Source organism: Shewanella eurypsychrophilus (assembly GCF_007004545.3).
Lineage (GTDB): Bacteria > Pseudomonadota > Gammaproteobacteria > Enterobacterales > Shewanellaceae > Shewanella > Shewanella eurypsychrophilus.
In genome coordinates, this window is the sequence record NZ_CP045503.2 from 4,962,501 (window position 1) to 5,020,171 (window position 57,671).

At 43.2% G+C, this 57,671-nt stretch carries 45 protein-coding genes, 5 tRNA genes, 3 rRNA genes and 1 pseudogene (1 of these 54 only partly in view); 17 read left to right on the forward strand and 37 right to left on the reverse strand.

Annotation, left to right across the window (positions count from 1 at the left end):
* Nucleotides 1–1,590: 1,590 nt before the first annotated feature.
* The 3 genes from rrf to FM038_RS21200 form a co-directional block, all read right to left on the reverse strand.
* Nucleotides 1,591–1,706, reverse strand: a 5S ribosomal RNA gene (gene rrf / locus FM038_RS21190).
* A gap of 148 nt (nt 1,707–1,854) precedes the next feature.
* Nucleotides 1,855–4,759: ribosomal RNA gene (locus tag FM038_RS21195) — 23S ribosomal RNA — on the reverse strand.
* Between the two features lie 318 nt (nt 4,760–5,077).
* Nucleotides 5,078–6,624 (reverse strand): 16S ribosomal RNA (locus FM038_RS21200).
* Together the 16S, 23S and 5S rRNA genes form the textbook arrangement of a ribosomal RNA operon.
* Nucleotides 6,625–7,652: 1,028 nt before the next feature.
* On the opposite strand from FM038_RS21200, the pseudogene FM038_RS25275 reads away from it, so the two are divergent.
* Nucleotides 7,653–7,697, forward strand: a pseudogene (locus tag FM038_RS25275) (hypothetical protein); the annotation flags it as partial.
* 126 nt (nt 7,698–7,823) lie between these two features.
* Entirely contained in the window at nt 7,824–8,294 is a 471-nt protein-coding gene (locus FM038_RS21210; protein WP_223292938.1) for a hypothetical protein, read from the forward strand.
* Between the two features lie 97 nt (nt 8,295–8,391).
* Here the strand turns inward: FM038_RS21210 and FM038_RS21215 are convergent, their stop codons facing one another.
* Nucleotides 8,392–8,592 (reverse strand): YheV family putative zinc ribbon protein, encoded by a 201-nt coding sequence (locus tag FM038_RS21215; protein ID WP_142873971.1) that lies wholly within the window; start codon nt 8,590–8,592, stop codon nt 8,392–8,394.
* Nucleotides 8,593–8,773: 181 nt separating this feature from the next.
* Between FM038_RS21215 and FM038_RS21220 the strand changes: the two genes are divergently transcribed.
* Together FM038_RS21220 and FM038_RS21225 are read left to right on the forward strand one after the other, a co-directional pair.
* Nucleotides 8,774–10,684: an ABC transporter ATP-binding protein gene (locus FM038_RS21220; protein ID WP_142873970.1), complete on the forward strand. Its 1,911-nt coding sequence runs from the start codon at nt 8,774–8,776 to the stop codon at nt 10,682–10,684.
* A gap of 52 nt (nt 10,685–10,736) precedes the next feature.
* Entirely contained in the window at nt 10,737–11,174 is a 438-nt protein-coding gene (locus FM038_RS21225; protein ID WP_142873969.1) for a TIGR02444 family protein, read from the forward strand.
* 55 nt (nt 11,175–11,229) lie between these two features.
* Here the strand turns inward: FM038_RS21225 and FM038_RS21230 are convergent, their stop codons facing one another.
* Together FM038_RS21230 and FM038_RS21235 are read right to left on the reverse strand one after the other, a co-directional pair.
* A complete protein-coding gene (locus tag FM038_RS21230) occupies nt 11,230–12,816 on the reverse strand; it encodes a GMC family oxidoreductase (protein WP_142873968.1) in 1,587 nt (528 codons plus the stop codon).
* Nucleotides 12,817–12,897: 81 nt separating this feature from the next.
* Nucleotides 12,898–13,407, reverse strand: a complete 510-nt coding sequence (locus FM038_RS21235; RefSeq protein ID WP_142873967.1) for a TAT leader-containing periplasmic protein — start codon at nt 13,405–13,407, stop codon at nt 12,898–12,900.
* Between the two features lie 181 nt (nt 13,408–13,588).
* Between FM038_RS21235 and FM038_RS21240 the strand changes: the two genes are divergently transcribed.
* The 3 genes from FM038_RS21240 to FM038_RS21250 all read left to right on the forward strand — a co-directional run bounded on the left by FM038_RS21240 (nt 13,589) and on the right by FM038_RS21250 (nt 15,870).
* Nucleotides 13,589–14,551 (forward strand): hydrolase, encoded by a 963-nt coding sequence (locus FM038_RS21240; RefSeq protein ID WP_142873966.1) that lies wholly within the window; start codon nt 13,589–13,591, stop codon nt 14,549–14,551.
* A gap of 35 nt (nt 14,552–14,586) precedes the next feature.
* A complete protein-coding gene (locus FM038_RS21245) occupies nt 14,587–14,823 on the forward strand; it encodes a YheU family protein (protein WP_142873965.1) in 237 nt (78 codons plus the stop codon).
* A gap of 159 nt (nt 14,824–14,982) precedes the next feature.
* Nucleotides 14,983–15,870, forward strand: a complete 888-nt coding sequence (locus FM038_RS21250; RefSeq protein WP_142873964.1) for a phosphoribulokinase — start codon at nt 14,983–14,985, stop codon at nt 15,868–15,870.
* Between the two features lie 698 nt (nt 15,871–16,568).
* Here FM038_RS21250 and FM038_RS21255 read toward each other — a convergent pair.
* Nucleotides 16,569–17,348, reverse strand: coding sequence for an SEL1-like repeat protein (locus tag FM038_RS21255; protein ID WP_142873963.1), 780 nt, complete (start codon nt 17,346–17,348; stop codon nt 16,569–16,571).
* 451 nt (nt 17,349–17,799) lie between these two features.
* On the opposite strand from FM038_RS21255, the gene crp reads away from it, so the two are divergent.
* From crp to FM038_RS21275, 4 genes are all read left to right on the forward strand, one after another.
* Complete coding sequence (crp, locus tag FM038_RS21260) at nt 17,800–18,435, forward strand: cAMP-activated global transcriptional regulator CRP (RefSeq protein WP_142873962.1); 636 nt, start codon at nt 17,800–17,802, stop codon at nt 18,433–18,435.
* Between the two features lie 83 nt (nt 18,436–18,518).
* The gene (locus FM038_RS21265) at nt 18,519–18,857 is read left to right on the forward strand and encodes a PepSY domain-containing protein (RefSeq protein ID WP_142873961.1); all 339 of its coding nucleotides are present in this window, start codon (nt 18,519–18,521) and stop codon (nt 18,855–18,857) included.
* A 31-nt stretch (nt 18,858–18,888) separates the two neighbouring features.
* On the forward strand, nt 18,889–19,563 hold the full coding sequence (locus tag FM038_RS21270) for a response regulator transcription factor (RefSeq protein ID WP_142873960.1): 675 nt from the start codon (nt 18,889–18,891) through the stop codon (nt 19,561–19,563).
* A complete protein-coding gene (locus FM038_RS21275; protein WP_142873959.1) occupies nt 19,560–20,882 on the forward strand; it encodes an ATP-binding protein in 1,323 nt (440 codons plus the stop codon). Before FM038_RS21270 ends, FM038_RS21275 begins: the two co-directional genes overlap by 4 nt.
* Before the next feature lie 72 nt (nt 20,883–20,954).
* On the opposite strand, the gene FM038_RS21280 is transcribed toward FM038_RS21275, so the two are convergent.
* The 29 genes from FM038_RS21280 to orn all read right to left on the reverse strand — a co-directional run bounded on the left by FM038_RS21280 (nt 20,955) and on the right by orn (nt 48,517).
* On the reverse strand, nt 20,955–21,752 hold the full coding sequence (locus FM038_RS21280; RefSeq protein ID WP_142873958.1) for a DUF1338 domain-containing protein: 798 nt from the start codon (nt 21,750–21,752) through the stop codon (nt 20,955–20,957).
* Between the two features lie 184 nt (nt 21,753–21,936).
* Complete coding sequence (gene astD, locus FM038_RS21285; protein ID WP_142873957.1) at nt 21,937–23,397, reverse strand: succinylglutamate-semialdehyde dehydrogenase; 1,461 nt, start codon at nt 23,395–23,397, stop codon at nt 21,937–21,939.
* Nucleotides 23,398–23,405: 8 nt separating this feature from the next.
* Nucleotides 23,406–24,425: an arginine N-succinyltransferase gene (gene astA / locus FM038_RS21290; RefSeq protein WP_142873956.1), complete on the reverse strand. Its 1,020-nt coding sequence runs from the start codon at nt 24,423–24,425 to the stop codon at nt 23,406–23,408.
* Between the two features lie 148 nt (nt 24,426–24,573).
* Complete coding sequence (locus tag FM038_RS21295; protein WP_142873955.1) at nt 24,574–25,791, reverse strand: aspartate aminotransferase family protein; 1,218 nt, start codon at nt 25,789–25,791, stop codon at nt 24,574–24,576.
* Nucleotides 25,792–26,231: 440 nt separating this feature from the next.
* The gene (locus FM038_RS21300) at nt 26,232–27,374 is read right to left on the reverse strand and encodes an HDOD domain-containing protein (RefSeq protein WP_142873954.1); all 1,143 of its coding nucleotides are present in this window, start codon (nt 27,372–27,374) and stop codon (nt 26,232–26,234) included.
* A 131-nt stretch (nt 27,375–27,505) separates the two neighbouring features.
* A complete protein-coding gene (locus FM038_RS21305) occupies nt 27,506–27,913 on the reverse strand; it encodes a hypothetical protein (protein ID WP_142873953.1) in 408 nt (135 codons plus the stop codon).
* A gap of 75 nt (nt 27,914–27,988) precedes the next feature.
* Entirely contained in the window at nt 27,989–30,472 is a 2,484-nt protein-coding gene (locus FM038_RS21310) for a S9 family peptidase (protein ID WP_142873952.1), read from the reverse strand.
* A 161-nt stretch (nt 30,473–30,633) separates the two neighbouring features.
* Nucleotides 30,634–31,206: an anthranilate synthase component II gene (locus FM038_RS21315; protein WP_142873951.1), complete on the reverse strand. Its 573-nt coding sequence runs from the start codon at nt 31,204–31,206 to the stop codon at nt 30,634–30,636.
* A gap of 159 nt (nt 31,207–31,365) precedes the next feature.
* The gene (locus FM038_RS21320; RefSeq protein ID WP_142873950.1) at nt 31,366–31,848 is read right to left on the reverse strand and encodes a ClpXP protease specificity-enhancing factor; all 483 of its coding nucleotides are present in this window, start codon (nt 31,846–31,848) and stop codon (nt 31,366–31,368) included.
* Nucleotides 31,848–32,477 carry a stringent starvation protein SspA gene (gene sspA, locus FM038_RS21325; protein WP_142873949.1) on the reverse strand — a complete coding sequence of 210 codons (630 nt, stop codon included), beginning with the start codon at nt 32,475–32,477 and terminating at the stop codon, nt 31,848–31,850. Before sspA ends, FM038_RS21320 begins: the two co-directional genes overlap by 1 nt.
* A 98-nt stretch (nt 32,478–32,575) precedes the next feature.
* Nucleotides 32,576–33,277: a cytochrome c1 gene (locus FM038_RS21330; RefSeq protein WP_142873948.1), complete on the reverse strand. Its 702-nt coding sequence runs from the start codon at nt 33,275–33,277 to the stop codon at nt 32,576–32,578.
* The gene (locus FM038_RS21335; protein ID WP_142873947.1) at nt 33,277–34,491 is read right to left on the reverse strand and encodes a cytochrome b; all 1,215 of its coding nucleotides are present in this window, start codon (nt 34,489–34,491) and stop codon (nt 33,277–33,279) included. The genes FM038_RS21330 and FM038_RS21335 overlap by 1 nt, the downstream gene beginning before the upstream one ends.
* Entirely contained in the window at nt 34,491–35,081 is a 591-nt protein-coding gene (petA, locus tag FM038_RS21340; protein WP_142873946.1) for a ubiquinol-cytochrome c reductase iron-sulfur subunit, read from the reverse strand. The genes FM038_RS21335 and petA overlap by 1 nt, the downstream gene beginning before the upstream one ends.
* Nucleotides 35,082–35,407: 326 nt before the next feature.
* Nucleotides 35,408–36,286: a protease modulator HflC gene (gene hflC / locus FM038_RS21345; protein WP_142873945.1), complete on the reverse strand. Its 879-nt coding sequence runs from the start codon at nt 36,284–36,286 to the stop codon at nt 35,408–35,410.
* A gap of 2 nt (nt 36,287–36,288) precedes the next feature.
* Entirely contained in the window at nt 36,289–37,437 is a 1,149-nt protein-coding gene (gene hflK, locus FM038_RS21350) for an FtsH protease activity modulator HflK (RefSeq protein WP_142873944.1), read from the reverse strand.
* A 42-nt stretch (nt 37,438–37,479) separates the two neighbouring features.
* Complete coding sequence (gene hflX, locus FM038_RS21355; RefSeq protein WP_142873943.1) at nt 37,480–38,778, reverse strand: ribosome rescue GTPase HflX; 1,299 nt, start codon at nt 38,776–38,778, stop codon at nt 37,480–37,482.
* A gap of 20 nt (nt 38,779–38,798) precedes the next feature.
* Nucleotides 38,799–39,065 carry an RNA chaperone Hfq gene (gene hfq / locus FM038_RS21360; protein ID WP_142873942.1) on the reverse strand — a complete coding sequence of 89 codons (267 nt, stop codon included), beginning with the start codon at nt 39,063–39,065 and terminating at the stop codon, nt 38,799–38,801.
* 94 nt (nt 39,066–39,159) lie between these two features.
* Complete coding sequence (gene miaA / locus FM038_RS21365; RefSeq protein ID WP_223293108.1) at nt 39,160–40,050, reverse strand: tRNA (adenosine(37)-N6)-dimethylallyltransferase MiaA; 891 nt, start codon at nt 40,048–40,050, stop codon at nt 39,160–39,162.
* Between the two features lie 112 nt (nt 40,051–40,162).
* On the reverse strand, nt 40,163–42,052 hold the full coding sequence (gene mutL / locus FM038_RS21370) for a DNA mismatch repair endonuclease MutL (RefSeq protein WP_142873940.1): 1,890 nt from the start codon (nt 42,050–42,052) through the stop codon (nt 40,163–40,165).
* Between the two features lie 49 nt (nt 42,053–42,101).
* Nucleotides 42,102–43,421: an N-acetylmuramoyl-L-alanine amidase gene (locus FM038_RS21375; protein WP_142873939.1), complete on the reverse strand. Its 1,320-nt coding sequence runs from the start codon at nt 43,419–43,421 to the stop codon at nt 42,102–42,104.
* A gap of 2 nt (nt 43,422–43,423) precedes the next feature.
* A complete protein-coding gene (gene tsaE, locus FM038_RS21380; RefSeq protein ID WP_142874010.1) occupies nt 43,424–43,882 on the reverse strand; it encodes a tRNA (adenosine(37)-N6)-threonylcarbamoyltransferase complex ATPase subunit type 1 TsaE in 459 nt (152 codons plus the stop codon).
* A 101-nt stretch (nt 43,883–43,983) separates the two neighbouring features.
* Nucleotides 43,984–45,474, reverse strand: coding sequence for an NAD(P)H-hydrate dehydratase (locus tag FM038_RS21385; protein WP_142873938.1), 1,491 nt, complete (start codon nt 45,472–45,474; stop codon nt 43,984–43,986).
* Between the two features lie 332 nt (nt 45,475–45,806).
* On the reverse strand, nt 45,807–46,262 hold the full coding sequence (locus FM038_RS21390; protein WP_142873937.1) for a hypothetical protein: 456 nt from the start codon (nt 46,260–46,262) through the stop codon (nt 45,807–45,809).
* Nucleotides 46,263–46,853: 591 nt separating this feature from the next.
* A tRNA-Gly gene (locus tag FM038_RS21395) sits at nt 46,854–46,947 on the reverse strand.
* A gap of 177 nt (nt 46,948–47,124) precedes the next feature.
* A tRNA-Gly gene (locus tag FM038_RS21400) sits at nt 47,125–47,200 on the reverse strand.
* Nucleotides 47,201–47,250: 50 nt separating this feature from the next.
* Nucleotides 47,251–47,326 (reverse strand) — tRNA-Gly (locus tag FM038_RS21405).
* Nucleotides 47,327–47,374: 48 nt separating this feature from the next.
* A tRNA-Gly gene (locus FM038_RS21410) sits at nt 47,375–47,450 on the reverse strand.
* Nucleotides 47,451–47,704: 254 nt separating this feature from the next.
* Nucleotides 47,705–47,780, reverse strand: a tRNA-Gly gene (locus tag FM038_RS21415).
* Between the two features lie 191 nt (nt 47,781–47,971).
* Entirely contained in the window at nt 47,972–48,517 is a 546-nt protein-coding gene (gene orn, locus FM038_RS21420) for an oligoribonuclease (protein WP_142873936.1), read from the reverse strand.
* A gap of 111 nt (nt 48,518–48,628) precedes the next feature.
* Here orn and rsgA point away from each other — a divergent pair, with 111 nt between their 5' ends.
* The 6 genes from rsgA to FM038_RS21450 all read left to right on the forward strand — a co-directional run bounded on the left by rsgA (nt 48,629) and on the right by FM038_RS21450 (nt 56,636).
* Nucleotides 48,629–49,684, forward strand: a complete 1,056-nt coding sequence (rsgA, locus tag FM038_RS21425) for a small ribosomal subunit biogenesis GTPase RsgA (RefSeq protein WP_142873935.1) — start codon at nt 48,629–48,631, stop codon at nt 49,682–49,684.
* A 33-nt stretch (nt 49,685–49,717) separates the two neighbouring features.
* Entirely contained in the window at nt 49,718–50,581 is an 864-nt protein-coding gene (asd, locus tag FM038_RS21430) for an archaetidylserine decarboxylase (RefSeq protein WP_142873934.1), read from the forward strand.
* Nucleotides 50,581–51,459, forward strand: a complete 879-nt coding sequence (locus FM038_RS21435) for a DMT family transporter (RefSeq protein WP_142873933.1) — start codon at nt 50,581–50,583, stop codon at nt 51,457–51,459. The genes asd and FM038_RS21435 overlap by 1 nt, the downstream gene beginning before the upstream one ends.
* 165 nt (nt 51,460–51,624) lie before the next feature.
* The gene (locus FM038_RS21440; protein ID WP_142873932.1) at nt 51,625–54,837 is read left to right on the forward strand and encodes a mechanosensitive ion channel domain-containing protein; all 3,213 of its coding nucleotides are present in this window, start codon (nt 51,625–51,627) and stop codon (nt 54,835–54,837) included.
* Nucleotides 54,837–55,532, forward strand: a complete 696-nt coding sequence (locus tag FM038_RS21445; protein WP_195873140.1) for a glycerophosphodiester phosphodiesterase — start codon at nt 54,837–54,839, stop codon at nt 55,530–55,532. The genes FM038_RS21440 and FM038_RS21445 overlap by 1 nt, the downstream gene beginning before the upstream one ends.
* 177 nt (nt 55,533–55,709) lie before the next feature.
* Entirely contained in the window at nt 55,710–56,636 is a 927-nt protein-coding gene (locus tag FM038_RS21450; protein ID WP_142873931.1) for a D-2-hydroxyacid dehydrogenase, read from the forward strand.
* Between the two features lie 36 nt (nt 56,637–56,672).
* Here FM038_RS21450 and FM038_RS21455 read toward each other — a convergent pair whose 3' ends face one another.
* A protein-coding gene (locus tag FM038_RS21455; protein WP_142873930.1) for a methyl-accepting chemotaxis protein crosses the window boundary here: on the reverse strand, nt 56,673–57,671 show its 3' portion. It continues 579 nt past the right edge of the window; only the last 999 of its 1,578 coding nucleotides appear in the window; its start codon lies beyond the right edge, outside the window; it ends in the stop codon at nt 56,673–56,675.

Consider the following 57,671-nt stretch of genomic DNA (forward strand, 5'->3'; position numbering starts at 1 on the left):
TTGCTTCTTTGAATTTACTTTCTCGAAAGAAAGTAGAAACCAAAGTTGCTATGGTCACTCAGTAGTTCATTGAGTAAATTTTTGATTGCCTACATTCCTAAGAACAGAAGGCAATTTCGAATAACTCAACACCTGTGAGTGCCCACACAGATTTCTTGTTTTGAATTGTTAAAGAGCTTGGCACACTCATATAAAAGATATTTAAAAGCTTTTATACTGCACCGCCGTTGACGCTAGGTCGTAGGCTTTTACTGACTAACTAAGACGTTTCGTCTTGGCTAGGGAGGCGTATTCTACACGCTCCGTGGTTGGCGTCAAGCGCTTATTTTAAGAAGCTTTTCAAGTGGTGATTTCTTAAACACTAGGTGTAAAGTAATCAAAACTGAATCCCTTAAAGCGGTTGCCACCTGAATCAAATCCCCTAAGAGTTTTGACTCTCTAACATGACTGCAAGTCCCGTACTATCTAGCTTAACGACTATTATAATCTCTAAGCATTAGTCTAGTTGGCCTGCTGTGCCGTGTCAGTGGATGCGCATTATAGGGATGTCAGCCCAGAGCACAAGCGCTAATTGCTGAAAAATGGAGGTTTTCAGCAAATAATCACTTAAGTACAGCTTACGCACCATTTGCACACAGAGTTACCCACAAGCATCAGTGATAAGACACCATTTATACTCTTTTAGCCTTGATAAACATATGTGACTTGAGCTCTTCCAGCACCCTATGAATAAGCAAAAACCGACTGGCAACTAAAACAAACCATGTCCAAGACCGGGGAATAAGCAGAAACATAGTGAGTTTCATGAAGTAATAGCTGACGAACTGGAGTGAAAACTAAAGTTAAAACCAAAGCCATAAACTACAATCGAGCTAAATCATTCTAGCGTAACTATCTAGACAGAAGGTTTTTCGTAGAAATGTAAGATCAACATCTAGTGAACTCATAATAGGAAGCAGACAAAACAGATATGGCACCTGTCATGGCCAGCTTCGAATATAAGTAGAAATAAGAGAAAAACTATATTCCCTGACCGCCTTGGCCCCTCATTTGCTCCATGCCACTGGGGCATTGGTTAATCCAAAACATCAGATGGCGGAAATGTAGTCTTTAGTTAAAGAAGGCACACGACTATATGGATATAGGAGGTACGAGGCCAAAGAAGGACGAAGGTAGAAAAATGCAGGAGGTATTATCGAGAGTAACGCAGGAGCAGTTACCGAGGAGCATTTATAGACCGACTCTTTATAAAGCAAAGTAGGCATTGCACGTACGTGCTTAAGTGGATAGGTCACCTGCCTACATTGAAGTTGGAGAATTTGTTTTGTAGTCTGCAACCAAAGCGCCTTCCAATGACATAGCTTTGAATGGACATGATACTTGCCGAAGGCCGAACACATGGGGGCGGAGAAGTCGCGCTTCGGATGCGAAGCATTCAGCTGCTTTGTAGCGAGAGGCGACGTAGTCGTCGAACTGAGGGGGCCACACTGCGTTAGCAGCTTTGGACTGCATGTGAAGTAGCTCCTTCGCGGAGCGTATATACGAAAAAAGCCCTAGCATTTTCTGCTAGGGCTTTTTCGTATATTAGGCGCCTGGAAATGACCTACTCTCACATGGGGAGACCCCACACTACCATCGGCGCAATTGCGTTTCACTTCTGAGTTCGGGATGGGATCAGGTGGGGCCACAATGCTATGGTTTCCAGACTAATTTGGCAAAATTTCGAAAGCTGGCTATTCAGATGCATTAACGCTTCTAAATCGCAAAATAATTGGTCTAACTTAAATCAAATACGTATTCTTTTGTGCTTATGAAGTAACACACACACTAACTACACAAACCCATCTGGGTTGTATGGTTAAGCCTCACGAGTCATTAGTACAGGTTAGCTCAACGCCTCACAACGCTTACACACCCTGCCTATCAACGTCCTAGTCTCGAACGGCTCTTTAGAGGAATTAAATTCCTAGGGATGACTCATCTTAGGACTCGCTTCCCGCTTAGATGCTTTCAGCGGTTATCGATTCCGAACGTAGCTACCGGGCAATGCTATTGGCATAACAACCCGAACACCAGCGGTTCGTCCACTCCGGTCCTCTCGTACTAGGAGCAGCTTCCTTCAATCATCCAACGCCCACGGCAGATAGGGACCGAACTGTCTCACGACGTTCTGAACCCAGCTCGCGTACCACTTTAAATGGCGAACAGCCATACCCTTGGGACCGACTTCAGCCCCAGGATGTGATGAGCCGACATCGAGGTGCCAAACACCGCCGTCGATATGAACTCTTGGGCGGTATCAGCCTGTTATCCCCGGCGTACCTTTTATCCGTTGAGCGATGGCCCTTCCATTCAGAACCACCGGATCACTATGACCTACTTTCGTACCTGCTCGACGTGTATGTCTCGCAGTTAAGCTGGCTTATGCCATTGCACTAACCGTACGATGTCCGACCGTACTTAGCCAACCTTCGTGCTCCTCCGTTACTCTTTGGGAGGAGACCGCCCCAGTCAAACTACCCACCAGGCACTGTCCTCAACCCCGATTCAGGGGCCAGAGTTAGAACATCAAAACTACAAGGGTGGTATTTCAAGGTTGACTCCACAAAAACTAGCGTCTCTGCTTCAAAGTCTCCCACCTATCCTACACATGTAGGTTCAATGTTCAGTGCCAAGCTATAGTAAAGGTGCACGGGGTCTTTCCGTCTAGCCGCGGGTATACGGCATCTTCACCGCAATTTCAACTTCACTGAGTCTCGGCTGGAGACAGCGTGGCCGTCATTACGCCATTCGTGCAGGTCGGAACTTACCCGACAAGGAATTTCGCTACCTTAGGACCGTTATAGTTACGGCCGCCGTTTACCGGGGCTTCGATCATGAGCTTCTCCGAAGATAACCCAATCAATTAACCTTCCGGCACCGGGCAGGCGTCATACCGTATACTTCCTCTTGCGAGTTTGCACAGTACTGTGTTTTTGATAAACAGTTGCAGCCACCTGGTATCTGCGACTGCCAGCAGCTTAAGGAGCAAGTCCCATCACCGCCGGCAGCGTACCTTCTCCCGAAGTTACGGTACCATTTTGCCTAGTTCCTTCAGCCGAGTTCTCTCAAGCGCCTTGGTATTCTCTACCCAACCACCTGTGTCGGTTTGGGGTACGATTCCTACTAACCTGAAGCTTAGAAGATTTTCCTGGAAGCATGGCATCAACTACTTCATCCCCTTGGGGACTCGTCATCAACTCTCAGCTTTGCAATTTAATGCGTTCACCCGGATTTGCCTAAGTGAACAGCCTACAGCCTTAAACGCGGACAACCAACGCCGCGCTAGCCTAGCCTTCTCCGTCTCTCCATCGCAGTTAGTAGAAGTACGGGAATATTAACCCGTTTCCCATCGATTACGCCTTTCGGCCTCACCTTAGGGGTCGACTTACCCTGCCCTGATTAACATTGGACAGGAAACCTTGGTCTTTCGGCGAGGGAGTTTTTCACTCCCTTTATCGTTACTCATGTCAGCATTCGCACTTCTGATACCTCCAGCGTGGGTTACCCCTTCGCCTTCAACGGCTTACAGAACGCTCCTCTACCGCTTGCTAGTAAACTAGCAAACCCATAGCTTCGGTGTATTGCTTAGCCCCGTTAAATCTTCCGCGCAGGCCGACTCGACTAGTGAGCTATTACGCTTTCTTTAAATGATGGCTGCTTCTAAGCCAACATCCTAGCTGTCTAAGCCTTCCCACATCGTTTCCCACTTAGCAATAACTTTGGGACCTTAGCTGATGGTCTGGGTTGTTTCCCTTTTCACGACGGACGTTAGCACCCGCCGTGTGTCTCCCGTATAGTACTCATTGGTATTCGGAGTTTGCAAAGGGTTGGTAAGTCGGGATGACCCCCTAGCCTTAACAGTGCTCTACCCCCAATGGTATTCGTACGAGGCGCTACCTAAATAGCTTTCGAGGAGAACCAGATATCTCCGAGTTTGATTGGCCTTTCACCCCCAGCCACAAGTCATCACCGCATTTTTCAACATACGTGTGTTCGGTCCTCCAGTTGATGTTACTCAACCTTCAACCTGCCCATGGCTAGATCACTCGGTTTCGGGTCTACACCTTGCAACTAAACGCGCAGTTAACACTCGGTTTCCCTACGGCTCCGCTATTCGCTTAACCTTGCTACAAAATGTAAGTCGCTGACCCATTATACAAAAGGTACGCAGTCACGGTCTCAAGGACCGCTCCCACTGCTTGTACGTATACGGTTTCAGGTTCTATTTCACTCCCCTCACAGGGGTTCTTTTCGCCTTTCCCTCACGGTACTGGTTCACTATCGGTCAGTCAGGAGTATTTAGCCTTGGAGGATGGTCCCCCCATGTTCAGACAAGATGTCACGTGTCCCGTCCTACTCGTTTTCATCTATAGTTAGTTTTCATGTACGGGGCTATCACCCTGTGCCGCTGAGCTTTCCAACTCATTCCACTAACACCCTATAGACTTAAGGGCTAATCCCCGTTCGCTCGCCGCTACTAGGGGAATCTCGGTTGATTTCTTTTCCTCCGGGTACTTAGATGTTTCAGTTCCCCGGGTTTGCCTCACATACCTATGTATTCAGTATGTGATACTCACTTATGTGAGTGGGTTTCCCCATTCGGATATCGTTAGCTCAAATGCTTGTTACTAGCTCGCCAACGCTTTTCGCAAGTTACTACGTCCTTCATCGCCTCTGACTGCCAAGGCATCCACCGTATACGCTTAGTCACTTAACCATACAACCCACATAGGACTGTATCGCAACTAATGGTGTTTACTTTCGCCAAAAGAATACTCTTGAAGTACATTGCTGCACTTCGGCACTTGATTTAAGTGTTTGAGAACTCAATTATTTTATATTTCGCGCTAATGCTATAAACCACTGCAATTACCGAATCTTACGAATCAGCTTTCACAATAGTCCCTTTCACATTAACACTATCAGCTTTCCAAATTTTTAAAGAACAAACATCACCGTAAAGGCATGTTTCTCGCTCTAACAAGAACAAGTTATCTGTGTGAACACTCAGCAAATATTGAGTTAGTCGTATAGGTAAGGAGGTGATCCAGCCCCAGGTTCCCCTAGGGCTACCTTGTTACGACTTCACCCCAGTCATGAACCACACCGTGGTAAACGCCCTCCCCGAAGGGTTAAGCTATCTACTTCTGGTGCAGCCCACTCCCATGGTGTGACGGGCGGTGTGTACAAGGCCCGGGAACGTATTCACCGTAGCATTCTGATCTACGATTACTAGCGATTCCGACTTCACGGAGTCGAGTTGCAGACTCCGATCCGGACTACGACCGGCTTTGTGGGATTAGCTTGACCTCGCGGCTTTGCGACCCTCTGTACCGACCATTGTAGCACGTGTGTAGCCCTACTCGTAAGGGCCATGATGACTTGACGTCGTCCCCACCTTCCTCCGGTTTATCACCGGCAGTCTCCCTAAAGTTCCCACCATTACGTGCTGGCAAATAAGGATAAGGGTTGCGCTCGTTGCGGGACTTAACCCAACATTTCACAACACGAGCTGACGACAGCCATGCAGCACCTGTCTCACAGTTCCCGAAGGCACCAAGCTATCTCTAGCGAGTTCTGTGGATGTCAAGAGTAGGTAAGGTTCTTCGCGTTGCATCGAATTAAACCACATGCTCCACCGCTTGTGCGGGCCCCCGTCAATTCATTTGAGTTTTAACCTTGCGGCCGTACTCCCCAGGCGGTCTACTTAATGCGTTAGCTTGGGAGCCCAGTAACTAAGTTACCAAACTCCGAGTAGACATCGTTTACGGCGTGGACTACCAGGGTATCTAATCCTGTTTGCTCCCCACGCTTTCGTACCTGAGCGTCAGTCTTTGTCCAGGGGGCCGCCTTCGCCACCGGTATTCCTTCAGATCTCTACGCATTTCACCGCTACACCTGAAATTCTACCCCCCTCTACAAGACTCTAGTTTGCCAGTTCAAAATGCAATTCCCAGGTTGAGCCCGGGGCTTTCACATCTTGCTTAACAAACCGCCTGCGTACGCTTTACGCCCAGTAATTCCGATTAACGCTTGCACCCCTCGTATTACCGCGGCTGCTGGCACGAAGTTAGCCGGTGCTTCTTCTGCGAGTAACGTCACAGCTATAGTTTATTAAACTACAACCTTTCCTCCTCGCTGAAAGTGCTTTACAACCCGAAGGCCTTCTTCACACACGCGGCATGGCTGCATCAGGCTTTCGCCCATTGTGCAATATTCCCCACTGCTGCCTCCCGTAGGAGTCTGGGCCGTGTCTCAGTCCCAGTGTGGCTGATCATCCTCTCAGAACAGCTAGGGATCGTCGCCTAGGTGAGCTATTACCTCACCTACTAGCTAATCCCACCTAGACTCATCTAATCGCGAAAGGCCCGAAGGTCCCCTCCTTTCCCCCGTAGGGCGTATGCGGTATTAGCAGTCGTTTCCAACTGTTATCCCCCACGACTAGGCAGATATCTAGGCATTACTCACCCGTCCGCCGCTCGACAGCGAAAGTAGCAAGCTACCTTCCTGTTTCCGCTCGACTTGCATGTGTTAGGCCTGCCGCCAGCGTTCAATCTGAGCCATGATCAAACTCTTCAATTAAAGTTTTTTGTTCTCACCCGATTAAGGATGAAGAACGGCTCAACGAATTATACTGTTTCATCAATCCGAAGATTAATGAAGTTTACATATTGCTATGGTCACTCAGTAGTTCATTGAGTAAATTTTTGATTGCCTACATTCCGAAGAACAGAAGGCAATTTCGAATAACTCAACACCTGTGAGTGCCCACACAGATTTCTTGTTTTGAATTGTTAAAGAGCTTGGTACTTGATAGTACCGCCGTTGACGCTAGGTCGTAGGCTTTTACTGACTAGCTAAGACGTTTCGTCTTGGCTAGGGAGGCGTATTCTACACTCTCCGTGCTTGGCGTCAAGGGCTTTTAAAAATTTAATTCTTATCGTTTAAAACGAAGGAAAAAACTAAGCTAACTTGTTGCCCTAACTCGACCCTTTCTTACTATAAGTCTTATTTAACTTAGTACTTAGTAAGACTGGTTTGCCGTGTCAGTGGATGCGCATTATAGGGATGTCAGCCCAGAGCGCAAGCGCTTTTCAGCGAAAAAATGATCTTTTTGAGGATCTATACTTTAGCCACACAATACCCACCAGTTACCCCCAGACTTACCCACAAAACAGTATTAATTGTTCATTTCTAGAACATCCCATGCTCATTTTCACTTAGCAATCTACCTATTAAAGAGTGTGCGCTAATACTAACATCCTTCATTTAGCGCAAAGCATTAGATAGAGCCATATTAAATCCCGTGTTTACCCTTTCAATTCTTACTATTAGTAAGAGCATTGATGTCATGTATCCATGATTACTTCAATATTCCTAAATAGAAGCAGATATTCCACTTCATATTTCTACAGGAATACTCAAGAATAGACTCTATTGCCGGCAAGCAAGTCCATTAATGCAAAATTGGAATTTTGTATTTACATTTTATAGCACTCACAAGGATCAGAGCATGACTTTAGGGCAGCAGTTAAAACAATTCAGAGTAGACAGAGGATTTAGCCAGCCAGAGCTGGCAGAGCTAGCCAGAGCTGGCAGAGCTAGCCGGTATTGAGCAATCCTACTTATCAAAACTAGAAAACGACAAGTCCGTTCCATCTAATGATATCTTTCGCGCTTTATTAAAGGCCTTAGCTATTACAGTAGAAGAATTCATTCTTCGTTTCGATGTAAGGAAAGACAGATCGCAGCTTACTCAGATCCCAGACATTGAGTTAAAGTTGGCACAACAAGAACAAGTACTCATTCATAATCTACGTCGTTACCTTTATATAGCAAGTCTATTAATTATTCTGGGCATCACGCTTTTCTACACTGGTTACAGTAAGCAGCTATTCGATGAAACACGTTACCAATATAAGTCACCAGGCATCATTTTACCTGGCGAGCCAACTGACATCTTTCATTCTTGGAGAAACATGATTAATAGCGACTCCAGAGAAGGTAGAGCAGCGATCAATATTAAGCGAGTTGAGATGGCGAAACGCCGCAATGAAGTGATACTGCTAACCGATGAGAATCACGGCCAATACTTTATCGATGAAACAGCAATGGGTAAGAGGCAATACCACCTAGACAAAAAAGAATCGCTACCTAGAGCTATTAATGCTTGGCTACAGATATTTGGGATTCTATTGCTTTGTACTGGAATTATGGGCTTTGTGTTAGAAAGGCGCCTTAATAAGAAATAGACTAAGCTAGAGGTGAGCATGCTTTCAGGCTGTAGATCTGCTCGCCTTCTACAGCCTTGATGCTCAGGTTTTACTACATCAGGTTTAGCGATAAAAGTTAAGGCTTAAAAACGCCAATCACATCTCCACCCGCTTTCTGTGCGACTTTGTCTTCTGTTTGCTGTTCGCGGTAATCACATTCAACACACTCAACGGTTTCTATGCCCTGTTCCATAAATAGTACTATGCTATCGCTAGCCTTACATTTAGGGCACTTAGCTCCAGCAACAAAACGCTTCTTCAATCTAACTTTAGCCACTTTTATTAACCTGCTACTTTATAACTTACGATGGGATGAGTTTCCAGCTAAAGCCTATTTTGCCACATTCTGATTCAATTGACCCAATTATCACGGAATATGACTTTGCTTCTACACTATCACTAGCTTCTGCGATATCATCTGTCGCAATATTATCCAGAACCTCATCAGATCATAATTCATGATATCCATCTCTCAAGCTCAACTGATCCGCGGCACTAAAACGCTTTTGGATGAAACCTCGTTAACCATCTACCCTGGCCATAAGGTGGGTTTGGTGGGTGCAAATGGCACTGGTAAGTCTTCTTTGTTAGCCCTCATTCTAGATAAAATCAGTTTAGATAAAGGCGATATCTCACTGCCCAGTGGCTGGCAAATCGCAACCGTTGCTCAGGAAACTCCTGCGCTGGACGTCTCTGCGCTAGATTACGTTATCGATGGTGACTTTGAATTTAGAGAGCTTGAAGTCAAGTTAGCTCAAGCTCAACAAGATGACAATGGTAATGAGATAGCCCTTCTTCATGGAAAAATTGATGCCATAGGCGGATATGCGATTAAGGCAAAAGCTGGTGCGCTGTTAGCCGGCTTAGGATTCAGTGAAGCAGATCAAAGCAATTCGGTTAAAAGCTTTTCGGGTGGTTGGCGCATGCGTCTCAACTTAGCTCAAGCTCTTTTATGTCGCTCTGATCTACTTTTGCTCGATGAACCCACTAACCACCTCGATTTAGATACCATGTATTGGCTTGAAGGTTGGATAAAGGCCTATCAAGGTACGCTGATATTAATCAGCCATGATAGAGATTTTATCGATGGAATTGTCGATGAAATTATCCATGTTGAGCACCAAAAGCTGAATTACTATAAAGGTAACTACACTGCCTTTGAACGCATTCGTGCCGAGCGAATGGCTCAACAGCAAGTCGCCTTTGAGCGTCAACAAAAAGAACGTGCTCATATGCAGTCTTTCGTCGACCGCTTTCGTTACAAAGCCAGTAAAGCTAAACAAGCACAAAGCCGCCTGAAAGCTTTAGAAAGAATGGCTGAGTTATTGCCTTCTCAGGCAGATAGCCCATTTCACATGGCATTTCGTGAACCAGAAAGTTTACCTAACCCCCTCGTCACTATGGAGAAAGTTTCAGTTGGTTATGGCGATAAGGAAATCTTGAAAAGTGTCCAACTGAATTTAGTTCCCGGTGCTCGCATAGGGCTTCTTGGTCGAAATGGCGCAGGTAAGTCAACGCTAATTAAGCTTTTATCAGAAGAGCTTGCGCCAATGAAGGGCAAGTATGAAACAAATCCTGGTCTAAATATCGGTTATTTTGCTCAGCATCAGCTAGAGAGCTTACGTTTAGATGATTCTCCTTTGCAGCATCTAACCCGACTCGCTCCCAGCCATCGCGAACAAGAACTGAGAAACTTTCTTGGTGGCTATGGGTTTAATGGTGATATGGTGCTTTCCCCTGTGCGTCCATTCTCTGGCGGTGAAAAAGCACGCTTAGTATTGGCATTATTAGTATGGCAAAGACCTAACTTACTACTCCTTGATGAACCAACAAACCACCTTGATTTAGAGATGCGCCATGCCTTAACAATGGCACTGCAGACGTTTGAAGGGGCAATGATTATCGTCTCTCACGATCGTCACTTATTAAGACTCAGTTGTAGCGATTACTATTTAGTAGACCAAGGGCAAGTAGTCAGTTTCAATGGCGACCTTGATGATTACCATCAATGGTTACTCGATGCAGCTAAAGCCGCCAATAAAGCTATAGCCAGTACCGAAGTAAAACCGGCTCAAGATAAGAAACAACAAAAACGTCTAGAGGCAGAACTAAGACAAAAGCTATCTCCAATGCGTAAAGTTCAGCTTAAACTTGAAAAAGTGCAACAACAAGCCAACGATCGCCTCAGTGAAATTGAGACTCTGCTGGCCGATATGAGCTTGTATGACGCAGAGAACAAGGCTAAATTAACTCAAGTGCTCGCAGAAAGAACTACGCTCACCCAGGAGTTGGAAGAAAGTGAAATGGAGTGGCTTGAGGTACAGGAAAATATTGAAGTCATTGAACTTCAGGTCCGTTCTGAACTCTAGATATTGACCAGAGTTAATTATTAGCTAGCTAAGTTATATCCAAGGAAGCGACATGACATTTGTAAATCATTTTGATATTTCATTGTGGCAAGCGTGCGATAGCTACTACCACCAGCACCAAGCTTTATACTTATCCCTACAGGATGATTATCAAATCAATGTTAATTTACTCATGCTCGCTACTTGGTTAGACAAACAGGACTATTTGCTAAGCCAGCAAGATTGGATGCAACTTCAGGATGAAACTCATCTATGGGAAGAGCGAGTATTACTTCCATACCGTAAGCTGCGTAAGCTAAGTAAAAACAGTCTAGCTATTGAAGAGTACCAGCAGATGCTGGATGTTGAATTAATGCTAGAACGTAAGTCTCAGGGCTTAATCCTACATAAACTTAAGCAGCTATCACATTTCGGAGAGTCGTCAAACTTGGCCACTTACCTTGGCCTGTTCAATTTAAACAGAACTGACTACCCATCTCTTGAAAGCTAGCTTTATAGCGGGTTTAACCGTTAAACCCGCCCTCTTACAGCATAATTGCCATTTCTCAAGTTGCTAACCTCTGGGCTAACAAGGTCGCATTTCGTGCTGTCATGCCATAAATAGAGAGTTGAGGGTTAGCCCCTAAGCTAGTAGGAAAAACAGAACCATCCATTACCGACAAATTGTCATAATAGTGAGAACTGCCTTCACTATTGACCATCGACACCTTAAGATCTTCACCAAGAGGGCAGCCCCCCATAACATGCGCTGATGCAACCACGGTTTTTAACGCGCCGAGATCTAGCTGTTCGATGCCCGATTTAGCTTGTTGCCAGCTACTGAAATATGGTGCACCTTCAGTAATAGGTAGCACTTGTTTAGCACCTGCTGCAAATTGCAGCTCAGCCATACTTAAGAAAGCCCGCTTAGCCGCATCCCAGAAAGCTTCTGTTAGTGGGTAATCTAACACAAAGCCTTTGTCGGTCAGTTGAACTTCTCCACCTTGGCTCTGTGTATGATAGCCATCACGAACTAAGGCGATAGTCACCTGAAGCTGATTAAACTGTTCCATTAAAGCCGCATGACTTTGACCATAGCCTAACGTTTTCGAAGCGATTAACACCGGATGAACTGGTGGCACTTCGAGTTTATAGCCTAACTCACCATCAGCACCATTTTTCCATACAAACTCATCTGAATAGATAGATTGAGGTGCACCGCTATGTCCATTAATAGGATCGCTAAATACGGCACCGCTTAATAATGATGGATGTAAGAAAGTACGTTTCCCTAACAGTTTATTTGGATCGCTTACTTTAGATCGCATTAGTATGGTTGGTGTGTGTATGGCACCGGCTGCTAAAATGTAATGCTTAGCCTTGAACGCCAATACTACAGAAGTTGGCTGCAGTTGCTCATTGAGTGCTTGAGCTTTTACAGCTGTTATCTTGTCGTTGTGATGCTCAAGTTTAGTGACTTTTGCTCTACTGACTAATATGGCGCCTTTTTCTAACGCTGCAGGGATCGTGGTAACTAACATGGATTGCTTAGCATTAACAGGGCACCCCATGCCGCAGTAACCCGTGTTCCAGCAACCTTTTACGTTCCTCTTGATGACTGTGTGCTCCCAACCTAACTTCTCACAACCCTGCATTAACACTTGGTTGTTCCTATTTGGCTGATAATCCCACTTAGTAATGTTGAGCCTTTTCTCCATCTTCTCAAACCATGGATCCAGATCTTCTCTGGATAATCCCTTCACTGACTTTTCTTTCGCCCAAAAATCTAGAGTAGGTTTCGGCGTCCTGATAGACGTCGTCCAGTTAACTGTCGTTGAACCACCGACGGCTCGACCTTGAAAAATACCAATAGCCTTATCTTTGGTTTTCATCGCAGCAGCTTGCTGATACAAGTTGGGATAAGCCTGTCTCTCTTCCATATTGAAACTTTCAGAGGATTTGAGCGGCCCCCCTTCAACAATAATCACAGATAAGCCCGCATCAGTTAGGATCTCGGCAGCAACACCTCCACCAGCTCCGCTACCCACGATAACCACATCAGCTTCTAGAGTCTGATCTTGGCTCAACTTGCTAGCATCAATATGGTTCCACCCTGAGGCTAAGCCTTCTACGAAAGGATCTTGAATTGCCACGGAATTACCTCACTCACACGATTATTTTAGTTATAAGAATCAAGCAGGATCAATTAACTGTCGCTTAATAACCTCTGTTATCTAAGAAACCAAAAATGTCGGTTTAGCATAGTTCAAACGATTCCAGTGCTCTGGACAGGAATAATAACTGGCAAGCACCAATTCACGCAGTCCCTGATATGCCGTAACCATCATCTCCAAAAAATGATTACGCCAATACTCAAGCATATCAATTAGCTCTACAGGATTACGCATCATCAATGGTGTCATACTCCCTGTTAATATAAGTAGACCGAGTCTATTTTCCAGCAAGTCGAGCAGTTGTTCCAACTCGGCTTGTCCTTCTTCCGGCAGCAGAGAAATAGTGTCAGAGATAGCATCTAAGGTACGATTCTGAGCAGCGATACGCAGGTGCTCAACCTCAGGCAGAGCATCATCCAAAAATACAGGTAACAGGACACTAAACAGCAATCTATGCTCGCTATCTAATGCTTTACTCACCTTAATATGATCGTTTGAATATAGGTTAACCCCAAGCGCAATAGCAGCTGACCCGACCAAAGCCGTTGTTAGAAAAGTACGTCGTTCCATGTCATCCCTTCATATTATTTTTATCTAGAGGATACTAACCAGTATTAAATTTACAGGTCATTGAACTGCGATATCTGCAAGGGGCCAATTGAGATACATCATGGGGATCTCAGGTGTGTTAGAATGCAAACATTAGTAATAATTAAACACACGTTTTAATTTTCAGCAATAGCCAATTTATATGATTAGAAAATTTTCTCCCCCTTGGTGGGCTAGAAACCCGCACATTCAAACGATTTTACCCGTCATAACCAAGGTGGACAGACCAGCTTTAACACGGCAACGTTTAGAACTCAGTGATGGCGATTTTATCGATCTGGACTGGCTAGATGCACCTAAAAAGACAGCAGCTATTCTGGTGATCATTCATGGCTTAGAGGGAAGCTCCGACTCTCATTATGTGCGCCGTTTACTTGCAAGTTGTGCCAATCAGTCACTCAGTGCTGTAGTTCATCATCACAGAAGCTGCTCTGGTGAAACCAATCGTAAGGCTCGTAGTTACCACAGCGGAGACACACAAGATCTGCAACAAAGTTTATCCTGGATAAAAAATAGGTACCCAGACTCACCTATTCTCGCTGTAGGGTACAGCTTAGGTGGTAATGTATTAACTAAGTATTTAGGTGAATATTCAGCTGCTAGCTTAATCGACAGAGCGGTAATTATCTCCGCTCCCTTACTGTTGTCAGCCTGTGCTAAGCGTTTAGAGAGAGGCTTTTCAAAAGTCTATCAGAGCTATTTAATCAAGAAGTTGCAACTGAAGACTAAAGAAAAGATTAACAATCCACAACTGACAAAAGAGATGCCGATTTCATTAGCGCAAATAACTCAAATAGGCACCTTCTATGAATTTGATCATCGAGTAACCGCGCCTTTGCATGGGTTCTCTAGCGTCGATGACTATTACCATAAGGCGAGTGGACTGCGCTTCTTGAAAAATATTGTCAAACCCACATTGGTGATCCACGCAGCTGATGATCCGTTTATGAATGAAGAGGTCATCCCGTCGGCTAAGCTGTGTAGCAATAAAGTGACCTACGAATTACATGCTAGAGGTGGCCACGTCGGCTTTATCGATGGCGGAACTCCTTTGAAACCGAGATATTACCTTGAACAGCGTATTCTTCATTTTTTGACGACTTAATCGCTAAAACTTTATAACATCAAGAGAGAGCTAACATGCTTGTTCCCTACGAGTCATTACAACAATTACCTAGCGAAACAATAGAAAACTTGATAAAAGAATACCTCTTCACACAAGTTGAAGATGGTGGCTTTGCAGATACTGATAATGAAGCGCTGAAATCTGCAACACACCAATGCAAGGCATTACTCAAACAAGGTGTTTTGGTGGTCGAGTTCAGTGAAGATGATGAGTCAATTGCAATAAAACAAGCACAACATATCAACTATTAATACTCAATTAGCATGCAATCTAGATCCTACAAATTTGACCTTATAGCCGTGATTACCGTATAACTAGATGATCGCAGAAAGGATCACTATCAGATTTTCATTATCTTGGCTCAGTACATCATTTGGCCATTCGATTCAAATTCCATTTTAGGAAATGTAATGTCAGCAAAACATCCCATTATCGCAGTAACAGGTTCATCTGGAGCTGGTACAACGACAACCACAACGGCTTTTAAGCATATTTTCCGTCAACTCGGGATAAATGCAGCGACCGTTGAAGGCGATAGTTTTCATCATTACACCCGTCCAGAGATGGAGCTCAAGATACGCCAGGCTCAAACAGACAATAAGAACATCAGTTATTTTGGCCCCGAAGCTAACGATTTCGAACGATTAGAGCAGTGTTTTAGTGATTACAGTGCAACTGGCCAAGGTGAAACACGCGCCTATCTACATACTTTTGATGAAGCAGTACCATTTAACCAGATGCCTGGCACATTTACCCAGTGGCACCCCTTACCAGAAAATACAGATATACTGTATTACGAAGGCCTACACGGTGGTGTTAAAACAGATACCTGCAACGTAGCAGAGCATGTCGACCTACTCATCGGCATGGTACCTATTGTTAATCTAGAGTGGATTCAAAAAATAATCCGCGACACGTCGGATAGGGGCCATAGCCGCGAAAAGGTCATGGGCTCGATTGTGCGCAGTATGGATGATTATATTAACCATATGACACCTCAGTTCTCTCGTACCCATATCAATTTTCAACGCGTACCTACAGTCGATACATCGAACCCCTTTAGCGCGAAAAATATCCCCAGCTTAGATGAAAGCTTTGTAGTGATCCGCTTCCGTGGCATTAAAAATGTTGATTTCCCCTATTATCTCAAAATGATAGATGGGTCTTTCATGTCCAGAATAAATACTCTTGTGGTTCCTGGTGGAAAGATGTCATTGGCTATGGAGTTAATATTAACGCCACTTATTCGAGATTTAATAGAGAAGCGACAGCAACTTCTTTCTCTAGATAATGAATAAACCTGAATTAAACCATTCAAATATAAGCTTAAGCTTCATTTAATACAGATCTTGTAGACTAGCTCTCGTCGGGATTTCAGGCGAAAGACTGATGAGTTAGCATGCTCTTGGGAGTAAATTCCCCCATCTTGATCTGTTTGTTTCCTTGAGCGTGCTGGCTATTCCTTACTAAAAAGGTCCTAGGGTAAAAGAAGTTCCTAGGAACTAGAACCTAGGTACTTGAGTCAAAAGTAAATTCCACCTCTATTCTTGATCTGCTTCTCTAAACAGAAAGCCTTGAGTGTGCTGGCTATTCATTTCTAAAAAGATCCTAGGGTAAAAGAAGTTCCTAGGAACTAGTACCTCAAACCTAGCTATTAATTCAACGTCTATTCTTGATCTGCTTCTCGAGATGCTTCTCTAAACAGAAAGTCCTTGAGCGTGCTGGCTATTCCTTTCTAAGAAGATCTTAAAACTCAGATGATGCTATGCAGTTAAATCTAAGACGGCGCTGCTAGTAAAGCAAAGACGACGCCAGCAAGCTGGCTATACGTTACCGCTGAGGTGATTTGATATGGGTGATTTGTCTTTCCCCAACAAGGCGAAGCCTGTCGAGTTGGCGTAGCCGTCCGCGAAGCGATAGGCCGAAGGCCGTCATCTTAGTTTAAACTAGCCCCTAGGTTCTCTAACCTAGCACCTATCTTTCCTAGAACCTTCAGTTAATCCATCAAAGGCACTATTTCACGAAAAGGTTTATTTTCTTGATAGGTTTGTAAACGTAGCTCAAACTCATCTGAACGACTGATCATTTCACTGTTTTTTAGTGCGTCAATCGCCTTTTGCTGAGTTTCAACTGCAGCGATATAATCACCTGTTTCAGCATAGGCGGCGGCAAGATTATCTAAGTTTGTTGGATCTTCATGGTTTGACTCAACTAGGCTTTGAGCAAGCGCTAACGCCCTATCACCATTACGGTATTTGGCTTCTGGGCATGTAGCCAGAATCCAAGCAACATTGCCCAGTGACACTTCGTCTCCTACAGAGTTGAAACGTTCGACGGCCTTACCACAATTACGTTCTACACCTTCGCCTCCGGCAGCATAGATAAACCCAAGTCTAAATTGCGCCCATTTACTGCCTTGCTCGCTTAAGGATAGATACCAATGTTCGGCCATTGCTAAATCTCGCTCGATTATACTTCCTTCAAAAGAGAGATCGGCTAACGTCTGCTGAGCCTTGGGGTGACCTTGTTCTGCAGCATTTGAAATCCATTTTGCACCTAGGTACTGATCTTGATCGACAAAACGACCCGAAAGGTACATCAAACCCAGTAAAAATTGAGCTTCTTTCTCACCTTGAGATGCTTTTAATTGAATATGAGCCACTTTGCTGGCTTGAATAGCTGATTGAGGTTGAGGAACTGAAAATGCGTTCACAGCGGTACTCGTCACCAATGTAAAAATGAGTCCAGCACTTAAGCATAACCGATGATATTTCACTTACAACTCCTATCTAAATCTCGAGTTTACACAACTCTAATAGCAAAACTTATTTAAACCATTGATAAAGTGGTCTCAACATAACAAATATGACCGCTGGATTATGTGAGTATAAAATGGTCATCCCCTTGAGTTAGCCAGATTTACTCATTAAAGTCGAGAAAAAGCATGTTTCATTGAGTTTTAAGACTGAAATATCATAAAGAAGTTCATTTCTCACTGTCTAATGCCCTTTTTCTACAGGATTCAAGACCTTCAATGGATATTTACTTAGTATTAGTTGACTTATATTACTAATGTATCAAAATGAATTCTAATATTGTAAGTAAGTTACGAAGATTCGTTTTTTCTAAAGTTAGATCTTTATCGAAGTTTTACAGAATGAACTAACGTAGACTAAGTTACAAAGAAAGTTATTATATTCAATTTTTAACAGTCGAGGAACATAGGCATGGCTCTTATTGGTAAGCCAAAACCAGATCCTACTTTGGAATGGTTTTTATCACACTGTCACATTCATAAGTATCCAGCCAAGAGCACTTTGATCCACGCTGGTGAAGAATCAGACACTCTTTACTACATAGTTAAAGGCTCCGTAGCCGTTTTAATTAAAGATGAAGAAGGTAAAGAGATGATTCTCTCTTACCTCAACCAAGGTGACTTCATCGGTGAACTTGGCTTGTTTGAAGAGCAATCTGAGCGAACTGCGTGGGTAAGAGCCAAGCAGCCATGTGAAATTGCAGAAATTTCATATAAGAAGTTTAAGCAGCTTATTCAGGTTAACCCTGAAATTTTAATGAAGCTTTCTTCTCAAATGGCTTACCGTCTACACAGCACTAGCCAAAAAGTGGGTGATCTCGCTTTCTTGGACGTTGCTGGAAGAATTGCCCAAACGTTACTGCATCTTGCTAAGCAACCAGATGCTATGACTCACCCGGATGGCATGCAGATCAAGATCACTCGTCAAGAGATTGGTCAGATTGTTGGCTGTTCTCGTGAAACCGTTGGTAGAATATTAAAAATGCTTGAAGAGCAAAGCCTTATACAAGCTCACGGTAAAACTATCGTCGTATACGGAACTCGCTAAGCTAACATTCAGTTAGATTTAAGACAGCTTAGATAAAGTGGCCTGAGATAAACTCAGGCCACTTTTTTTTGGGAGAAATATTAATGACAAGGGCTCTGTTCATCATCTTATTAGCTCTTGTGACATTTATGCCTCATTTTGCCAAAGGTTCAGCCCTTGTTGAACTTGAACATAATCAGGCAAAGCATCTCGTCACCACTGGAAAAATTTTGTCATTAGATGTCACTCTCTCCAAGACTAAGCACTTCTGTTACGGTAAGCTTATCGATGCACACCTTTATCTAGATAAAGGAAATTGGCGTTATGATTTACAAATCAAGGTCCAGCGTGGCCAAATTATAGGATTAAGTCTAGATGCTAGCACTGGGCAACCCGATCCTTCTAAACCATTACCATCTGGCTGTAGAGCAATTGAAAACTAGCTCAACACCATTAGCGAAGTGACAGGTTAATATGAAACTACTGCTCGTTGAAGATAATGCACTACTTGTAGAAGAACTTGAAAAACAACTGAAACTCGCTGGATATGTCACTGATGTGACAGATAAAGCAGCTGAAGCTGATTATCTCCTGAAGGAAACCAATTATGACTGCGTCATTTTAGATATTGGCCTGCCTGATGGTAATGGTCTAGAGCTACTAGAGCGCTGGCGTAATCAGGGGATCAACACTCCCGTCATTATGCTCACAGCTCGCAGTCAATGGCATGAAAAAGTTGAAGGATTTAATGCAGGAGCTGATGATTATTTAGGCAAACCATTTCATACTCAAGAGCTGCTTGCAAGAATTCATGCGCTTATCCAACGCGCGCACGGAAAAGCGAGCTCTCCAACTAAAGAATTGTGTTTCGCAGGCATCACACTCGATGAAAATCAACAATCAGTAATGGTTGAAGATAAGTATTTCGAGTTAACTGCAATGGAATTTAGGTTGCTCAAAATATTTTTGATGTCGCCAAAAAAACTATTATCTAAAGCGCAGCTCACTGATAAGCTCTATCAATTCGATGATGAAAAAGAGAGTAATGTTGTTGAGGTATATGTCACTCACCTTCGAAAGAAGTTAGGAAAAACTGCTATTGAGACTCGCCGTGGACAAGGTTATATCTTCCACGGAATCAGAGAATGATCTCAATCCGCACTAAACTTAGCCTTTGGCTTACAGGTTTAGTCATAGTGTCAACGGCCATCGGCATAGTTTTCTTCGAGACTATGCTTAGGCAGGCTTTTCACGACTCAATTATTGCCAGACTCCAGGAAGATCTTGAGCAAGTGCTCGTGGCAACCGAACTCAATGATAGCGATTTGAGCATAGATCAGACACAACTATCTGGTTTTTATAAGCCTGTTTTTTCAGGACGTTATTACCAACTCAATCTAGCAGATAGCGAAATTCGTTCCCGCTCATTATGGGATCAGAAACTCGATATTAAGATGCTAGCAAAAGGCGAAAGCCGAGTGTGGCAGACTAAAGGGCCACAGAACCACGATATACAACTCTTATCCTTAGGCCTGAGCTCAAACTCTTTAAATATCGATGCCACCCTAACAGTAGCCCAAGACTTAAGTATCGGACGTAAGATCTTCTCCCAAATTTATGGCACTAAGTTAGGGGTTAACCTCGCCATGCTAATCGCCATGATAGCCGGTATTTTCTTAGTCCTCAGACAATCTTTCAAACCTGTCCATCAGATCCAGCAAGTGCTATCTAAACTCAGAGAAGGAGAAATTACTTCTTTAGAAGTAAAAAATATTCCTCCCGAGCTACAACCTCTCGCCTCAACCTACAATGAACTTTTGGAATACACCAGTAAACAGATTGAGCGAAGTCGCAATAATATAGGCAACTTGAGTCATGGGCTAAAGACCCCCTTGGCGGTGATGCAGCAACAAGTCGAAGCATTAGGATTAAAAGACCCAGAAGCCGCCATTGCACTACAAAACCAACTCGACCTAGTGCATAAAATGATCGAACGTAAACTTGCATCAGCAAGGATCACTGGTGATATGCTTCCTGCAGCCCAAATGCAATTACCTAAAGACCTTGAAGATCTATGTCATACCTTAAGCAAGGTGCATTTTAGTAAGCAGATCACATGTAATATCAATATATCTAAAGACATTACACGACTGCCATTGCACAGAGAAGACGGCATGGAGCTGATTGGCAACCTGTTAGATAACGCTCATAAGTGGGCAAAATCTGTTGTAGAGGTCAACGCCAATATCATAAACGACTCTATTGTTCTTGTTATTCAAGATGATGGTACTGGTGTTGCCAGTGATGAGCTCAAATTACTGACTAATCGAGGCAAGCGTTTAGATGAAGCGACGATAGGACATGGATTAGGTTTATCCATTGTTAAAGATATCGCAGAGCAGTACGAGATAGCACTCAGCTTTTCTCAAAGCAATTTAGGCGGTTTAAAAATCAGCTTGGAATTTTAATTCTCTTCCAAAAGAACAAGGCCTGAATTCAGATCAGGCCTTGTTCTTCAGTAGTACTCAATCGCTATATGACTAACTTGCATTAGTACTTTCAAAAATTTTATCCGCAGAGGCCGCTACAAAGCCCGTATAAAGACTTCCGTCTGCTTTAGGGTAACGCAGTGCAAACTCATAGAAACAGCTTGGGATCTCTTTCTGTGCGTCTTTAAAGCTCACTGAAATACGATCAGCCATGGTCGACGACTGCTCAAGTAATACTTCAGCAGACCCTTTTACTTCACCACCCGCCGAATTTAAGACAAAATCGCCTTTTTTCAGGGTCTCATTCACATCTAAGATGCTGGTGTAGCCAGGCAAGTGGTTAATAGATACGGTGAAATGGTTGGCCCTATAACCGAAAGCAGCAACCCAAGCGGCGTACTCACTTTCATCAAGCAAAGCTTCATAGGTCTTGGAGTCTAGCTCCCAGTGACGGCCTGAATAGAGGAAGTCATCAGCCTTAGTCGCGGCAACATCAATCTGTTCAACCAGACCCTTGATGGTGTTTTGTAGCTCTGGGCTAAACTCTTCGACTAATAGCTCAGAGATAAACACTTTAGGCTGTGTCGCATCTGGGTGCTCAAAATGCTTAGCTTTAAGCTTCTTAGCTTCAAAATTGTAATCACCACAATCCACATAGCCTAGTGACAAAAAGTGAGCCGAAAGCACATTTAGATTAACTTTTTCAATGTTAAATGTGCGCAAAGCAATATGATCGTTGATGATGGTCTCACCTCGAGAAAGCAGCTGATGAACTTTCGCTGCCGAGGGGGTCATCTCAACGTAATCATTCCAAAGGTTTTCAAATAGCTTGTTAATATCTGTGTGCATCAATTTCTTCCTTAACGGCATCGTGCTGTTCAGTCATGGCCTAAGCTATGCTGTTTATTCTTTTCACGACATAAGTACTGCAAGAGTAGTACAGCGAGAGAGTAGCGGTTTTGGCCTTTCAAACATTTCTGTACATAAAAAAGGGAAACACCTGCAAGGTGTTTCCCATCGTTTAATTATAAATTTAGAGGCTCAAACCTGGACTCAAGTTAGCAGGAAGACTGACGACATCGGCCTCCACTGAAGCAACCGGATAAGAACAGTAGTCGGCCGCATAAAATGCACTCGCTCTGTGATTACCCGAAGCGCCAACACCACCAAATGGTGCAGCACCGGAAGCGCCTGTGATCTGCTTATTCCAGTTAACGATACCGGCACGAATACGAGCCAAGAAGTAATCGTAATCTTCACGGCTATCGGCAAGAATACCCGCAGACAGACCGTAACGAGTACTGTTCGCTAACTTGATAGCTTCATCGAAGTCGCTGTAACGAACTACTTGTAGTAATGGACCAAAATATTCTTCATCCGGAAGCTCGATGACGTTAGTTACATCGATCAAGCCAGGAGACACAAGGCCAGTACCCACTTCTAAGTGAGTAAGCTCCACGAGAGACTCACCACCTAAGTTCAGCAGGTTACGCTGCGCCTCTACCATGCCTTTAGCGGCAATCTCTGAGATCATAGAGCCCATAAATGGCTGTGGCTGCACATTCCAGGCACCCACTTTAATCTGCTTAACCGCATTCGCAAGCATCTCGAGTAGAGCATCACCTTGTGCGCCTTTCTCAACATAGAGACGACGTGCGCAGGTACAACGCTGACCCGATGAGATATAAGCGGATTGAATGATGTCGTGTACCGCAGCTTTAGTATCTTGAACACCCTTAACGATAAGCGGATTATTACCACCCATCTCCAGTGCTAAAATCTTGCCAGGTTCACCGGCATATTGCTGATGTAAGATATGACCCGTGCGCGAGCTACCAGTAAAGAACAAACCATCAATCTGTGGATGAGCGGCTAACGCCTTCCCAGTTTCGAGTTCGCCTTGCACCAAGTTAATCACGCCAGCCGGAAGTCCAGCTTTGTCCCATAGCTTCAGCATAAGCTCGGCGACTTTTGGGGTTAGCTCCGATGGCTTAAAGATCACAGTATTACCCGCAAGTAGCGCAGGAACGATATGACCATTTGGTAGATGGCCAGGGAAATTATATGGACCAAACACAGCAACGACACCGTGAGGCTTATGACGCAACACTGCACGTCCAGCAGGCGTATCATTTTCACTGCTTCCAGTACGTTTATGGTAAGCGGCGACTGAAAGCCCAATCTTACCTATCATGGCACCGGCTTCGGTAGCAGTTTCCCACTGAGGCTTGCCAGTCTCTTGTGCAATAACTTCCGCTATCTCGGCTTTGTTGTCTTCTAGCTGAGTACGGTAAGCTTCAACAATTGCCAAGCGAGCATCAAAACCTAGCATAAACCAATCAAACTGAGCGTCACGCGCTGCATCGACAGCGATATTAACTTGCTCTGGAGTCGCTGTTTTGCTGTTCCAGATAACTTCATTGTTTGCTGGGTTTTTAGATGTCACATCGTGACCTAGGCCTGCAACCCACTGACCTTTAATAAATTGAGTCATTTTTTTTCCTACAAAGCCAATATACGGATTTGGTCACCATCAGACAGCAATAAACCTGCTGCTAATTCCGGTGAGATAATCACCTCATCACTCTCTTCTGTGATCAGAAGTTTAGCTGAGGTCGCACGATAATTGGCTAGTTGAGTATTTGATATGATATAGCTGGTCTCAGTGTCTGGCACTTCACCAATATGGATCGTGAACAAGCGGCTTTCTCTTACCGATCTGATGTCGGACAAGTTACATTCAACCGTGGGGCCACCATCAAAAATATCCACATAACCTCGGCACTTAAACCCCTCAGCCTGCAGTAAATTTAACGCAGGACGAGTGTTGGCATGAACTTCACCTATCACTTTCTGCGCTTCTTCCGGTAACAAGCACACATAGACAGCATTTTTTGGCATCATCTCAGCCATAAAGGCTTTCTGCCCGAGCCCGGACAGATAATCAGCCTCGACGAAATCTATGCCTAAGAAATGCTTCTGAAGCCAGTCATAGAAGGGAGAATTGCCCGCTTCATCACTTTCTCCGCGCATCTCGGCAATAACGGTTTCACCGAAACGATCGCTATGCTGCGCTAAGAATAGGAAGCGACTACGAGATAACATTCTACCGTTGTTATTTTTGCGGTAGGTATCACGTAGAAATAGCGTACACAGCTCTGCTGCACCCGTGTAGTCATGACATAAGGTTAAGGTTTCAACTTCATTTCTTACATCGATCTGCTCCGAGTGATACACCTCAGTACCTAAACGGTAATGATAAAATGCATCTTCCATGCCTACAGCGGCTTCAAGACCACAAGTACCGACGACTTCGCCAGACTCAGTATCTTCAAGTACCATCAGGTAACCTTCATCGAAGGGTTTAACCACCTGCTTTTGAAACGAAGCCTCTACACGAGCAATCTTACTTCTGAGTAGATCTTCGTTAACAGGCAAAGAAGTAAAACCATGACCTGATTCTTCGGCTATTTGATAAAGCGCTTCATAGTCGCTAGATCGGATAGGACGTATGATTAACATCTCAGTGTCTCCTCACTGTTGCTCATCACTCAACCGCTTACTTATCTTTAGCATGAATACCTATTAAGACAAGTCGCTTACGGCTAAGGTTCAAGTATTGCCAATGACAAAAAAGCGAGAGGTAAATATCTCTCGCTCATTCAGTCAATTAGCCTGCAACTACTTTAGCAACTGCACGTTCAAAACGTGCTAGACCTTCGGCAATATCAGCCTCTGGGATAACCAGTGATGGAGTGAAGCGAATAACATTTGCGCCTGCGATCAGACTCATCAAGCCTTCAGCTGTACCAGCAACCAAGAACTCTTTAGCACGCCCCTGGAATTTTTCATTGAGTACAGCGCCAAGCAAAAGACCTTGGCCACGAACTTCAGTGAACACATCGTACTTGTCATTGATCTTATTCAGACCATCACGTAATAACTGCTCTCGCATTTTAACGCCTTGCAATACTTCCGGAGTATTGACGACATCCAGTACCGCATTAGCAACAGCACAAGCTAGCGGATTACCGCCATAAGTAGAGCCATGGGTACCAATTTTAAGATGAGCAGCAATCTCTTTGGTCGTCAGCATCGCCGCAATAGGGAAACCGCCACCTAACGCTTTGGCCGTAGTGAGTACATCAGGTACCACGTCACCACGCATATATGAGTAAAGCTCACCTAAACGACCAACACCCGTTTGCACTTCATCAAAAACAAGCAGTGCATTGTGCTTATCACAAAGTGCACGAACTGCTTTGAGGAATTCTGGATCGGCATCGATGATCCCACCTTCTCCTTGAAGAGGCTCCATCATAATGGCACAAGTTTTATCTGAGATAACCGCTTCTAGTGCAGCAATGTCATTAAATGGAACATGAGTAATGCTCTGTGGCTTAGGACCGAAGCCATCAGAATATGCAGCCTGACCACCGACACTCACGGTAAAGAAAGTACGACCGTGAAAAGCTTTATCAAATGCGATGATTTGATCTTTCTCTGCACCAAACTTATCCATTGCATAACGACGAACTAGCTTCAATGCAGCTTCGTTGGCTTCTGCACCAGAGTTTGCGAAATATACACGATCGGCAAATGTTGCATTAACTAATTTAGTCGCGAGTTCAAGTGCTGGCTCGTTCGTCATGACATTAGATAGATGCCAAAGCTTTTCGCCTTGCTCTTTTAATGCACCAACTAGGGCTGGATGACAATGGCCTAGACAGTTAACGGCAATACCACCGGCAAAATCGATAAACTCTTTACCTGCTTGATCCCAAACTCGGCTACCTTCCCCTCGGACAGGGATAACTGCCGACGGCGCATAGTTAGGCACCATTACTTCATCAAATTGGGCTCTTGTCAGTGTATTGTTGACGCTCATACCTTCTCATCCTTTATTGTGTTAATGGCTCTGTAAGCCACTATTGCCGCCTTTTATCATTATAAAAATTCGTGATGGCGGTGCTTGTTTACATTACTTAAGAGACATTAATAGCGAAAATGTGATCAAAATACCAGTTTCTTACACTCATCTTAGAACAGCATCGCATATTTAGTGCATAAAGATTTGGCTTTTAGAATTATACAAGCGTTTATGGCGGGGGTTTACAGCATAACTAGTCATAAAAAAAGTTATTCGAACAAGGATTGGTTAACTATTCACGGTATATGAATAGTTAATGAAGGAATAGCGATGAAGTTTACTGAGTTAACTGGATTTTGGTTATAAATACCTCACTAAAAAAGTAACCAGCTTGAAAATAAAAAACCGCACAAGCTTTGCGAGTGCGGTTTAATTAACAGCAAGCTGAACTTCTGAAACTAAATAATGTTGAGCTTCTTGTAATTTTGCCCCTTAAGGCGGATTAGCTCTTGCTCAGATAGCTCATAATAATCATACATGATCCGCTTTTCTTGTGGATCGATCTGACGCATCTCTTCTAATAACAGAACCTTAGCAAAACAGTTAGCCCGTGCGACCATAGCCGCATCTTCAGATAGAGCTTGGTAACTTAAGTTATTATCAAGCTCTGATAGCAGCTTGGTCATTGGACTGTCTTTAAAGTCCAGATGATGAAGTAATTGCCAATTGAGCTTATTACCATGTTCCAGTACGAGCCGATAGACCTTCTCTGCCGGAAACTCAGTCGCTACCACCGCATCATAGACCTCTTTATCTCGACTTCCACTGGCCTCTCTTAACCAGGTTCCCCAAGTCTCTTCAAACAGCTTTGCGCTATTTTTTAACACTACAGAAGGGCCAAGTTGACTCAGCAAGGTACATGTATAGACAAAGGAGCCGTCTCTCTCATGCAATTTAGCCAAGGCCTGAGCAGCAATGGCACTCACAACTGAGTATCGCCACAGTTTTCTAGTGATCCACAGCAAGTTGGCATGGCCGGTAGGTAGCCAATTCCTAGTACAAAAGTAAGGGATCAAGAGCTTAATATTTTCGATGCCGATAAAGTTAAGCACTAGCTTAATATCGGTCACTTTAACATCGGAACTCTGGGGACGGCGATGACGAAAGGAGGCACTGTTCACCATGTTAGTTAAATCTCTCACTAACCAGGCTTGCTCCGAGATCAATGGTTTTAGCCGATTGATGTCTACATTTTTACTTTGCAACAGCTCTAACATCAACAACTGATTTTCATTGACATCTGAATGCTTCAAGACCTGCTCAGGAGAAGATAACCTGTGATCGACAGCATTATTTACTGTACTGATAAGTTGGGATGAAACCTCCTCAAAGACCTGTTTTGCTTGTATTTGTTTTGCTAACCGCTCTAAAACTGCCTCTCTCTCGATGGCCAGTTTATTTGCATCTCCTTCGAGCTCAGCATCGAGCTCATCGAACATAGAATTAGACTTTTGCTTGCCGACAATGAGCTGTTGGTAAAGTCTATGTTCGATTTCAATAATTTTTCCAGGCCTAACGCCACCGGCTACTGATATCGCCACGTTCCGCTTTTTCCTCGTAGATTCTATAGTTACAATTTAGCATTAATCTGCTTCATTTAGCAGAAATTACAGAGAATTATCTGTGTTTTAATACTTTTAAAGCAAATTATCTGAGCCAATATTTTGAAGGATTATTTACCTTTTCGGTCAAAGACAAGCGATCCATTCCCTGTATTTGACTGATATTGGCCTTCGAGTCTCTGCCCATCATCAGACAAGATGAGTATGTGACGTCCCTCCTCTACCCAGCCAGGAATGGGCCGCGTTACTTTAACCTTGTATTCAAGCGTACGCCCTTTCCGACTGCCAATGCCGTACTCAACCATGGCAATACCTTTGTACTCAACATAGTGACTGACATGTATAGCATCACCGTCCTGAGCAATGATCATGGTGCCGTTGGTAAAGTCAGCAGTGTTCACATCGGTCCACAAGCCATCAATTGAGAGGCTTTCAGTAGCCGTAGCATGGTAAGGAACAAGCATACTCGTTAGCGCAAGTATGCTCGTTACGGCTGTTTTTAGTAGTTGATTCAACATTACACACCTACTTAAATAAAAAAGGCCTCACTTGGAGGCCTGTACACAGTTAATGATGGCTTATACCGATTGCTATTACTTTAACTCTTGCTCAAATAACTTATAAATACGGCGATACTCATCTAACCAACTTGAAGGCTGCTTAAAACCATGAGGCTCTACTGGATAGATAGCCGTTTCAAACATTGGCTTCTCTAGCTCAATCAGGCGCTGAACCAGACGAACGCTATCCTGGAAGAAGACATTATCATCCAGAACACCACTCATTATAAGTAATGGCTTCTCTAGCCCTTGTGCGTGCTCAATAGGAGAGCTGCGCTCATAGGCAATAGCATCTACATCTGGAGTATTAAGAATATTTGAAGTGTAAGGCGCGTTATAGTGTGCCCAATCAGTCACTGGACGTAATGCTGCGCCAGCCTGAAATAACTCAGGCTCAGTAAATAAAGCCATAAATGTCAGGAAACCACCATAAGAGCCACCATAGGTGCCTACTTTTGCAGAATCGACATTGACGTTACTTGCCATCCAAGCCACACCATCTTTTAAGTCTTCAACTTCCGGATGTCCCATGTTGCGATAAACAGCCGTACGCCAGTCGCGTCCATAGCCTTTTGAGCCGCGGTAATCCATATCCATGACCACATAACCTTGTTGGGTTAGTAAATTATGAAACATAAATTCACGAAAATAACCGGAGAAACCATAATGGGCATTCTGTAAGTAACCGGCACCATGATTGAAAACTACCGCAGGGTACTTATCGGCACTGTTTTTATCATAGCCTTGAGGAAGATAAACTCGAGCATAGACGTCTCCAGCTCCATGACTAGATGGAACAGCAACAACTTCAGGTGCTTGCCACGGATAACTGTTAAAGGCTTCACTCGTGTAGTGCGTCAGCTGCTTTCGCTCACCACCAATTTCTTTTACGAATAGCTCAGCAGGTTCGGTGCGGCGTGACGCATTCAACAATAAGTGACTGCCATCAGGGCTCAGCTCATAATCAAGCTGCCCATCCCATTGAGTCAATTGTTCACTATTACCTGTAGCGATCTCCACTCGATAAACATTATCGATACCAGGATGAGTTTTATTCGCCTTGTAATAGATAAACTCGGCCTTAGGGCCTAAAGTGACACTACTCACAACAAACTGTCCCTGAGTCAAAGGCTCGGCTTGTTTATTCTTCTGCTTTAGATAAAGGTGAGAATAGCCAGTCTCTTCAGATAAATAATATATATCGTCAGTGTCTGTCACCCAGCCAAACTGGTTGAAAGTATAATTAACCCAAGCAGTATCATGCAGCCTATGTTCAGTCTTCAAGGCACCTTTATCAAAATCAATAGTGGCTATCCATCTATCTTTGTTATCAACGGATTCAAGCATAACGGCGACACTGTGGCCATTGCCTTGCCATTGGATTGCAGATTGTGACCAGCCCCAGTCTTGCATAAGCTGGATCTTACGCGGTGATTTTTCACTTTTATAACCAGTACCTACAGCTTTGGCATTTTCGCGCTTAACACTCGCCAGCACATCTTCATCGAAACCTGTGAGTCCTTCGATGGTGATATCTTTTTTGGTATGGGTCTTAAGATCGAGTAGCACTAGACGCTCACCAACAGGTTTGTCTTCTGCAACACGTGCTCTTGCCGGCACTGCATCAACATAACCCTCTTTACCTAAATAGTTAGGCATGATGTCGTGCTCACTGCGCCAAGTGTAATTTTTATCAATAAGAGATAAAAGTACATAACGTCCGTCTGGAGAAAGACTCAAGTCTGAAACTGTCTCACTGTCACCTAAGTACCACGTCTTAGCTGACATCGTCGGGTCAGCTTTAGCGAGCTCATGCTTATATTCTTCTTTCTGTTGTGCCTTTCTTTGCTGTAAGGCAACGTACTCGATCAACCTATGCTGCTGCTTAGCAATATAGCTCTCAGGCTCCTGCACACCTTTAGGCGCAGCTGTCATCTTGATATTAGCTATCTGTTCAAATAAACCACTGTCTTGATGAATGCGAAAAACTTGATCTGCCTGCCAGAATGCAATATCACCGTTGGCAATAAATCGTACTCCCTCCACTGCTGCATTCTGTCTTGTTAGCTGAGAAACTTCACCTGATACTAAATCTTTAACGAACAAATTACCTTGGTAGATATAGGCTTTGCGGGTTTTATCTTTATTAATGACGCCAGATTGCTGATCCGCAAGATGAAGCTTATTGAGTGCTAGCTGTGAAGCAGCCACTTCTTCTATACCTTGCTGGTAATAATCACGAATGGAAGATGCGTGCGCTTGCCTTGCAAAGTAAATTGATTGGCTATCATCACTCCAATAAGCCCCTTTGGCTAGAAGTCCCATCCAATCAGGATTAGCCATGATTTGATTTAAGGTTAAACCTTGATTGACCTGGGGAGGAGTGGCTAGAACAACCTGGCTAGAAGCTCGATTTACTTGAGGCGTTACTTGAGTTTGGTTCCCGGTAGCAGAACAACCCGCTAACACCGCTAAAGCCACTATGCTGAGCCCTGAATTTCGCAGCAGACCTGTCATTATTCTTCCTTTTGTTTTCAATGATCCTGACCCACTCATTTGAGTGTCATACTTCGTCATTGATATTATTTTGCGGATATTTATATCACAAAAGGGATAATGTTTAGTTAGGAATCTTTATAAAACTTGTAACAAGCTAAAAATAACAACAGATAGTAAATTTAAGCTAAATCTAAGAAGTTCTGCAGTAATTCATGACCTTGCTGTGTGAGTACAGATTCAGGATGAAACTGGACACCATAGATAGGCAAGGTTTTATGACTCATGGCCATGATTTCATGTCCATGCACTGGATCGTCAAACCAAGCATCAAGCAAAAAATCAGTGGGGATATCATCAACGAGCAAAGAGTGATATCGGGTCACAGTGAGTGGATTGGCTAATAGTGAAAAGAGCCTTTTCTCATTATGACAAATTGCGCTGGTTTTACCATGCATAACACGTTTAGCGCGGATCACCTGAGAGCCAAAGACTTGTGCAATCGCTTGATGGCCTAAACAAACACCCAGTATTGGCATTTTACCACTGAAATGTTTAATCGCCGCTAGAGATATGCCAGCCTCATTAGGCGTACATGGACCAGGTGAGATGACCAGATAGTTAGGCGCTAACGCTTCAATTTCCTCTATGGTTATCTCATCGTTTCGTTTAACCAAGATCTCTTGACCTAGCTGCTGAAAGTACTGCACTAAGTTAAAAGTAAAAGAATCATAGTTATCGATCATCAACAACATGGAACGAGTTCATCCTAACAAAAAGCTGGCGAAAGATGCTATCACACGCATAATACCAGTTCCATTAAATAAGCGCTCATTCCGCGGGAATTAAAAACGCTGTAGACGGGCAATAAAAAAGCCAGTCAAAAGACTGGCTTTAATGTTCACCTGCAAGCATTACTTAACAAGAGTGAGATGACTACGTCTCTTTGGCTCTGGTACTTTATCAGTAACAAAAGTATCAACTGGCGCAGAGTCACTTGTTGAATCAAGCGTTTCGGCCACTTCCGGTTGAACGACTGATAAACCCGCCTCTTCAGACTCGTCACCAACTTCGTAAGCCTCTTCCATATCGAAGACTGTACCAGCACCATTTTCGCGAGCGTAAATTGCAACAATCGCAGCCATAGGCAAAACAACTTGCTGCGGAACACCACCAAAACGTGCATTAAACTCAATAAAATCATGACCTATCTGCAGATTACCTACAGCGGATGATGTAATATTTAGTACAATCTGACCATCTTTAACATATTGTTGAGGAACCTGAGTGCCTGGCACGTAGGCGTCAACGACGACATGTGGCGTGAGCTCATTATCCATCAACCAATCATAATATGCTTGCAGCAAGTATGGGCGATTAGGAGTCATAGGTTTCATTAGATTCCCATGCGCATTTCGCGCTCGGTCTCTGTAAGAGAAGCTTTGAAAGATTCACGATCGAATAAACGAGTCATGTAAGCTTTAACTTCTTTAGCTGTACGATTATCGAGTTCGATACCCAGTACAGGTAGACGCCATAACAGCGGACCAAGATAGCAATCAGCTAAGCCAAACTCTTCGGCCATGAAATAAGGCATTTCATTAAAGACTGGTGCGATAGAGGTTAGACTCTCTTGTAACTCTTTACGAGCAGCATCGGCACGATCACCGCTTCTGATACGGTTAACTAATGTATACCAATCATTTTCGATTCTATGCATCATTAAGCGAGTCTGTCCACGAGATACCGGGTAAACAGGCATTAGTGGCGGGTGCGGAAAACGCTCATCCAAGTACTCCATGATGATGCGTGAGTTATAAAGCACAAGTTCACGATCGACCAAAGTAGGTACAGTGTTATAAGGGTTCAGCTCGATCAGGCCTTCAGGCATCTCACTTGGTTCAACCTCAAGTACATCAACGGTAACACCCTTTTCAGCCAAGACAATACGTACTTGATGACTATAGAGATCATCACCACCTGAATACAGCGTCATGATTGAACGTTTATTGGCAGCAACAGCCATTGATACTCTCCTGAATTATTTAGGAAAAGCAAAAACAAACGAGGGGCAAAGCCCCTCGTTTAGAATATGCGAATAATACATTCTAACCTTTATCAGCGTTAGTGTACATCTCTCCAGTATTCTTTCTTCAACAAATAAGCAATGATGAAGAAGATAAACAAGAAGCCCATTACCCACCAACCTAAGCTTTCACGCTCAAGTTTAACTGGATCACCTGAGTAAACCAGAAAACCAGTGATATCACGAACCGCTTGATCATACTCTTCTGCATTTAGCTCACCGCCAGTGGCAACAAGCGTACCATCTTCTTGTTTAACTGGGGTGCCTTGAAGGTGTTCTAGGACATGAGGCATACCTACCAATGGGAACACGGTATTGTTAACACCGAATGGACGACTCTCATCTTTATAGAAACCTTTAAGATAAGTGTAGATCCAATCTTCTCCTCGAACACGAGCCACTAATGTTAGGTCTGGTGGCGTTGCACCGAACCATTTAGCAGCCCCATCTTCAGGGATGGCATTTTCCATCAAGTCACCAGGCTTAGCATCTTCATTGAACATATACTTAGCACGCATATCATCAAGTGAAATATCTAAGTCTGCAGCAACACGGCTATAACGTTGGTACTGAGTACTATGACAGCCAGAACAATTCTGCTGAAACAGGTCAAGACCACGCTCTAGAGATGCACTATCGTTTAGATCGATGTTAGCGCTCTCTAGATGTACATGTGAACCACCCGCTGCAAATGCTAGAGACGGAACTAAGGTAACTAATGCTATCAGTAATTTTTTCATTAGTGAGTCAACCTCTCTGGTACAGGCTTAGTTTTCTCGTTCTTACTGTAGATCCAAAGGAACAAGAAGAAACCGAAGTAAGTCAGAGTAAATACTCGTGCCGCAATCGTTAATTCAGGTGTTGCAGGAACTGCACCTAAGTAACCAAGAACCACAAATGACACTGCAAACTGACCTATGTTCAACTTATGAGTCAAACTACGGTAACGAACAGATTTAACCTTACAGCGGTCTAACCATGGCAATACAAAGAGTACTGCTATCGCTAATCCCATGCCGACAACACCTAATAACTTATCAGGGATGGCACGCAATATTGCGTAGAAAGGTGTGAAGTACCAAACTGGAGCGATATGCTCAGGCGTCTTCATTGGGTTTGCCGCTTCAAAGTTAGGTTTCTCGAGGAAGTAACCACCACCTTCTGGCATAAAGAACAATACATAGCAGAAGACAATCAGGAAGCCTGCGACACCCATGATATCTTTAACTGTGTAGTAAGGGTGGAATGGAATACCATCTTTCGGCCAACCATTTTCATCCTTGTTCTTCTTAATCTCAATACCATCGGGGTTATTTGAACCCACTTCATGTAAAGCGATTAAGTGCAAGAAAACCAACACAACTAGCACTAATGGCAATGCAATAACATGCAAGGCGAAGAAGCGGTTGAGGGTCGCACCAGAGACAACAAAGTCACCACGGATCCACAATGTTAGGTCATCACCAATAATAGGAATTGCACCAAACAAAGAAATAATTACCTGGGCCCCCCAATATGACATCTGTCCCCAAGGAAGCAGGTAACCCATAAAGGCTTCAGCCATCAAGACGAGGAAGATAAGCATACCGAATAACCAAAGAAGTTCTCTTGGCTTTTGGTAAGAACCGTAGATTATACCGCGGAACATATGCAGGTAGATCACCACGAAAAAGGCTGAAGCGCCAGTGGAGTGCATATAACGCAACAACCAACCGTACTCAACATCTCGCATGATGTATTCGATTGACGCAAAAGCGCCTTCGGCAGTTGGCACATAGTTCATCGTTAGCCAGATACCAGTTAGAAGCTGGTTAACCAGCACCAACATAGCTAAAGAACCGAAAAAGTACCAAAAGTTAAAGTTCGTAGGCGTCGCATATTGACCAACATGGCGATTATAAGTCGCCGTCATAGGAATGCGAGCATCGATCCAATCAACAACATTCTTAATCATTATGCTGCTCCCTTATCGACACCGATGATGACATTGCCTTCACCGATATACTGATGCGGTGGAACAACTAAGTTCAATGGGGCTGGTACACCTTGGAAAACACGACCAGCCATATCAAACTTAGAACCGTGACAAGGACAGAAGAAGCCTGAAGGAACACCTTCAACCTGCTCACCGAACGTATCTGGTAAATAAGTAGGAGAACAACCTAAGTGAGTACATAGACCCACCGCGATAAAGTACTCGGGGTTGATAGAGCGAACCGCATTCTGTGCATATGAAGGCTGTTGCTCTTCTACTGATGCTGGATCACGTAATTGGTTATCAAGTGTAGCAAGGTTATTTAGGATCTCTTCAGTACGACGTACAACCCAAACAGGTTTGCCACGCCATTCAACTCGGATCAATTGACCTGGCTCTACTTTGCTTATATTTACTTCAACCGGTGCGCCTGCAGCTTTCGCTTTGGCACTCGGATTCCATGACTTTATAAAAGGAACCGCTACAGCGACGGCACCTGCACCACCTACTACGGCGGTTGCTGCGGTCAGAAATCTGCGACGTCCGGTATCGACTGGCGCATTGCTCATCCACTTATCTCCAGAGAGTGTTGGAATTTTTGTTTTAAATTATTTTTAAAAATCGGGTTTCACCCCAAAACTCAAAAACGAAACTTGAGGCGGAGCTCATTATAGCCAAAAATTAGAAGCAGATCATAGTAAATCAGATAACAAAGTTAACTATGTTCACAAAATCGCATCAGCAGCACATAAAATGGACACTTATATAGATAAATAAATGACAGAAATGCAAAGTTAAGTCACAAATAACGAATAGCATACCTTGCTAAATTAGTCGTTTAGGAATACAAAGCAAAAAAAACCCGGCAAATGCCGGGTTTTTCATTGAAACAAGCTTATTTGATTTGTGGACTCTTCATGTATTTGAAGAATTCACTATCTGGCTCAAGCACCATCACGTTCGAATCATTTTCGAAACTTGATTTATATGCTTCTAGACTACGTACAAAGCTATAAAATTCAGGGTCTTTAGAGAAAGTATCAGCATAAATCTTAGCAGCTGTTGCATCTCCTTCACCTCGAACCTCAAGTGCTTTACGTTGCGCCTCGGCCAACATGATCGTTACCGAAGCATCCGTCTTCGCCTTGATGATCTCAGACTGCTCCATACCCTGTGCTCTGTGCTCTTTCGCTACAGCGGTACGTTCTGCACGCATACGCTGATAGATACTTGAACTTACATTAGCAGGTAAGTTGATCTGTTTAACTCGAACATCAACTACTTCAATCCCTAGGTCTGCAGCACTTTCAGCGGCATTTCTAAGTGCATCTTGCTGCAACTCGTCACGACTACCAGAGACAATCTCTTTAATCGTGCGACGACCAAACTCGGTACGCAGATCGTTATTAATCTTACGCTGCAGTAGTGACTCGGCGTTCGCCTTGATACCACCATTAGTCGAAAGATAGTATTTCTCATGATCCATGATGCGCCACTTCACATAAGAGTCGACCATAAGGTCTTTCTTTTCTGAAGTTACGAATCGATCCGCTGCGCCATCCATTGTCTGAATACGCGAGTCTAGAAACTTAATCTTATCGATCATAGGCAGCTTAAGGTGCAAGCCTGGCTCATAAATACGTGTCACGCCATCATCTTTCAGGATTTTACCGAAGCGTGAAACTATCGCTCTTTCACCTTCGTTAACAACTAGAATCGATGATAAAAACACAGCAACAAGTACGGCAGCAATAATCGCAGTAAGTCTACCCATGATTAATTCCTCCCCTGACGTTCGCCACGAGTCGGACGCGTATCTAACGGTATACTCGTGTTACTTGATGAACCATAATTTGTCGATGAGCTCGTGGTTGAATTCGAGCTTACGTTTCTAGGTTTGCTATCAGCCTGATTTTTTTGCATCAGTTTATCTAATGGAAGGTACATCATGTTGCCGCTGTTTTTCGCATCGAGCAACACTTTACTAGTTCCACTCATCACTTCTTGCATAGCATCAAGGTATAAACGCTCACGTGTAACCTCAGGTGCTAACTGATATTCAGGTAGTAGCAATTCAAAGCTAGCCACTTTACCTCTAGCTTCTAAGATTTCACGCTGTTTGTATGCGTTAGCTTGCTGCTCCATACGCTGAACTTGACCACGAGCCTTAGGCTCAATGGCACGAGCATAAGCTTCTGCTTCACGGATAAAGCGCTGTTCATCTTCCTGTGCTGAAATCGCGTCATCAAAAGCATTTTTAACTTCCTCTGGCGGACGAGCAGGCAAGAAGTTCACATCAACGATATTAATACCCAGCTTATAAGGCTCAATAATACGTTCGACTTCAGCCCAAGTATCACGACGGATCTGATCACGACCAGTGGTCAAGATGTCATCCATCTTATTATGACCAACAACGTAACGCAGCGCACTGTCTGTAGCTTCGCGCAAACTTGCATTTGCATCAACAGCACTGAACAGGAAGTTATATGCGTCAGTCACTCTGTATTGAACATCAAGTTCAACCAGAACAACGTTTTCATCAGCTGTCAGCATGCTGCCTGAAGCAGGAATTGAACGTACAGTGCTCACATTGACTGGAAACACTTCATCGATAAATGTGGCTTTCCATTGTAAACCAGGATCGACTTGACCAATATACTGGCCAAATCTTAATGCGACGCCCTTCTCAGCTTCTTTTACTGTATAGAAACCAGAAAGTCCCCATACAACAATCGCAATACCTAACACAATGATAAGACCAAAAGAACTTACTTTTGGACCGTTACCATTACCTTTCCCACCGCCGAAGCGCTTAGAAAAGTTACGAAAAACTTCATCTAGATCTGGTGGTCCCTTATCGTTACCACTTTTATTTCCCCAAGGGTCTTTATTTCCCTTGTTACCGGGCTCGTTCCAAGCCATTTAGTACTCCATAGATGTATGAAATAAACGAGATTAAAAAAACTACTCTACTATTGATGGCTCAATAATAAAGGTCCCTAATTCCCCATCACTCTGCTTCAATAGACGATGCCAATCGGCTTCAATTATGTCAACAGATAAAATACAGTTCCCCAGATCGTCGTACGCCTTCTGCTGTATCACGTCAAGTCGGTAAAACAGACCAAGATAATGCCCAGCATTTGCTGGTATCCGCAAGGATAACTCTAAAACAACCTTACCAACCATTACGTTGATAGCTTCTTTTATGAGATCTAAGCCTTTTTGTTGCTGGGCCGAAACCCATACTCGCCTAGGTACACCTTCGTCATCGTAATCGATTCTAGGGTTTACCTCCTCTAACAAGTCAATCTTATTACAGACAACTAGTTGAGGAATTTCTTCTGCACCAATCTCTTTGAGCACGCTCTGAACTTGCTCAAAGTTATCCTCCATATTCTCGTCATGACAATCGACAATATGCAGCAATAGATCGGCTTCTCGAGTTTCTTGTAACGTGGCCTTAAATGCCGCCACTAAGTCGTGTGGCAAATGGCGAATAAAACCAACGGTATCAGCTAAAATCACATCACCATTCTTTAAATCTAACTTTCGTAAAGTAGGATCTAGAGTAGCAAATAACTGATCTGCAGCATAAACCTCTGAAACTGTCAGCGAGTTGAACAGAGTTGATTTGCCCGCGTTGGTGTAGCCAACTAATGAAACTGTCGCCAAATCACTGCGACGACGTGCTCTTCTACTCTGCTCTCGCTGTTTATCTACTTTTGCTAAACGCTTATTGATGTTGCCTATTCGACCACGAAGTAATCGTCTATCGGTTTCGAGCTGAGTTTCCCCAGGACCTCGCATGCCGATACCACCTTTTTGGCGCTCCAGATGCGTCCAACCACGAATAAGGCGAGTCGACATATGGCGCAACTGCGCTAGCTCCACCTGTAACTTACCTTCGTAGGTACGCGCTCTCTGTGCAAAAATATCAAGAATGAGTGTTGTACGATCTAGCACACGACACTGACAAACCACCTCAAGATTCCTCTCTTGAGCTGGACTCAATGTATGATTAAAAATCACCACATTGGCCTCTGTCGCAGCCACCAAAGCTGCTATCTCATCCGCCTTACCAGAACCGACAAAAAATTTCCGATCTGGTGAGCGACGGCTGGCAGTGATTACTCCGACTTGCCGGGCTCCTGCCGAATCCACTAAAAGCTGTAATTCGACTAAATCTTCCCTACGGTCTTCATCGGAAAAATCAATATGGACAAGGACGGCATCTTCACCCGCCTCATAACGATCAAACAAATGCTCGCTCCTTAAAAAACTTACTCACTAGTCTCATCTGGCTGACCATTTTGTCCAGGTGTAGCATGATGATTGCTAACATTAAATGGACGAGCTGGTACAACAGTAGAGATCGCGTGCTTGTAAACCATCTGACTAACCGTGTTTTTAAGCAAGATAACAAATTGATCGAAAGACTCAACTTGGCCTTGTAATTTGATGCCATTAACAAGATAAATTGAAACAGGAACGCGCTCACGGCGAAGTGCGTTCAAAAATGGGTCTTGTAAAGATTGCCCCTTAGCCATTTTATAATTTCCTTTTTAATAAAAATAAGTAGTAAAACTAATACAACATAACTTTCTTGTTTAGATTTAGTATTATATAGCTAGAGCGAATTAGCTAGCGACAATGTCGCAATACGGTATTTAGATTCGTCTCTGCGCCACTTTCCAACCAATTTAACTCTGGCCAACCACGTAACCATGTTAATTGACGCTTAGCTAATTGCCTAGTAGCAATTATCCCCTTTTCGACCATAGTATTATAGTCATAATCACCATCTAGATACTGCCAGCACTGTCTGTAGCCAACGCACCTCATAGATGGAAGATCTGAATGCAGTTCTTTTCTCAGTTTAAGATGACTAACTTCTTCTACTAAACCTTGATTTAACATCAATTTGAATCTTTCTTCTATAGAAAGATGTAACACTTTTCGATCTTTTGGCGCAATAGCAAATTGAATCACCTCATAAGGAAGAGGTTCAGACTTAATTTGTGTCAGCTCTGTCAAGGTTTTACCACTGATCCGGTAGACCTCTAATGCCCTCGATAAACGTTGAGGATCATTTGGATGAATACGTTCTGCTGAGACAGGGTCCAATCGATTTAGTTCATCATGCAAATGCTGCCAACCAAATTCTTCGGCTTCTTTTGCTATCTGCTCCCTTATCGGCTCATCCGCTGCTGGTAAAGGAGATAAGCCCTCTAACAAAGCCTTGAAATAAAGCATTGTGCCGCCAACCAATAGAGGTGTCTTGCCCAATCCAATGATATCGCCGATCTCTCTGAGCGCGTCAACTCTGAAATCTGCTGCTGAATAGCTCTCCAAGGGATCACGGATATTAATCAATCTGTGCGGTGCAACAGCAAGCTCTTCTGCCGTTGGTTTTGCACTGCCTATATCCATGCCTCGATATATCAACGCCGAATCTACAGATATTATTTCGCAGTTATGATTTTTAACCAATTCAATCGCTAACGCAGTTTTTCCTGAAGCCGTTGGCCCCATAAGCGTTATGATTTTCGGTAAGTTTGCTTGTGTCACTCGATTATACTTCCAACTTATTCAGTGCTCGTATCGAACATCGTCTACATTTAATTCAATCTAAAATGTGATACAACTACTGTGTATTCAATTGTGCTTCTAACCAAGACTGCCAGGGTAACGCTGTGGTCAGCATCATTAACTCTTGCTGTACACTTTCCTCTGACTGAAGCAGCTCCAGCCAAATACTCTCTGGCACACTAAGATCTTGCTTCACTTGGCTGACCAACCAAGATGCTAAAGCGTCCTGACTCGGCTCCTCAAATCGAAACCATTGTAAAAGTTCAGGTACCACTGTAACCAGCCGACTCTGCCTTAGATATGGGGGCACTTTCTTTATTATCAACTGCCCCAGACGAATAGTTAACTCAATTCCTATTTTCCTTAATAACACTTCTCTTTGCTCTATCGTTTCAATCCAATCCTCATCCATGGCGATCGAAACAGGCATTAACAATGGCTGACTAATCAAGCCCAGATCCAGTTTACTGGCAATATTCACTTGTAAGAGTTTATCTGCTACTTTTTCTATGGATAACAAACTCAGCTCTTCACCTTTGGCCAGCACCCAGTATTGATTGGCTAAAACTGCCGGAGCAGCCGGCAGGCCTCCTTCTATTGCCAACTCATTTACTGTATTTGGCACATTGGGTGTTGTGAGTAAGGCACCATAAGCAGCAATGCTCTCAGAACTCGGAAGCTCTGTTTGTGGCCGTGATGAGGAACGAGTGTTTGATAAACGGTCTCCAGAGACGTATGACGCATTCATGTTTCGAGACAATTGGGGAGTAATGCTTGGCCCACTGGCAGTCGTCCTAGCTTGTTCCATTGCTTTTACAGGCTCATTGACTGCTCCGGCCTTGGAGTGACTAGCTTGCTGGTATTTAGCGTCATGGATACTAAGTTCTGGTGCATTGAGTGCATCAGGGGCTATTTCACTAAAATGGGTCTCTTGAGCTGGCAATGCTTGTCCCACTTGCGCTAAAGCAGACTGCAGTACCTGCAGAATATAATCATGTATATAGCGACTCTGGTGAAACCTGACCTCATGCTTTGCTGGATGCACATTGACATCGACTTGATGTGGATCCAAATCAAGCATTAGCACATAACTCGCTTGCGCACCGGTCACATGCTCGGCAAAAGCTTGCCTGACAGCGTGATTGACTAACCTGTCACGAACCAAACGTCCATTAACATAAAAATACTGAGTATCGCTAGCGGGTGACTCAAAGTAAGGAGATTGAATATAGCCACTTAACTTTAAATCATCATGCTCACAATTAATTTCAATTGCCTGTTGAGCAAATTTTTTGCCACTAATCTGAGCTAATCGCTGTAAATACTGATCTGAAGTCTTAGCGGGTCGATAATTCCTTACCGTTTTACCATTATTTTTTAATGTAAAGTGAATTTCACTCCGTACGAGTGCAATTCGTTTAAGCCACTCATCGATATGAGTAAATTCTGTCTTATCACTTTTAAGGAAACGTCTTCTCGCTGGCGTATTAAAAAACAAATCAACCGCTTCAACCGTCGAGCCAACGGGGTGGGCGGCAGGTATTACCTTAACAGCCATATCAGAACCTTCGGCATAGGCTTGCCAGGCTTCAGACTGCTCCTCAGTACGAGACGTTAACGTTAAGCGAGACACTGAACTGATACTCGCTAATGCTTCACCACGAAAACCAAAGCTTAAGATGGCATCGAGATCATCTAAGGTACTTAGTTTAGATGTTGCATGTCTAGACAATGCTAGTGCAAGCTCATCTTTAGGGATACCTGAGCCATTATCATGTATTTTTATGAGTTTACTGCCACCCTTTTCGATCTCTATATCGACTCTGGTAGCTCCTGCATCTAAGCTATTTTCAACCAGCTCTTTGATAACAGAGGCTGGGCGTTCAACAACCTCACCGGCTGCAATTTGGTTTGCTAGCTGAGGGGGTAATATTTGAATAGTCATGTTATTTAACTCTCAAAACAGGGCAATAACTTAGCTTAACGACAGTAAGCTAAGCTCGTGGTATAACGAGTTTCTGACCTATACGTATATTGTTAGATTTGAGTTTATTGGCCTTTTTAATACTTAAAACTGAGACTTGATATCTATGGGCTATAACAGAGAGTGACTCACCTTTGCGTACGTTATGCTTGAGTGAGCCTTTACTTGCCATCAGCGAATTAATTGGAGGGTTACTCTCAAAGTATCTCTGCACACCCTTATGGACAGCCTTTGCAATATTATTCTGATGATCTCTTTGTGATAGCAACCTCTCCTCTTTGTGGTTCGAGATAAAGCCTGTCTCAACCAAAATTGAAGGGATATCAGGGGATTTTAATACGCCAAAACTAGCCGACTCTGGCTTATGCTTATGTAACTTAGTCACTTTCCCTAATTGCGACAACACAACATCAGCGATATCATGGCTACTCACCATTGAACTATCCATCTTCATATCGAGAATAGTTCTGGCCAAGTACTGTTCACTATCACTGTTTTGAATGATCTCACCCGCGCCACCTAAAAGCTCTGAATGCTTTTCTTTATGCTCGAGCCACTGACCAATTTCACTGTTTGCTCTTCTCATTGACAACACCCAAACGGATGCGCCTCTGGGCTGAGGAGAGGTAAAAGCATCGGCATGAATGGAAACAAGAAGATCGGCTTTACTGTTTCTGGCAATCTCTGAGCGCTTGTTAAGATTAACAAAGTAATCCCCAGTACGTGTCATCACCGCCTTCATACCTGGTGTTGCATTAATTTTAGCTTCGACTTTTTTTGCTATCTGCAAAACAATTGTCTTTTCATAGATCCCTGTTGGACCTATGGACCCTGGATCATCTCCACCATGGCCAGCATCAATGGCAACAATAACATCACGCAATTTAGTTTTAGGCTGAGTAGGTTTGCTAATGGATGGCACATGGCTATCGTCGAGATCCACCACTAATCGATTTCCATAAGGTGCTGTTGGCGAAAGTGCAAACAAACTAGCTTTGACCGGTTTTACCAGGTCGATAACTAAACGCAATGTTCCCTTGGAAGGCGGCTTACTGATCCTGACTTTTTTTACCAACTTACTATTATTAGCAATTTTACTTAAGTTAAGTTTGGTTGAAGTCCCTTTAAGATCGACGACTAAACGATAAGGACTCGTCAGGTTAAAATGGGTATAAGCTGGAGCTTGACTGAGATCGAAAACCACCCGCGTAGACTCAGGAGCGGCCCAGATACGTACCCCATCGAGCTTATTAGCACTTTGAACGACAAATGACGTACCCAGTGAAAACATAACCAGCAGGATTTTTAGAAAACTTTCGATTTTTATCATTATTATTTAAATTTACTTAGCAGCGCTTGCCCTTGAGGAGTTCCCGAGGTGATTTCAACGTCTCTACCTGTTCCCACATATTTCATTGTAATGCTGATGTCGGCAATAGGCATTAAGCCATGGCCACGATCTGGCCACTCGACAATACAAACACTTTTATCGGTGAAGTAATCCCTGATCCCCATGTACTCAAGTTCTTCAGGATCGCTTAATCGGTAAAGATCAAAATGGAACAGATCAATATTTTCGAGTTCATAGGGCTCAACTATGGCATATGTAGGGCTTTTCACCGTACCATGATGCCCTAAAGCCTGAATTAAACCTCGACTTAAGGTCGTTTTCCCTGCTCCGAGTTCACCAGATAAATTAACTGTTAAAGGCGGTGAAATAATTTGAGCTAAACGTCTACCCAAATCCACTGTATCCTGCTCACCCTCTAGAAAAACCTTAACCGATGCCATTGTATTAAGTTTACCTGTCATAAAGCTGATTCGAACCCAATACTTTATAGCAAATAATCTAACAGCTAAACAAATTTCATAAAATAGCAGGCATTCACTCGTTAAATATTATTTACCAAAGATCGAATATGCGGCATAAGATCACTCGCTAGCATGCCACGCTCCCCTTGCAATGCTGCACGGTCTGCTGCTGCACCATGAATGACAACGCCCATGATTGCAGCATCTAGTAAGCTATGGTTTTGAGACAAAAGCGCGCCAATCACCCCTGACAATACATCTCCACAGCCACCACTGGCTAACCCAGGATTTCCTACCGGTGCGACTACACACTGCTTACCGTCAGTGATCAGGGTGCCAGGCCCTTTCAGAACAACAATACCACCATACTTTGCCTGAATATCTTGAGCTGCTTTAAATCTATCTTTCTCTACATTTTCAATCGAGCAAGCTAACAGTCGAGCAGCTTCTCCACTGTGGGGAGTTAATATCCAATTACCTTGAGATCTGGGCTCTTCACTGAGCAGGTTCAATGCGTCAGCATCTAACACACAGGGCTTGTCACTGAGAGCCACGGCCTTAAGTAGATTATAGCCCCAAGTCTGTTTGCCTAGACCTGGACCGATGACGAGAGTATGTGCCCAACCGAGTCGGAGATAAACTTCCATATCAACCAATTCACAACCCCAAAACATCAGTTCAGGTCGGTTAGCGTTAACCGTATTTTGATGCTCTGGTCTTGAAATCACATTGACCAAGCCAGCACCAGCCCTTAAACAGGCCTCTCCTGCAAGTCTAACCGCTCCCGCCATACCATTATCGCCACCTATTACTGTGACTTTTCCTGATAATCCCTTATGGCTATCTCTGGCACGAGGAATAATCCTTGCTCTCACAAATTTATCGGTAACTTGCGTTACTACTGTTGTGGGTAAGAAAGGAGACATTCCCAATGATGCAAGCATGATTTTTCCGCAGCAATGTCTCGCGTGCCCCGTCATCAACCCTTGCTTCAATGCGCCAAATGTTATCGTCATATCAGCCTCGATAGCACAAGCACTGTAGCCTGTATCAGGGATTATTCCTGATGGGACATCGATACTCAGCACCCATGCCTTTGACATATTTACCGTATCAATGATATCCCTAATGGTCTCTCTGACTTCGCCATTAACACCTACACCTAATAAACCATCAACAATAACTTCAGCGGTCGCAATACGATCTAAATCGACTTTCTCCACGCTGCCGCCTAGACAAATGTATGCATCTCGGCAGCGGGCAAAATCTAGACGACTTGCTTGTTCAGCTTCCGTTCTTGATACCGCCATTAATGAAACTAGGTACCCAGACTCAATTAACTTACTGGCACAAATAAATGCATCGGCACCATTATTTCCATAACCTGCCAACACTAAAATAGGCACGTCTTTACTATGCCTTTTCGATAACAGTCTAAATGCGGCATTGCCTGCTAATTCAATTAGCTCAAAATTGGTTAGCTCTCCAGTAGCAAGATAATCTTGCTCTGCTTGGTTAATTTGTTCACTGGTGTACATTTCACAAGGAAGCTCTAGTTCTTCTTTATGCATAAATATCTCCCTCATAAGTCAATATCGAAACGATATAGTGCTCATTAAATAATAAAAACAAGATTAGTAGTTAGAGTCTGAAGCGACCAATAGTTTCTGTCGTTACTCGTTTTAAATCAGTAAAATTTGATCTCGAACAAGAAACCTTGCACAGGTAATAAAATACAGATTTTTGACTATAAAGCTGATAGAAAAATATGACTTAACGGTTCATTACCAGAATTAATTACGACAACCTACAAAGACTAACAATTCAAAACTAGCCCAACATTTTCTTATAAAAAAAGGTGCCAGATGGCACCTTTTCAGTGAAAACGGAGCAATATCTAAGCCTATATATCATCCATACGAATACAGCTATGAACCAGCCTTTGCTGTTGTATTTTTTCTACTCGTACCAAGTCATTTAAGGCACCAGAGATATCTATAGAGGATGAATGCTCAGCCGTTTTTTGCAAAAGTTCAATTAATCGATTATCTAAATTTAGATGGAGATCTAAAACATCTTCCTCAGTCATATTGGCCGTTAGCACTGTGTCGTGACATCTCTTAACAAAATCTTCAAAACTAATATCTTTATACCAAGTATCTAAAACTTTCTTTGGGGCTTCATCGATGTAGTTCTCTAACTTTTCAGCCACCCCTTTTTGATGCTGCTGAAAGTACTCAAGCATCATTTTGACCCTCGTTGAGTCAGCTTCAACTTGTAATCGACTATATAATTTAGACATCTCTATTCGGCAAGTTGCAACATAACCTAGTAGTTCGCTTAGCTGTTGAAATCGCATTATCGCACTCCAAAAATTCTTGCCAAAAGCTGGCTCAATTAATCATCTATGTGGCTATTATGGGGACTAATTGGAAATGAATATTTGAACAAGTTCAAACTTTAGTACTTCCCACTCGGCTACATTAGAGATTGTTAAAGAGTTTCGCCATCCATCACGTAAATGACCATAAAGTGATGTAGGTATGAAATAGCTGAATAATGAGAGATAAAGTCGCTTAAAACTTAATATTTTGGAAGTTTGAATCGAAGGAGAAAGTAGAAGGAGGAAATTGGAGCGAGTTCTTGATTTAAACTGAAGGAGGTCGAACCGGCTCTCGTTTCGAGATAGCTATACCTTGGCATAGAGCGAGGTATCGTTTTTTTCTACGAGCACAACTGAGCTAATGTCGCGTAAAATTTTATACTTGGATGTTTGATATCGAAGAGGAAGATTGGAGCGACCATTCTTTTCATAAAAAGTGGGTTCGAAACAAACAACCGATGACTTATACCTTGGAAAGGTATCGCCATTTTGATCTAAATAAAGAGTCAACTGAGCTAATGTCGCGTAATCTTTTATATTTGGAAGTTTGATATCGGAGAGGAAGATTGGAGCGACATATCGGGTTCGAACCGATGACCTATACCTTGGCAAGGTACCGCCCTTTTGCTCTAAACAAAGAGTCAACTGAGCCTAATGTCGCGTAATCTTTTAAATTGGAGCGACCATTCTTTTCATAAAGAGTGGGTTCGAACCGGCTATGGTTTCGAGATAGTCTATACCTTGGCAAGGAGCGAGGTATCGTTTTTTTCTACGAGCACAACTGAGCTAATGTCGCATAAAATTTTATATTTGGAAGTTTGATATCGAAGAGGAAGATTGGAGCGACATATCGGGTTCGAACCGATGACCTATACCTTGGCAAGGTATCGCTCTACCAACTGAGCTAATGTCGCTTTAAACTTTATAGTCTCGAATAATTGGCGTATTCAAAACGTTTTTAAATTGGAGCGACATATCGGGTTCGAACCGATGACCTATACCTTGGCAAGGTATCGCTCTACCAACTGAGCTAATGTCGCTGAAACTTTTTAGTCTCGAATATTTGGCGTATTCAAAACGTTTAAATTTGGAGCGACATATCGGGTTCGAACCGATGACCTATACCTTGGCAAGGTATCGCTCTACCAACTGAGCTAATGTCGCAAATCTTTCTTTCAAACAACCTCAACTGTAAACATCACTATAAGGTATCGTCTTTCCACCTTTAGCAACTGAGCTAATGTCGCTGAAACTTTATAGTCTCGAATATTTGGCGTATTCAAAACGTTTTTAATTGGAGCGACCATTCTTTTCATAAAGAGTGGGTTCGAACCGATGACCTATACCTTGGCAAAAAAAAAGGCATCAACTCTTTCAAGTAGTCAACTGAGCGAATGTCGCTTTCAATCTTTTAAATTTGGAGCGACATATCGGGTTCGAACCGATGACCTATACCTTGGCAAGGTATCGCTCTACCAACTGAGCTAATGTCGCAAATTTTTCTTTCAAACAACCTCAACTGTAAGCATCACATAAGGTATCGTCGTTCAACCTTTAGCAACTGAGCTAATGCCGTCTAATCTGTCTCTACAACCTTAAACGACACAAGCCGTAAAGTTGAGGCCGCATTATATGAGAATTTCATATTGCTGCAACCCCTTCTTGAAAATAAATTGACTGATTGGTCAAATTTTAAATACTTTTGCGCGATAATACTGCAATTCGGCTATAGATTCCTGAATATCAACTAAGGCTTTGTGTGTTCCCTGCTTAGTAAAACCATTCATTAACTCAGGACTCCAACGTCGTGTGAGCTCTTTTATGGTACTTACATCGATATTTCGGTAATGAAAGTAGTCTTCCAATTTTGGCATATACTTGTTCATAAAGCGTCTATCTTGACCTATGCTATTACCACACATAGGTGAAGTACTTTTAGGAACATACTGTGAAATAAACTCAAGCGTCATAGCAACGGCATCATCTTCGCTATATTGACTTGTGCGAACTCTATCAACTAAACCGGATTCCCCATGATGCTTTTGATTCCAATCATCCATTTTAGCTAATTGTTCATCAGTCTGATAAATAGCAATCACAGGTCCTTGTGCAAGAATATTTAACTCTTTATCTGTCACTATTGTTGCGATCTCAATGACCCTATCTACATTGGGCTCTAGCCCTGTCATCTCTAAATCTACCCAAATGAGGTTGTTTGCATCTGCAACCATAGATCTGCCTTTTGTTCCTGTTTGCCTAAATTCAGGCTTTTTTGTTTAAGACCGTGTATCATACTGCTTTTTTAAGCAACACAAAATCACCTTATTTACGATGACAAAACTGTGAGTAAAAAGAAACCCCTAAGTCAGGGCCAAAGACGCCGTATGCAAGCCAACCAAGAAAAAAGGCTGCAACGGAAAGATTCAGGTAACAATGCCCCTGAATTACAGGATAGTTCACTTGAGCCAGAACAGCTCGGAACTGTCATTTCTCGTTTTGGGCAGCATGCTGATGTTGAAACCGAATCAGGGCAAGTCGTACGCTGTAATATTCGCCGTAATATTCAAAGCTTAGTCACCGGCGACAAAGTGATTGTGCGATTGGCTGTAGAAATGTCTACAGGAATAGCCGGCGTAGTAGAAGCCGTTCATCCTCGCCATTCCTTGCTCTCGCGGCCGGATCTCTATGACGGCATCAAGATCATTGCTGCTAATATCGATCAAATCTTGATTGTTTCTTCGATAGTCCCGAGTTTTACCACTCAAATAATCGACCGTTATTTAGTTGCAGCAGAAGACACTGGTATCTCACCGATAATAGTGCTCAACAAGATCGATCTCCTGACCGAAGAGGATCGCCCTGAAGTAGAGGCGGCACTCAAGCGCTATCAAGATATAGGCTATCAAGTCTTCCAAATAAGCAGTCACACTGGCCAAGGTGTCGATGATATAAAAGCCTTATTGAATGAAAAAGTCAGTATTTTCGTTGGCCAATCCGGTGTAGGTAAATCATCAATCATTAACGCTATGATGCCTGATGCTGAGCTCGCTATTGGCGATGTTTCGCAAAACTCAGGTCTGGGACAACACACAACCACGACGGCTAAGCTAATGCATTTTGCTAGCGGAGGCGATCTGATTGATTCTCCTGGAGTTCGTGAATTTGCACTATGGCATCTGCCAGCCGAAAGAGTTGGAGAGTGTTTTATTGAGTTCCGAGAATATCTAGGCACTTGTAAATTCAGGGATTGTAAGCACAAGAATGATCCTGGCTGTGCCATCACCGATGCATTTAATGATGGCAAGATAGCAGAAGATCGATACAACAATTATCATAAAATCATCTCCAGCCTAAATGAAATGCGCCACGCAAGACATTTCAGAGCCAGTGATGAATAAAAAGTAAGTCGCAATATTTTAAGGGAAGAACACGTGGATAAAGTAAAAATTGCACTGCAATATATTATGCCTAAGCACTTACTATCACGACTAGTGGGTAAACTAGCCGCTGCTGAATTAGGTGCGCTAACAACTGCAGGAATTAAATGGTTTATTAAGCAGTATAAGATCGATATGAGCGAAGCTGCTCAGAGCGATCCTGAAGCTTATAAGACCTTTAATGACTTTTTTACACGCGCTCTTAAGCCTGGTGTACGCCCTATGGCTGATGATCATAACTATATTGTCCATCCGGTAGATGGTGCGGTTAGCCAATGTGGTCCAATCAAAGACGGTCAGATCTTTCAAGCTAAGGGGCATGAATATTCGTCACTTGCACTATTAGGCGATCAAGCTAATGATGCTAAACGTTTTGAAGATGGTGACTTTGCGACTATTTACCTAGCACCAAAGGATTATCACCGTATTCATATGCCAGTCAAAGGTACATTGTCAAAAATGACTTATGTGCCTGGAGAGCTATTTTCGGTTAATCCATTAACAGCAGAGAATGTTCCAGGTTTATTTGCGCGTAATGAACGAGTCGTTGCCATATTTGAAACTGAAATTGGTCCAATGGCGATGGTATTAGTTGGCGCAACAATAGTTGCCAGCATTGAGACTGTTTGGGCGGGGACTGTTACTCCACCTACAGGTAAAAATGTTTTCACCTGGGAATATCCAACAGAGGGTCCAGAAGCATTGACGCTAGAAAAAGGTGCTGAAATGGGCAGATTTAAGCTAGGCAGTACAGTCGTTATGCTATTCGCTAAAGACGCTTTAGATGAATTTGCAGAAGCTGTTCAGCCAAAGGCCGTCACTCGTCTGGGGCAGCCATTCGCAAAAATTGAGGATTAATGTCTCCAAACCATGATAAAAAACAATCAGGTTTATTAGAATTACACTTAGCTGTGTTGCTTTTTGGCGGCACAGCTCTCTTCTCAAAACTCATCCCACTTAATGCACTCGATATCACTCTGCTACGCTGTGTTGTCGCCGCCATTGTTTTAGCTTTAATTGTAAAAGCCAGTCAAAACAAGCTACGTCTTGGCTCTACAAAAGATTATTTCATTGCTGTAGGCCTTGGAGTCATCGTTAGCTTACATTGGGTAACCTATTTCGCATCAATGCAGCTATCGTCAGTCGCTATAGGTATGATTGCTTTCTTTACCTATCCGGTGATGACCGTCTTAGTTGAACCATTCATCACTGGCAATCGTATTAAAAGAGCCGATATAGCTAGTGGCTTAACCGTACTTTTAGGTGTCATCCTACTTATTCCTGAAGCTAATTTGGGTAACGATGTCACTCTGGGTATTGCTATCGGTATTCTATCTGCTGTTTTTTTTACGGCTCGAAACCTGCTTCATAAGCGCTACTTTTCTGCATACTCAGGTCCACAGGCTATGTTTTACCAAACTGGTGTCGCAGTGCTTTTTCTCGCACCTTGGCATACTGTAGAGCTTGACCAGATAGAACAAAATGTCTGGTGGTTAATTGTATTACTTGGCGTCGTGTTTACTGCAGCACCTCACGCTCTGTTTACCACGGCGCTACGCCACCTTAGCGCAAAGACAGTTAGCCTGGTTTCTTGCTTACAACCTTTTTATGGTGCAGTGTTTGCCTTAATCATATTAGGAGAAAACTTGGATTTAAAAACGGCATTTGGTGGATTCTTGGTCGTTGCAACGGCTATATTTGAAACTCAACAGAGCCGCAAGGCACTAGACAGATAGAGAATATTTTCAGTAAACCCCTTATCTACCTCAGCAGACCCCATTCAGATATATATTTTTCATTTCTGATCAGAATCACGTTAAATAGCAAAAAAAAGAAGCGATATTCTGGCGGTTTTATTGGTAAGATATCTCAGCCTCCTTCTCTAATCAGCATCAAGAAATATGCTTTTATCTAAACGTAATTTATTCCTCGTTATCATAGCGTTTATCGCCTTTAGCTCTTATGCTAATTCTCCTTTAGAGCTCAATAAGCGGTTAGGGATCAGTCAACCTACAGCCACAAGCTTATCCGCTGAGCAACAGCTAGCGCTTATCGAGCGAAAGATTGAAGAGCAAGGCTTGCTTGAGAGCAATTATCTTCAGCTGGTCAGCCACTACCAAGCTCATAAACATAACCTTGAGCAGCAGTTAGTTGAAGCCAACACACCATTGCCTCGGTCAAAAAATAACGGCCTAACTCAACAGGCTTCTTTGGCCTATTTAAGGCTCTCTGAATTAAAAGAAGTCGATGCCGATTTGGATGTCAAAGTCACTGACTTAATAAAAAGACACAACCAGCTACCCACTCTCATTGTGGCGGCTAGGCAATTGCTCTCTCAGCATAAAAAAAATCTATTGGATGACTCCAATACCCACCAAGCTCAACTTCTAAAAGCACAGCGTCAACTCTATATTCAAACACTTTCAACTCTTGAGGCTGAGTTAGCCAGCAGTCAAAAGCGCATCAACCTTAATCAGCAGCAACTATTAATTGTCAGGCAGCAACTGTCACAACAGGAAGGTCTGATTGAGATTATCAATAAGGCTATGGCTAAACAGCGAGAGGCTCTCACTGATACCACCATAGCTAATAGCTTATTTGAAACCTCGACAGAGCAAGATCCTCTCACTCAAAGATTGAGTCAGCAGAATCAAAAATACGCAGAACAGCTAAAAAGCTTAACCCAGAAAACCAATCTAGTAGTATTTGAGCAAGAAGAAGCAGAAAACCTCTATCAACTCCAGGCCAAGCAACTGACAAATGTCCAACAGCAAATCGGTCTAATTAAGCTCAACTCGGGCTTCGGTGAGCGTTTCCTACAGATACTACAGTCTTTGCCTGCCGCTCCAGACCACGAAAGACTGCAAACAAAAATAGCTCAAGCCAGGCTAATGAGGTACCAGCTAGAACAAGACCAAACCGGAAATGCCCAGCAACTTTCAACCTCAGAGCCTTTAACTAAGATCCAGCTTAGGTTGCTCAATTCACAAAACGATTTACTCACTCAGCTTATTCAAAGCCAAGATCTGTTTCTAAATGAACTTACAGATTTGAGAGTCGTGTATGAGCAATTAACTCAACAGCATATTGCACTGAAAAGTATCCTCAATGAACATCTTTTTTGGGTCCCAAATGCTAACTCTATTGATAAACTTTGGGTTACTGATTTCTTTCAAAGTACAAAGTGGCTAGCGACCAAACTATCATGGACTGACATCTCTATCTCACTGGATGAGCAGAGTGACTTCTGGTCATGGTGGATAATCTTACTGGTGCTTTGTCTGGTCGCTCAAGATATATCAACACCTAAATTTAAGAATGCCATGACGCAAGACATCACCTTTGTCGGCAATGTAACCCAAGATCAATTCACCTTTACCTTGCGCGCGCTATTAAACTCCTTAGCTTATAGCATAATAAAACCACTACCCGTGATCAGCGCAGGTGCAATATTACTGCTATCAAACCAAAATCTAACCGCCGCTATAGGCATGGGGGTATTAGCGATAGGTTTACTCTATCTCTTGTATCGCTTCAGTTATCTGCTTGCCTTGGATAAAGGTGTTCTCATCGGTCACTTTAAGGGGGAGCAAGCTATCATCAGAGAAGGTCAGCTCCGCTTCAAGACTTTTGTTCTCATGGCTATTCCTTTCTTCGGCGTCATGGGCTTCACTGAATTTATAGATAATTCAGTGTTAAGAAATAGCATAGGCCGGGGCGCATTTATTATTTTCAGTATTATTTTATTTTTGTTCTATAGAGATATTCTTTCTTTATCCAAAAAAGAGAAACACCAACATCAAGCTGACAAAAATAAGAAGTTAATGCAGCGCTTACTCTGGAGTGTATTACTGCTAGTACCACCACTTTGCGCAATTTTAGCCTTTAGAGGCTACTACTACACCGCATTTCAAGTCTTGCTTCAGTTACAGTTATCACTGCTGCTTTCGTTAGGCTTTATGTTGCTTTATCAATTAATTAAGCGTTGGATGCTAATTGAAAGAAGACGTATCGCTTTCGATAGAGCAAAAGCCAGACGTGCTGAAATTTTACTTCAACGTGAGCGCGGTGAAGATCCTCAAAATAATAATGATTCTTTAGATACTTACGAAGAACCTATTGTCGATCTGGAAACCATTTCTAGCCAGTCATTAGGTTTAGTCCGCTCGCTGTTTTTATTAGCATTTTTAGCAAGTTTAGTGGGGCTATGGACCCAGACTCACACGGCGCTGTTTTCATTACTCGATGGTATTACTCTCTGGACTAGCAATACCTTAGTCAATGGAATTGAACAGCAAATACCCATTACTTTAAAATCCCTTTTACTCGGGCTTATCATCGTTGGCTTCTCACTAATGATAGCCACTAACCTCCCAGGTCTAATCGAACTCACAATCCTTCAAAGGCTAGACTTAAGTCAGGGAACAGGCTTCGCGATTACTACGATGAGCCGTTACTTAGTGGTGTTTTTCGGCATATTAAGTGGCTTTTCAACCTTAGGCATGGAGTGGTCTAAATTACAGTGGCTAATTGCAGCTCTATCATTAGGATTGGGCTTTGGTTTGCAAGAAATATTTGCCAACTTCATTTCCGGCCTCATTATCTTATTCGAAAAACCAGTCAGGATTGGTGATACCGTTACCATTCGAGAGCTAACTGGCACGGTGAGCAAGATTCAAATACGTGCGACCACCATCATAGACTGGGATAGAAAAGAAATTATTATTCCCAATAAGGCATTTATTACCGAGCAACTTATTAACTGGTCATTGTCAGATCCGATCACTCGGGTTGTCGTGTATGTGTCTGTCGCACGTGACTCCGATCCGGCTAGGGTTGAGGCATCACTTTACCAAGCTGTACAAGAGTGTGATGATGCCTTAGAAAGCCCTGAGCCTGAGGTATGGTTTGCAGGATTTGGTAAACACACCCAAGATTATGAAGTGCGAGCCTTCGCTAAAGATATGAATACACGCTGGCCTTTACGTCACAAGCTACATAAAGCAATCAGCAAAAAATTAAAAGAGAATGATCTTGAGCTTGCGTATCCGCAGTTGGAAGTGCACATTAATAATGCCCAAGGTAAAGATCCTCAAGGACTGATACGCAGCTAATGATTATTTTTGCTCACCGAGGTGCCAGTGGTTATGCGCCGGAAAATACCATGGCAGCCATGAAAAAAGCGATAGCGTTAGGCATTAACGCCATTGAATTTGATATACACAATGTCGAGGGCGAACTGTATGTTTTTCATGATCGTCGCTTAGATAATAAAAGCAGTGGCAGCGGGTTAATAGAAGAGGTTAGTCGTCAGTATCTTAGTTCTATTAATGTTGAAGGAGAACCGATCCCAACATTGTGGGAGGTAATGAACTACCTCAGCCAGCATGACTGCTTGGTCAATATTGAACTTAAGGGAATGAAGTCATTAGAGCCATTCATAAAAATCTACCCCCGTTTAGTCACAGATCTGCATATAGCACCAGAAAACTTACTCATTTCATCGTTTAATCATGGTTTTTTAGCGAAATTTCGCCATCTCTTTCCACTATCCCGTATTGCACCATTATTTGAAGGTATCGAATTACAAGCTAATTCTACTGCCCACAAACTCGATGCTTACTCACTTCATCTTAGCCTAAGCTTTATCAACCAAGAGATCATTACTCAAGCTCAAGCTGAGGGACGAAAAGTGTTTGTCTACACTGTAGATCATGAGGAAGATATCATAGGTCTGCGTCAGATGGGGGTCGATGGTATATTTACCAACTTTCCTGATAGAGCTGCAAATATTCTCAAAGTAAGATAACCAGTATCAAACTCCCATCGCCACAAATGTCATAGACATATTAGCTTTAGTGCTTATTTTTTCAGTATAAAATTTCAAGCAAATATTTATTTTCAACCTACAATGTATTTATCTGACCTAGAGTCGTGATCAGGTCCAAAAATAATAGCGGGTCTACAGAATAAGGCTGGGGTAAGGATGAGGCACAAGTTACTGTTGCTCACGAATAAGAATGAAAGATACCGAAATTTACTCAAGTCATGTCACTTGCCTGATATCGAAATTTTAGACGATGATACTCAAAATATTTCTCAAGCAGATATTTGGCTAGCAGAACCTGCTTTGGCAGCCCCCTTACTGCCGCACGCTAAAGAGATGCTCTGGATGCAATCGACCTTAGCTGGTGTTGACGCTCTAGTCAGTCCTCGGCAACGAAAAGATTATCAACTTACCAACGTTAGAGGTATTTTTGGACCACTAATGAGTGAATACCTGTTTGGTTACTTGCTCGCCCACCAAAGAGAGCACTACAAATATAGATCCCAACAAGAGAAGAAGATTTGGCAACCTGGAAACTTCAAAACCTTGCAGGGTCAACACTTACTCTTGCTCGGTACTGGAAATATAGCTAAGCATCTAGCACAAACAGCAAAACACTTCGGCATGTATGTCACGGGGATCAATCGCGGAGCAAAGCCAACGAGAGGGTTCGATCATGTAGATACCCTCTCTAACCTGACTAAATACTTGCCCCAAGCAGATGCTATTGCCAGCATATTACCCAGCACGCCAGAAACCCGAGGGGCACTTAATGCACAAACGCTTTCCTTAATCAGACCCGAAGGGATTTTGTTTAATTTAGGCAGAGGCGATGTATTAGATCTGGACGCCTTGTATTTTCAGCTGAAAAACAACACTAAGCAAAATGCAATTTTAGATGTATTTAATCAGGAACCCTTGCCACAAAATCATCCTATTTGGATATTAGATAATGTCATCATCACGCCGCATATCGCAGCCCCTAGCTTTCCTGAGCAAGTTGTAGAAATTTTTGCGACTAACTACCATAAACACATAAAGGGAGAGCAACTCTCCCATGAAGTAAACTTTGAACGCGGTTATTAGATGTCAATTTAGTACGGATTTAAAGAACCAAATAAATTACATCTGCTTTTGACTGCGCTTTAAAAATTGCTCTACTAACACCTTCTGTGAGTTAATATTATCAACCACACTATGATTTAATCCTACCATCTCATCTCCCAGCGCATTGCTAGAGCCGTTTAACTCAGCAATGTTCACCACGCTACGGTTCACTTCTGCAGCCACACTAGATTGTTCTTCAACAGCGCTCGCAATATGATGCGTCATATCAGTAATCGAAACCACTGCATCTCTGATAGTCCTTAGCGCGCTACCCGCTTGATCTGCTTGATTGACACAAAGCTGAGCCGAGTCCACGCCTTGGTGTACACTATGCACAGCCTTGGCGGTTCCCTGCTGTAACAGGTTGATCATGGTTTGGATCTCCGTTGTCGATTCGTGTGTTCTTTGGGCCAATGCGCGTACCTCATCAGCAACGACAGCAAAACCTCTTCCTTGCTCACCAGCCCTTGCCGCCTCAATCGCAGCATTAAGCGCTAATAGATTAGTTTGCTCAGCGATACTCTGTATAACATCAAGTACTGTGCCTATACCTTTGCTTTGCTCTTCTAATTCAGCGATAACTTGAGAGGTATCTGTTAGCTGTTCAGATAAAGACTGAATAGAGGAAATAGTCTCAGTGACAATAGTATCGCCAGCACTTGCCTCCTCCGATGCTGCTTGTGATGATGTTGCTGCATCAGAGCAGTTAGCAGCCATATCGGCTAAAGTTGCCGTCATCTCCTGCATCGCAGTTGCAACTTGCTCGACCTCTCGAGTCAATGAGTGACTGTTGGTTTTCACATCTTCACTCTTAGCGACTGACTCCATAGACTTATTTGCTGATTGCTCACAAGAGTCTAACGCTCTTCCTAACATGGCTTTCATTTCAGAGTTTTGCATCTGCAACGCAAGCTCTATTTGAGCAATATCATCAACATACCCAGTATATAAATAAGACATCAGAGGATTCGAATAGATCCCTTTACACTTAGCAACGATAGCCTTATAGCGAAT

What these genes read in the sequence shown, in the direction of transcription:
- FM038_RS21320 (WP_142873950.1), bottom strand. Translation starts at nt 31,848, where the DNA reads ATGAAACCTATGACTCCTAATCGCCCATACTTGCTGCAAGCATATTAT.
- miaA (WP_223293108.1), bottom strand. Translation starts at nt 40,050, where the DNA reads ATGGGGCCAACGGCTTCAGGAAAAACTGCGTTAGCGATTGAATTGGTT.
- FM038_RS21240 (WP_142873966.1), top strand. Translation starts at nt 13,589, where the DNA reads ATGATTAGAAAATTTTCTCCCCCTTGGTGGGCTAGAAACCCGCACATT.
- sspA (WP_142873949.1), bottom strand. Translation starts at nt 32,477, where the DNA reads ATGGCTGTTGCTGCCAATAAACGTTCAATCATGACGCTGTATTCAGGT.
- FM038_RS21315 (WP_142873951.1), bottom strand. Translation starts at nt 31,206, where the DNA reads ATGTTGTTGATGATCGATAACTATGATTCTTTTACTTTTAACTTAGTG.
- FM038_RS21225 (WP_142873969.1), top strand. Translation starts at nt 10,737, where the DNA reads ATGACATTTGTAAATCATTTTGATATTTCATTGTGGCAAGCGTGCGAT.
- hfq (WP_142873942.1), bottom strand. Translation starts at nt 39,065, where the DNA reads ATGGCTAAGGGGCAATCTTTACAAGACCCATTTTTGAACGCACTTCGC.
- FM038_RS21435 (WP_142873933.1), top strand. Translation starts at nt 50,581, where the DNA reads ATGTCTCCAAACCATGATAAAAAACAATCAGGTTTATTAGAATTACAC.
- FM038_RS21235 (WP_142873967.1), bottom strand. Translation starts at nt 13,407, where the DNA reads ATGGAACGACGTACTTTTCTAACAACGGCTTTGGTCGGGTCAGCTGCT.
- FM038_RS21330 (WP_142873948.1), bottom strand. Translation starts at nt 33,277, where the DNA reads ATGAAAAAATTACTGATAGCATTAGTTACCTTAGTTCCGTCTCTAGCA.
- FM038_RS21390 (WP_142873937.1), bottom strand. Translation starts at nt 46,262, where the DNA reads ATGCGATTTCAACAGCTAAGCGAACTACTAGGTTATGTTGCAACTTGC.
- FM038_RS21450 (WP_142873931.1), top strand. Translation starts at nt 55,710, where the DNA reads ATGAGGCACAAGTTACTGTTGCTCACGAATAAGAATGAAAGATACCGA.
- FM038_RS21335 (WP_142873947.1), bottom strand. Translation starts at nt 34,491, where the DNA reads ATGATTAAGAATGTTGTTGATTGGATCGATGCTCGCATTCCTATGACG.
- astD (WP_142873957.1), bottom strand. Translation starts at nt 23,397, where the DNA reads ATGACTCAATTTATTAAAGGTCAGTGGGTTGCAGGCCTAGGTCACGAT.
- hflK (WP_142873944.1), bottom strand. Translation starts at nt 37,437, where the DNA reads ATGGCTTGGAACGAGCCCGGTAACAAGGGAAATAAAGACCCTTGGGGA.
- FM038_RS21440 (WP_142873932.1), top strand. Translation starts at nt 51,625, where the DNA reads ATGCTTTTATCTAAACGTAATTTATTCCTCGTTATCATAGCGTTTATC.
- FM038_RS21250 (WP_142873964.1), top strand. Translation starts at nt 14,983, where the DNA reads ATGTCAGCAAAACATCCCATTATCGCAGTAACAGGTTCATCTGGAGCT.
- astA (WP_142873956.1), bottom strand. Translation starts at nt 24,425, where the DNA reads ATGTTAATCATACGTCCTATCCGATCTAGCGACTATGAAGCGCTTTAT.
- hflC (WP_142873945.1), bottom strand. Translation starts at nt 36,286, where the DNA reads ATGGGTAGACTTACTGCGATTATTGCTGCCGTACTTGTTGCTGTGTTT.
- orn (WP_142873936.1), bottom strand. Translation starts at nt 48,517, where the DNA reads ATGGTTGCAGATGCAAACAACCTCATTTGGGTAGATTTAGAGATGACA.
- FM038_RS21220 (WP_142873970.1), top strand. Translation starts at nt 8,774, where the DNA reads ATGATATCCATCTCTCAAGCTCAACTGATCCGCGGCACTAAAACGCTT.
- FM038_RS21375 (WP_142873939.1), bottom strand. Translation starts at nt 43,421, where the DNA reads ATGATAAAAATCGAAAGTTTTCTAAAAATCCTGCTGGTTATGTTTTCA.
- FM038_RS21445 (WP_195873140.1), top strand. Translation starts at nt 54,837, where the DNA reads ATGATTATTTTTGCTCACCGAGGTGCCAGTGGTTATGCGCCGGAAAAT.
- FM038_RS21270 (WP_142873960.1), top strand. Translation starts at nt 18,889, where the DNA reads ATGAAACTACTGCTCGTTGAAGATAATGCACTACTTGTAGAAGAACTT.
- petA (WP_142873946.1), bottom strand. Translation starts at nt 35,081, where the DNA reads ATGAGCAATGCGCCAGTCGATACCGGACGTCGCAGATTTCTGACCGCA.
- tsaE (WP_142874010.1), bottom strand. Translation starts at nt 43,882, where the DNA reads ATGGCATCGGTTAAGGTTTTTCTAGAGGGTGAGCAGGATACAGTGGAT.
- FM038_RS21310 (WP_142873952.1), bottom strand. Translation starts at nt 30,472, where the DNA reads ATGACAGGTCTGCTGCGAAATTCAGGGCTCAGCATAGTGGCTTTAGCG.
- mutL (WP_142873940.1), bottom strand. Translation starts at nt 42,052, where the DNA reads ATGACTATTCAAATATTACCCCCTCAGCTAGCAAACCAAATTGCAGCC.
- FM038_RS21385 (WP_142873938.1), bottom strand. Translation starts at nt 45,474, where the DNA reads ATGCATAAAGAAGAACTAGAGCTTCCTTGTGAAATGTACACCAGTGAA.
- crp (WP_142873962.1), top strand. Translation starts at nt 17,800, where the DNA reads ATGGCTCTTATTGGTAAGCCAAAACCAGATCCTACTTTGGAATGGTTT.
- FM038_RS21280 (WP_142873958.1), bottom strand. Translation starts at nt 21,752, where the DNA reads ATGCACACAGATATTAACAAGCTATTTGAAAACCTTTGGAATGATTAC.
- FM038_RS21295 (WP_142873955.1), bottom strand. Translation starts at nt 25,791, where the DNA reads ATGAGCGTCAACAATACACTGACAAGAGCCCAATTTGATGAAGTAATG.
- FM038_RS21275 (WP_142873959.1), top strand. Translation starts at nt 19,560, where the DNA reads ATGATCTCAATCCGCACTAAACTTAGCCTTTGGCTTACAGGTTTAGTC.
- FM038_RS21245 (WP_142873965.1), top strand. Translation starts at nt 14,587, where the DNA reads ATGCTTGTTCCCTACGAGTCATTACAACAATTACCTAGCGAAACAATA.
- FM038_RS21265 (WP_142873961.1), top strand. Translation starts at nt 18,519, where the DNA reads ATGACAAGGGCTCTGTTCATCATCTTATTAGCTCTTGTGACATTTATG.
- FM038_RS21305 (WP_142873953.1), bottom strand. Translation starts at nt 27,913, where the DNA reads ATGTTGAATCAACTACTAAAAACAGCCGTAACGAGCATACTTGCGCTA.